This window comes from Clostridium akagii DSM 12554, from assembly GCF_000686725.1.
In the GTDB taxonomy this organism is placed as follows: domain Bacteria; phylum Bacillota; class Clostridia; order Clostridiales; family Clostridiaceae; genus Clostridium_I; species Clostridium_I akagii.
On the sequence record NZ_JMLK01000007.1, the window covers coordinates 288,357 to 346,027 of the forward strand.

The following is a 57,671-nucleotide window of genomic DNA, read 5'->3' on the forward strand; positions in this document are numbered from 1 at the left end:
AAATACTTACCATGGCGGCTAAAAACTATGAAAATGGATGTATACTAATTGATAATGGTAAAATTATTGATATTCAGGAAAAAATAGATACACCTTTAGGGGCAACGGTTATTGATGCACAAGGATTGCTTGTTATGCCTGGAATCATTGATGCACATTGCCATTTGGGAATGTGGGAGGATTCTATTGGCTTTGAAGGTGCTGATGGTAATGAAATGACTAGCCCTATAACTCCTCATCTTAGAGCAATAGATGCTATTAATCCAATGGATAGAACATTTAAAGATGCCTATGAAGCTGGCGTAACAACGGTTATGACAGGACCAGGCAGTGCAAATGTTATAGGTGGACAATTTGCGGTTATTAAAACTTATGGAAAAAGAATCGATGATATGATTTTAAAAGCACCAGCAGCTATTAAAGTTGCTTTTGGTGAAAATCCAAAGAGAGTGTACAACCACAAAGGACAAACTCCACAGACAAGAATGGCAACCGCAGCACTTTTAAGAGAAACATTAATAAAAGCTAAAGACTATGTAGAAAAGAAAAAAAGGGGAGAAATAAATCAGGATAAAATACCGGATATTGATATAAGGCTTGAGGCGTTAATACCTGTTCTTAATAAGGAAATACCATTAAAGGCTCATGCACATAGAGCAGATGATATTTTTACTGCATTAAGAATTGCAAGAGAATTTGATGTAAATATAACTCTTGATCACGTAACAGAAGGACATCTTATTGTAGAAGAACTTAAGAAAGAAAATGTGCCACTTATAATCGGTCCAACTTTTGGAACAAGAGGTAAAGTGGAACTTAAAGAAAAAGATTTTAAAACACCAGGGATTTTATCAAGGGCTGGTATAAAAATTGCAATTATGACGGATCATCCCGTAATACCTATACAACATCTGCCTATGTGCGCTGCCTATGCTGTTAAATACGGAATGGATGAAGAAGAGGCATTAAAAGCAATTACTATAAATGCTGCTGAGATAATTGGTGTTTCAGATAGGGTAGGAAGTATTGAAGTTGGGAAGGATGGGGATATAGTTATATTTGATGGCAATCCTCTAGATATAAAGGCAAATTCATTATATGTTTTAATAAATGGAAATATAGTAAAAGAACCACTTTTATTGTGATTTTCATCAAAACTCATATTATTATCTAGCATAACGTTATTTTAAGATCGCTAATGAAAAATCTCTTTCTATCAAATGTATTAATATTTTATATAGTAGATTATAATATAGGTGTATGCTATAAATATTTGAATATGAGAGGAAGAGAAAAATGGAAAAAGATTATTTTAAGGATAGATCGCTGGAGAGTAAATTAATAAACTCAATTAATATAGGTGATACAGTATATATTTGTGAGAAGGATAAGCAAAGGTCAGCAAGTAAAATAGAGGATTTAACAAAAGGTTATGTAGTTAGAAGGCTTACTAGACATGATCATCCCAGAGGAATTAAAGTTGAAATAAAGGGTACAAATGCTAAAACATCTATAGGCAGAGTTGTTTATTTAGTGAGAAATAATAAAATCCTTTATGGAGATAAATAAAATAATATATTAAAGAATATTATAAATAAATTAATTATTCGGGGGATGATAATTTGCTAAAATATTTATTCGAAAAGTTTTTAGGTATATTTAGTGAGTTGATTTATTTTATGTATGAAAGAAAAAAAGAAAGTGAACTACCTCAGAAATTTCAGCTTAAATTTAGAGCAAGTGGTATTTTTAAAATTGTTCAATTCACAGATCTTCACGAAAGAATGGAGAAAAATGAAAAAACAATAAATCTAATGAAAAATGTTATGGAAAAAGAAAAACCAGATTTGATATTGATAACTGGGGATTGTATTGATGGTCGTTATTGTAGATCAAGAAGCGCTACGGAAAAGGCAATCCACAATATAGCTAGTACAGTGGAGGCTACCAAAATTCCCTGGGCTGTGGTGCTCGGTAATCATGATTGCGAGCTTTGTAGCGTAAATAGGGAAGAACAGATGAAAATTTACATGTCTTATAGTCATAATATGAGTCAAAGATTTTCAACTGTAATAGGCAGGTCAGGAGATTATAATCTATTAATTAATGATTCTAAAAATCTTACTCCAGTTTTAAATATATTTATGATGGATTCAGGAGACTATTGTTATAGAGGTTATGATTATATAACTATGAGGCAGGTTCATTGGTATGAAAGATTATCCGATAATTTAGAAAAACAGTTTCATAAAAAAATACCTTCATTGATGTTTTTTCACATTCCACTTCAACAGCAAAAGAAGGTTGGACTAAGTGGTAATTTTGATGGAAGTAGAAATGAATCGGAATGCGTACAAAGCCGTGATAGAGGATTGTTTGATTCTTTAAAAAAAGTTGGTAATGTTAATGGAGTTTTTTGTGGACATGACCATACTAATGATTATGCAGGTAAACTAGATGGAATAACACTAGGATATGGTCGTAGCACTGGGTATAATGGATATGGAAACGAAAAACTCTCAAAAGGAGCAACAGTTTATATATTAGATGAAAATAAACCAGGGAAGTTTGAAACCTATAAAAAGGAAGCTTAACGTTATTATAAGTGACAAGTACAAGCAATTTATGGAGATTTTGCATTGGACAAAACAATAGAATAGAAGTGGGCCTCTGCAGAGGCCCACTTCTATTCTATTGTTTTTAGGCAGGAAATTTTCAAAAACTTATTAATGGTTTATATGCATTATTGTTGCGAAATATATTTAACAACTTTAGTCACAAGGCTTCTTGGCATAAATTTAACTAAGTATACCATGGCTTTATTTGAAGCTCCGGGGATTACAACTCGTTTATTTTTCATAAGAGCATGGTAACCTATTTTGGTTGCAACATCTGCTGCCATTGCTCTACTGAACATTTTTGATTTATCGGCAGAAGCAACCTTTCCAAAATTAGTAGATGTAGGGCCAGGACAAAGTGTCGTAATTGTTATTCCAGATCCCTTTAGTTCTTCAACTAAAGCTTCAGAAAATGACAATACATATGCCTTAGTTGCATAATAAACTGCCATAAGTGGTCCCGGTTCAAAGGAAGCAACAGAAGCAACATTCATTATTTTTCCATCTTTTCTAGATTTCATTTCTTGTAGCACATAATGAGTCAATTCAGTAAGAACTGAAATATTAAGTTGAATCATATTAAGTTGTCTTTTAAGGTCTAACTTATCAAATTCACCTAAAAGTCCAAAACCAGCATTATTAACTAATACATCTACATTAAATTTTTGTGCTTTTATTTTCTCATAGAGTTCCTTTACTGCATTAGGAGCTGTCAAATCTTTTGAAATTATTGTGATTTTTGTACTAGGAAATTCAATTTTTATTTCTTCTAGCCTTTTAAGATTTCTGGCTACTAAAATAAGGTGATAATTATCCTTTGAAAATAATTTTACAAATTCATAACCAAGACCACTTGAAGCACCTGTAATTAATACTGTTTTACCCATAAATTATCTTCCTTTCGTCTATTAGTTTAGGCGGTTAACCTAATTATATAAAAATTATTTAAGTGTACAACTATTTTCTATAGAAGTTATAAGATCTTTCAGGCGATCTATGGGCTCTTTTAAAGTGAGAAAATAGTAATTTTCTGTACCGCTTTTTTTATTATCAACAATACCAGCTTGTTTTAAAACTTTTAGATGATGAGAAACACCAGGTCTTGATAGTGGCATAAGCTCAGTTATAGTATTTACATTTAAACCATATTTTTTATCTGCAAGGAGCATTATTATATTCTGCCTAGTAACATCCGATAACACATCAAAAACAGGTACAGATTCTCTAAAAAGTTCTAAAATGTGTTCATAATCATTATCTTTTTTCATTATGCCTCCTATAAGTTCATTAGTTTAATCTTTTAAACTAATAGTAGTATAATTTTTCAGGATAGTCAATGAGTATAATAAATATTATTGTATTTAAAGAGAGATTATGAGAAAATACTTTTAATATTTATAAAAATACAAGGAAGTGCAAAAAATTATGAATCCAATAGAAAAAATTTTAAATAGCAATGCCTTAATTATTTTAGATGGTGCACTTGCTACAGAACTTGAAAAGAGGGGGTGTGATATAAATGATACATTATGGTCAGCTAAAATATTGGCAGAAAACCCTAACAAAATTCAAAAAGTGCATTATGATTATTTTGTAGCTGGTGCGGATTGTGTTATTACTTCAAGTTATCAAGCTACAATTGAAGGTTTTGTTAAAAGAGGCTATAGTGAAGAAGAGGCAATAAAACTTATTCAAAAATCTGTTGAAATTGCAAAAAAAGCAAGAGATGATTTTTGGAAACAAGCAAAACATTCAGAAAATAGATTATATCCATTAGTTGCAGCTTCAGTGGGGCCTTATGGTGCATTCCTTGCAGATGGAAGTGAGTACCGTGGAGATTATAAGCTTACAGAAAAAGAGTTGATGGATTTTCATAGACCAAGAATAAAAGCTCTTATAGAAGCAAAGCCAGATATTCTTGCCTGCGAGACAATACCAAGTATTGTAGAAGCTAGGGCAATTGCAAACTTGCTTAAGGAATTTCCAGGAGTGTATGCTTGGGTTAGCTTTAGTGCTAAAAATGATTTGCAGATAAGTGATGGAAGTTTGATTTCAGATTGTGCCAAGCTTTTAGAGAATTTTGATAATATAGTAGCTATTGGTGTGAATTGTACTCCACCTCAGTTTATTCCATCACTTCTAAGAGAATTGGTAAAAAACACTACAAAACCTGTTGTAGTGTATCCAAATTCCGGTGAGACATATGATCCAGAAGCAAAAGAATGGTATGGAGAGTCATCTAGTGATGCATTTGCGTGTAATGCAAAACAATGGTTTAACCAAGGAGCAAAATTAATAGGCGGTTGTTGCAGGACGAGTCCAGATGATATAAAAGGCATAGCTTGCTGGAAAGGAAAATTATAGTTAAAACAAATGTTGTTTTTTATCACTGATTAGATGTAAAGTAAAATAATTATGAATATTAAATACTAATTAATAATTATTATTGACAAATACATATCACAATGCTAAAATAGACACATAAGAAAGATAAATATAAAATTTATATAGATGAAAAATAATATTGGAGGTTATGAAAATGAGAAATGAAAATAATGAAAATATAAAAGAACTAGACATTAATAAATCGGAAGAAATTTTTGTAGGTGAAGATGACGAGTTTGTTATGAATTGTGAAGGTGGACCTTGTAACTTTGTAATTAAAGATTTAGATATAGATTAGAGAAACTATCCGTTGCATCTTTGACTTGCTATCTTCTTTCAGAAGCATAACACTAAAGCCATGTTGACAAATCAACATGGCTTTAGTGTTATTTTTTTGCCATAGGTATCTGAATTTTAGTAATATAATCTTCTGGATTATTTATAGATAATATATGTTGGAAAATAAGTTTCGTATTTGTGATATAATTAAATACTATAGAACATAAGCTGCTGGGGAGATAAAAAAATGGATAGAAATGCCTTATTACAAATATTTAATGAACAAATTAGTGGAAAAAATCATGCAAAGGGACTAAGAGTCTTTGATAATGATTTGGTTTCTAATATTAATATTGAAAACAAAGATGAGCTGATTTATATAAAAGGGAATGTAATTTCAGAAAATCTTTTTAATGAATATACAACCGAAATAGAAATGGATGTTATAAATAAAAGCATAGTGTCCACTAGTTGCAGCTGTATTGATTTTGAAAACAATGAATTCAAAAAAGAAAACTACTGCTGTAAACACCTGATTGCTACTTTTTATAAAGGAGTAGATGAAATTATAAAACTCCCGATGATAAATGGGCCCAAAATACTAAAAACATTCCAAGCTAAATCAGGTGTAGATACCTTATCTATGCTTTTGGGAGATGGAAAAGGTAAAAAAGAAGTGAAATTAGAGGTTTACATAAATAGAGGACAATGGGATCATAAGCTTTTTTGTGAGTTTAGAATAGGTCTTACTTCCATGACCTCAAACAATCTCTATATATTAAAAGATATAGGTAGATTTTTACTATGCATTACCAACAATATACCCGTGAATTATGGGAAAAATTTCACCTTTAATATTCAAGAACAAAAGATTAGTGCTAAGGATAAAAACATTATTGAATTTATTCAGATGCTTATAAGTTTAGATAAAAGTACTGGTTATGGGAGTAACAGAAAAAACTCTGTGATAGATGGTAAGTACATACATATACCCGATTATTTGGTGAAAGAATTTTTTAATGTTGTGATGTACCATAGGGTTTATTTAAATGAAGGTTTCTTATTTAGAACTGTTCAAACTGAAATAATAGAAGGCTCACCTGATATAGATTTTGATTTAAAAAAGGTGAAGAATGATTATGTTCTGAAAGTACCAGGTGGAATGCCCGTAGCATTAAGTTCCAGGAATAACGTATTTTTATTTGGTACAAATGTATATCTTCCAGATTATGAATATTGCGCAAAAATTGCACCTTATCTTAGTGTGTTTAATAAGGCCAAGGTTGTAACACTCCCAAGTTCAAAGGAGGATACAATACTGAGAAGTCTTATTCCAAGTCTTAATGGATTATCAAATTATGTTACACTTGGTAAATCCATAATGGAAAAAGTAGTAACAGAAAAATGCGAGTTTAAATTCTATTTTGATAAGGAAGGCAAAGAAATTGATTTAACAACAAAGGTGAAATACGGAATTCATGAATTCAATATATTTGAAGATTGTAGTGAGAAAATTATATATAGGGACTCAAGAAGAGAAGAAGACGTACTTGGAACACTAAGATCTTTAGGGTTTCAAGATATAGAGGGTAAGTTCTTTTTTGTGTGGGGAGACGACTATACATTCAGATTCTTTAAAAGTGAAGTGGAAAAGCTTCAGAAGTTAGGGGATGTATTTTATTCAGAAAACTTTAAAGGGATTAAGTCACTGAAATCTAAAAATATATCAGGAAACATAAGAACGGGTAAATATAGTTATTTTGATATGGACTTTAAACTTGGGGATATTCCTGCAGTGGAAACTAGCGCCATATTGAGGGCTTTTAGAGATAATCTTAAGTATTATAAATTAAGGTCCGGAGAATATCTTGATCTAGAAGAAATAGAACTTCAAAAATTTTTGAAGCTAGTAGATTCAGTTTGTACTGAAGACATAGAAGACAATCATCTCGAAATTCCTAAAAACAAAGGAATTTATCTACATGAATACATGGAAGAAAATGGAATTAGATATATAAAAGGAAAAAATGAGCTTAAAAAGATAAGAGATAAGCTTAAGAACATAGAAAGTGTCTCATTTAAAGAACCAGAAAACATTAAAGCTACACTAAGAGAATATCAGAAGATAGGATATAATTGGTTTAAAACTTTGGATTATTTAGGATTTGGTGGAATACTTGGAGATGAAATGGGGCTCGGGAAAACTTTACAAGCAATTACATTTTTGCTTTCAAATAAAGGGAGCAAATCCCTTATTGTTGTTCCAACTTCACTTTTATATAATTGGGCAAATGAATTTGAAATGTTTGCTCCAAATATGAAAGTCATAGTAGTAAATGGTCCACAGAAAGAGAGAAAAATTGTAATTAAAAACATTGAAAGTTACGATGTTATAATAACCACCTATAATCTTTTAAAGCGAGACCTTGATACCTATATTGGTATAGAATTCAACTACTGCATATTAGATGAAGCACAGTATATAAAAAATCCTCACTGCCAAAATGCCTCAAGTGTAAAGCAAATAAATGCAAAAACACGATTTGCGTTAACGGGTACTCCAATAGAAAATTCAGTTATGGAATTATGGTCTATATTTGATTTTGTAATGCCTGGATATCTATTTGATGAAAAGATGTTTAGTGTGAAATACTACAAAAAAATCAAAGAAGAGCCTGAGGTTATTGAGGATCTTAGTAGATTTATAAAGCCTTTTATTTTAAGGAGAAAGAAAAAAGATGTTATAAAAGAACTTCCAGATAAAATAGAAAAAACCATTATGGTTGATCTTGATGATAATCAGAAAACTGTGTATGCAACCTATGCAAAACATGCATTAGAGCTTATTGAGAAAAAGGTTAAGGATGATGAATTTAAAAACAGTAAAATTGAAATACTTGCATATATAACAAAGCTTAGGCAGCTTTGCCTTGATCCATCAATTGTGATAAAGGAATACAGTGGTAGCAGTGCAAAGATAGAGGCATTGGCGGAACTACTAGGGCAAAGTATAGATGAGGGTCATAGAATACTAGTATTTTCTCAATTTACTTCAGTACTCAAAAACATTGCTCAAAGAATAAGTCATGATGGAATAAAATACAGCTATCTTGATGGTTCAGTGCCTTCACAAAAGAGAATGAGTTTGGTGGATAGCTTTAATGAGGGGAAAAATTCAGTATTTTTAATTAGCTTAAAGGCTGGTGGAACAGGATTAAATCTAACTTCGGCAGATATAGTAATTCACTTTGATCCATGGTGGAATCCAGCAGTGGAAGAGCAGGCAACAGATAGAGCGCACAGAATAGGTCAGAAAAATGTGGTTGAGGTAATAAAGCTTATAGCTAAGGGAACTATTGAGGAAAAAATTATAGCACTTCAAGATGAGAAAAAAAAGCTTATAGATAATATTTTAGGGGAAGGACTTTCAGGAAATGAAGGACTTTATAGTCTATCAGAAGATCAGATCGTGCAGCTATTTAGCTAATAAAAATATAGTTATAATAAGAAACCTTCAAAAAAATTTTCATAATGGAAGGCTAATTTCATATTAAATTAAAATGTTTAATTTTAGCCCAAAATAACTTGAATTACATGATAAAAAGTAATATAATTAATTTTAGCTTAAATTAGTAGTAAGTAATATGAATACGGATATGTTCCAATTAATACTTTTTAGTATAATTTGATGGGGATTATTGGTTAATTATTACAAACAATTTAAGAAAAATGAAATTTCGGAGGTACGAATATTATGACTGGTACAGTTAAATGGTTTAATGGACAAAAAGGATTTGGATTTATTACAGGAGAAGATGGAAATGATGTTTTTGCACATTTCTCAAAAATAAATTCAGAGGGTTATAAATCCCTTGATGAAGGACAAAAAGTTTCTTATGATGTTGCTGAAGGACCAAAAGGACCACAAGCAGAAAACATTACTGTTATTTAATTAGTTAATAAAGACCCCGTAAAGAGTATAAATCTCTACGGGGTTTTTTATTTTTTAGAAAACAGTTGCTTTATCTATGAATAAATGCTATACTTACAGCATACTTAAATAAATCGTAAATTATGAAGCACAGATATATTTCAATTAGTACTTGTTAATATGGTATGTTGATATCGAAATTTTATTGGTGGATTATTACAAAGCGTTTAAGCAAAAAAAATTTCGGAGGTACACATTATATGAATGGTACAGTTAAATGGTTTAATGGAGAAAAAGGATTTGGATTTATTACAGGAGAAGACGGAAATGATGTTTTTGCTCATTTTTCACAAATAAATTCAGAGGGTTATAAATCCCTTGATGAAGCACAAAAAGTTTCTTACGATGTTGTTGAAGGACCAAAAGGACCACAAGCAGAAAATATTACAGTTCTTTAATTAACAGATAAATGCAGAGATTTTTAATCTCTGTGTTTTTTTTTATTTTTTTTTAACAAAATAGTTGATTTATATAAAAATACATGTTATAATCAAAACATAACTTAAATGAGTCGTAAATAATGCAACATAAATATATTTCAATAGTACTTATCAATATCAGTATGTTAATATCGAAATTTTGTTGGTGGATTAATTACAAAGCGTTTAAGCAAAATAAAATTTCGGAGGTACACATTATGACTGGTACAGTTAAATGGTTTAATGGAGAAAAAGGATTTGGATTTATTACAGGAGAAGATGGAAATGACGTTTTTGCTCATTTCTCACAAATAAATTCAGAGGGTTACAAATCCCTTGATGAAGGACAAAAAGTTTCATACGATGTTGTTAAAGGACCAAAAGGACCACAAGCAGAAAATATTACAATCCTTTAATTAACAGAAAACCCCGTAAAGAGGATGACTCTTTACGGGGTTTTTCATTTGTCCAAACGCCTTGCTTTATGTATATAAAGGTGCTATAATAAAGCCATACTTAAATGAAAAGTAAATTATGAAGCGTAAAATATTTCAATTAGTACTAGTTATTATAGTATGGTGATATCGGAATTTTATTAGGTGGATTTTTACAAAGAGTTTAAGAAATAAAATTTCGGAGGTACACAGCATATGACTGGTACAGTTAAATGGTTTAACGGAGAAAAAGGATTTGGATTTATTACAGGAGAAGACGGAAATGATGCTTTTGCTCATTTTTCACAAATAAACTCAGAGGGTTACAAATCCCTTGATGAAGGACAAAAAGTTTCATACGATGTTGTTAAAGGACCAAAAGGACCACAAGCAGAAAACATCGCTGTTCTTTAATTAGTAGACAAAAACCCGTAAAGAGTTTCTCTTTACGGGTTTTTGTTACCTTAAAATAGTATAATAAAAGCCCCATGATTGAATGTTTAATAATTCAATCATGGGGCTTTTATTATGCACAGGTTATTATTATTATTATTATTATTATTATTTAAATTGAAAATGTTCATAGTGAAAGTTAACAACATTAAGGGCACTGCTGTTGCTGGAAAATTGTTTTCTTAAACTTTCTCGCATTGGTTTAGGGCCACAAAAGTAAACATCAATAGGTTCTTTTGTTTTTATGTGTTTAGCGATTTCAGCTACTGATAAAAAACCTTTTTCTTTTGCGTTAAACAAATGTAGTCGTATATTATCACCATGGACTATGGATCGTAGCTCATCTACATAAGCGCCTTCCTCATCATTGGTATAAGCATAGAAAAAATCTATAGAGTGATTTTCTAGTATTCCAGCTTCAGCGAAGCTTCTAAAAGGTGTTATGCCGATTCCACCTGCAATCCATATTTGATTTTCAATCCCTGTTTTATAATTAAATTTTCCGTGAGGACCTGATACTAGAAATTCATTTCCAACTTTAAGATTTTCCATTAAAATATTAGTATGATCCCCCAAGGCTTTAATTGTAAATTGAAGTTCTCCTTTTTTAGGAGCTCCACTTATGGTAAAGGGATGTGAGGGGAATTTTGTTTCACTACCAGATATCTTTAGAAAAGCAAACTGCCCTGGATTATAATCCAAATCTACATTTATTGCACTTCCTGTAATTTCTAATGTGCCATTTGCTACAGTCTCTAATCTTGAAATTTTATAACGATATTTAAAGGAAGTTCGTTCATAAAAGAAAATACTATAAATAGCAGATGCAATACCTATAAAATTTACAACATTTAACCATAGGCTAAAGGGATTCATAGAGAAAACTGGATAGTTTGAACTTCCATAATAGTGATAAATTCCAAAGGCATAGGGAATAATCATGAATTTGTGAATGACCTTCCATCTTTCATAATTTAATTTTTTTGCTAAGAGTGCAACGGCTATAATCAGCACAAATAAATATAATCCGAAACTTCCATACATTGCATAAGGGTCACGTGAAATAAGACTTCCAGATAATATTTCCTGGCTTTTACCAATGCTTATTGTTTGATCGTGAAGTATAAGCATAACAAGCATGGATATACCTAAATACTTATGATAAATATAAGACTTATCCAATCCATCAAATATGGTATCTAAAATTTTGTGCCTAGTGGAAATGAAATTTATCCAAGCTAGACAGACTAAGGCAAAGGAAGCTAGTAATTGAGAATATTCACTAATCACGGGGATAGTTCTAGTAGGTTTAATGAATATCCAAAATATATAGGTGATTATTATACTAAATAATATTATTAAAATGCCTAATTTCTTTTTCATTGACATAGCCTCCTTGAGAATTATTTAAAGTTACAAGCATAAAGCAATTTTTTATTCTAAAATAAGAAGAATAAATCCCAGCTGCAAGGATTGTATATAGCAAACATGAGATTAAAGTTTCAGCAGCATAGGGCAATAAATATTTATGAAGGCATATTATACCCGGAATTATAAAAAAGGTTGCAGATACTAGTCTTCCTATTTTATCAAAGACAAATTGATGTTTTGATGATTTATTATGGTGTTTTATAAAATTCGAGGTAATAATAAATTCTGAAAATTTTATTATTATGAACACCAAAAACCATATAGGTAAGGCATTTATAATTATCAATGTTATATACGAAAGAACTATGTAGGATAAATCTGCAAATACGTCTAGTTTAGCACCTATTGTAGAAGTGTATCCGAATTTTCTTGCAATTCGTCCATCTATTAAATCTGAAATACAAATCAGTAAAAACATAGATATTAAAATAACGAAGCTATCTTTTCCATACATAAACTGTTCTATAATAAGATATATAAATATAATAGACATCAATAATCTCAGCATTGTGATGACATTTGGAATAAACTTAATAAAATTTTTCATATAGGCCCTCCTTTTACTAAAAGTTATGTTTATAACTCTTCGTTTTAATAATTATAGGATATTAAGCTTAATTTAACCTTAAAGAAACCTTAGAATTGGCTGAGAAAAATGGAAACAAATTGTATCACTGTGGGTTCAAGGGTTATAATGATAATATAATCATAGGAAAACTATTTTAAAGAAAGTGAGAAATAAAAATGAAAAAATTAGAAATACATCTTAGAAATGAAATAGAGGGATTAAATGAGGAATGTAAATACAAAAAAGCTTTAATAATATGTGAAACTGCACTGCAAAGCTATCCTAAAAATGGAGACTTTTATTTTTTAAAAGGCAAAACACTAATGGGACTTGAAAAGTATCAGGAGGCAATAATAGAATTTAATGAGTCGATTTTAAAGGGTTCGGATAGAGAAAAATGTATTTATAATAAAGGATATTGTTATGATATTTTAGAAAACTATGCTAAGGCAATAGAATTGTATAATATATGCCTTAGCATTAATCCAGAAAATATAGATGCTATGAGCAATTTATCCGTGCTTTTACATGATCAAGGTTTTTATGAGGAAGAATTAAAGCATTTGAATAAAATGCATGAGTTAAGTTCAGACAATTTAGAATATATGTATTGCTTAGCAGACACGCTAGTAGAACTAGAAAATTATGAAGATGGACTTATGTATTTAGATAGAATATTAAAGATTGATAAGAATTATGTGTATGCATATTTTAAAAAAGGAGTAATATTTCAAAATAAAAATTCCTATGAGAAGGCATTAGAATATTTTAATAAGGCAATTGAAATGGACAATAAATATTTGGATCCATACGTTTATTCTGGAATGATATTTATGGAACAGGAGAAGTATGAAAAAGCTTTGAAATATTTTGATAAAGCTATAGAAATAGATGGTGAAGATCCTTTCCCCTATTACAATAAAGGAATTTTATTAGAAGCCCAGGAAAAGTTTGAAGAAGCTGAGAAATGTTTTAGAAATACAATAGAATTTACGGATGATACTCAGTCTGCACATTTTCATTTAGGATATGTTTTAGATGGACAGAATAAGTATGATAAGGCAATAGAATGTTATGATAAGGCAATAGAGCTTGACTATAAAGATTCGGTATCATATAACAATAGAGGGTACGATCTTTATAAGCTGGAAAAATTTCAAGAATCACTGGAGAGTTTTAATAGGGCGATTGAAATTAATCCAAATTATGAATTGGCAATCAATAACAAGGAAAGGGCATTAAGGCATCTTCAAAAAAATAACTAGTCAGTATGCTAGTCTATTTTGTGACATACAACGCTTTGACATAACCCTTAAATAGCACCACTATTAGCGGGACATGTCGCCTTGTCTGGCGCAAAATATCCGTCGCATCTTTGACTTGTTATTTTCTTTCAGATGCCTAAAACAGTTAAAAGTTAAAAAGTGATATTGGAGGTTTTCACGCCTCACAAGAAAAATTATCATTAACTTTAAATTTAAAAATTAACTTGGGAATAGTTCTAATTAGTAGTGTTACTGCTATTTGAAGGAACCAATGCAGAATTTGCGGGTGATGCAGTTGGTTGATTTATAATTGATTTAACAGCTTGCCCTTGTAATAATACTGACAACGCACTAGTAAAGTCACTAGCCACTTTATTTATATCTGCACTTCTTGTATTTAGTTCTGAAAGCTCATCATTAAGTTTGGTTAATGCATTTTTATTGTTTTTATTATTAAGGAATGTATTAACCATATCTATGTCTGAATTAATAATACTAGTGTCACTTCTTACAGTTTGAGAATCTGAAGTTAGAGTAGATAATAAGGTATTTATTTGTGATAATTGATCATCACTATAGACAATAGAGCCTTTTTTTATGTAATCTATGTAATTATCTACTTGGGATTTTTGTATGTTAATTTTCCGCATATTGTTATTATCTGAAGTTATAATTACAGCTGTTTGTTTTTTTATATCGGTTATTTCAATTAATATTTGTGCATCTGGAATATTAGCTACATTATTAGGTGCTTGGTTTTGAGCGGTATTGTTTTGTGTTGTACTGTCGGGTGCAACTGAATTACCATTGCTATCCGGTTTATCACTTCCATTAGGGACATTTACGGGCTTTTGTTTTTTACTGAAATTAGCTTTGTCTTTCATATCTTTTCCAGGTGGGTTTATTTTATCAGTAACAGCATATGAAATTACTGAAAATGTCATGACTAAAACTAATGCCATTAACAAAACTGCGGGTGATTTTATTGATTTCATTGATTTCACCTATCCTTTAATTGCTATCATCACTTGTATTTTGATTTTCATGGCCAACGTTTTTTAATGAATCATCTATGCTGGACATATGTAATTGAAAATTTGATGCTTCTTGTTCATTTATATATATTTGCTGTATTGGAACATCAGCAGCGTTGTTATTAGTTAGCTTAGGCGTATCTGTTTCAGTATCTGTAGGCACCGATTCATTAGTTTGATTTTGTGTGTTAGCACTGTTTTTGCTAATTGGATTAGGGGTAATGGACTTAGAATCTGTGCAAGCTGATAAAAAAAAGCATAAAAAAGTTACTATAATTAACGAAATTATATTTTTAAATTTCATGACAAAAATTTCCTCCATATGTTTTAACATGTTTTTTAAGTCAATTATAATATGATAAACAAGATTATGCAATTTTACTTTTTATAAGATACAAATCCAAAGAGTAAATTTAATTATATTTTATAAAGTATTTTACTCTTTAGACTTGTACTAAAATGCTAGTCTAGAAGCATTAGATGCAAAGATTTTACGCTAGCATTCATATTTAAAGTCTGGTTCGGTTTTAATTGCATAGGCGTTTCTAACTTGTCCAACCCAATTCATGAAGGCTTCATTCCAAAAAGCAGATGCAAAAAAGTCGTTTATTGTATCTTCATTTGTTAGGTCAAATATTATTATATTTAAGGGCATAGAGTTCGGGGCATAAATTCCTCCAAATATTGAATTTTGGGTTACATCTTGATTGTTGCCTTTTTCCATCATAAGCATAAGTGGTAAGCCGTGTTGAAAAGCCATTGAAGGTTCAATTTGAAGGTAAGGGCTACTCAGCCAAAAATCCTTAAAAGAATGCTGGGCTGGCGAATACTTTCTTGAAATAGCTTCCTTAACATAAACACGATGGAAGGCCACAGACATCATCCCAAAAGTACTTAGTATCATACGGCGAATAGAGATCATATTTGTTTCTGTATATTGATCAGTACCACCGAGAGTACGGGGAAAAAGAAGGTTTGATTTTACATTTTCTATAATTCTATTTAGAAAAAGCATTTGCACTTTGTTATAAGGAGTAGCATAACTTAGAAATATAGGAATTTTATATAAAGGATTGCTGGAGTCCCTAACTAAACCTATTTGAGTTTCTGTACTTAGGATAGTAGGAACTTTAGTTTTTTCATAATAATTATTTTGCATAATTATTACCTCCTTTGTCATACATAATATGAAGAATATATGTATAATGTGAGTAGGTGAAAAAATGAATTTTTATAAGTAGTATTTGGAATATTATGTCGAAAAATTTAATTTAAATATGTTTAAAATATATTGATAAAAATGGAACATATGCTATAATAAGAAATATCACATAAAAAGTTAATTAATACTGCTTAATGTATTTTTTATGTATGAATAAGGAGGTGAGGGGGATTAAATTATGGAACATGCATATATTATTTTATTTTTGGTAGGTGTTATTTATACTGTTATCACATTTTTACTTGGAGGTTTCTTTGACATTATTCATATTGGAGGTGACCTTACAGCACATATTGATGGTGGAATTGGAAGTGGTCATGGCGGAAGTGATGGAGGTAGTATTTCTCCATTAAAACCTATAACGATAGTGTCCTTTGTTACAGTGTTTGGCGGTATAGGTATTATTGGAACTAGTCATGGAATAAATCCTATAATTACATTTATCGTGGCATTTTTAATTGGACTTGTTATATCATTTTCAATATTTAGGTTTGTAATTGTACCTTTAAGTAAGGCACAAAATACAAGTGCAGTTTATCAAGATAAACTTATAGGAATGCAGGCTGTTGTCATATCTAAAATAATGGAAAATGGATTTGGTACAATAGGTTATGTTGTTAATGGAACTAAATACAATGCACCAGCACAGCATGTATCCAAAAAGTCAGTAGAGCAGGGAGAAAAAGTATTAATATATTTGATTAAGGATAAAATTTTTTATGTTGAACCGTTAGATAACTAACGGAATTTAGGGATTATGAGGAGTGGGAATATGGTATTAAACGTGTCAACATTAATTGTACCAGCTATTATTGTGGGAGTTATTATATTATTGTTTATTGGGGTCTTTTCAATGTGGAAAAGGGTGCCTCAGGATAAGGCTATGATTGTTACAGGTCTTAAAAAAAGAGTTATCACTGGTGGTGGTGGTTTTGTAGTTCCATTACTAGAAAGAACTGATAGGCTTTCTTTAGAAAATATGGAAATAGAAATCCGTATTGATGGCGCTTTAACAGGACAAGGTGTTGGAATAACTGCAGATGGAGTAGCAGTAGTTAAGGTTAAATCTGATACTGATTCTATTTTATCAGCTGCAGAACAATTTAATACCTCAAATGGTATGCAACATACACTTGAAGTTATTCAACATACAACTAAAAACGTTCTTGAAGGAAAGCTAAGAGAAATCGTATCTAAAATGACCATAGAGGAAATTTATAAAGATAGAGAGACTTTTGCTTCGCATGTTCAAGAAGTTGCAGCAGTAGATTTAGGACAACTAGGTCTAGAACTTAAAGTTCTAACTATTAAGGATATTTCAGATAGAAATGGATACTTAGAAGCACTTGGTAAACCTAGAATAGCTGCGGTAAAAAGAGATGCATTTATCGCAGAGGCAGAAGCTGCAAAGGAGACAAAAATTAAAACAGCTGAAGCAGTTAGATTAGGTGAGGCTGCTAAGCTTTTATCAGAAACTCAAATTTCTGAATCTGAAAAAGACAAAGAATTAAAGGTACAAGGATATAGACTAGAACAACAAAAGGCTAAGGCTACAGCAGATCTAGCTTATGAAATTGAAGCAAATAAAGCTAAAAAAGAAGTTACAGAAACTGAGGTTCAAGTTCAAATAACAAGAAAAGAAAAAGAAAAGGAACTTACAGAAGCTACACTACAAATTGAAATTACAAGAAAAGAAAAAGAAATAGAAATTGCCGAAAAAGAAGCCTTAAGAAAAGAAAAAGAATTGGAAGGTACAGTTCGAAAAGAAGCAGAAGCAGATAACTACAAACAGGGAAGAATTGCAGATGCAGTGAAATACACACAAATTGCAGATGCAGAAGCAGGGGCAAGACTTATAGAACTTCAAGGTAAAGCAAAGTCTGAAGCATTAAGACTTCAAGGTATGGCAGAAGTTGATATAATTAGAGAAAAAGGAAAAGCTGAAGCTGAGGCTATGATGAAAAAAGCTGAAGCGTACAAGCAATACAATGATGCAGCTATGACTCAAATGATTATAGAAAAACTTCCAGAAATCGCAAAAGCTATTTCTGAACCTTTATCTAAAACTGAAAAAATTGTTATTGTTGACAATGGTTCGGGTTCAGGGAAAGGCAATGGTGCATCTAAGGTTACTGGTTATGTAACTGATATTATGGCACAATTACCTGAAACCGTTGAAGCATTAACCGGTGTGAATATAATGGATTTATTAAAGAAATCAGCAGATAAAAGTAACAAGGATAATGTTAAAGAGATTAGTGATAAAGAAACTGTGACGCAGGCTAAAATTTAAGAGGAAGAAGTTAGACAGGACAAGTTAAAATTTTTAGGAATGTATGTAGAGCTATTTAGAAAAATCAGCATGCATTCCTATTTTATTACACAGTATTTTTATTATCTATACTAAGTCACGCAGAATAAATTAAACATTAAATTTTTATTTATTTGAGCAATTCACTTTTTAGTATAATATTTATAAATTCAGCCATTTCACTAGGTGTTTTCTTTGCACCATCATGTACCCATTTAATAATCATATTCCAAAATCCTCCGGCACTAAAAGCTAATACATATTCTAATGTATTGTTATCTTCATAATCTTCTTTATTCCCTATGATTTTTTTATGAATTTCAGGTAAATATTCACTAAATCTTTGCAATAACATATATAATAGATCATTTTTTTCCATTAAAATTAGAAAATCTAAATGGTTATTCCAAAAATTAAAGTAAACTTTACCAACATTCATTACATTTATTATTTTTTCTTGTTTTAATAGATCAACATATTCACTAAATAATTTTTTTATATACATATCTAATATATCGTCCTTAGAATCAAAATTTCGATAGAAAGTACGTCTAGCAAGTTGTGCTACAGATGTTATTTCTGTTATTGTTATTTTACTGTAGGGCTTTTCCCATAATAATTTTAATAGTGATTCAATAATCCATTCCTTGGATTGTAATGATATTGGATTAACTTTGTATATTTTTTCCATAAAAAACCTCCATAGAATTTATTGACACAAACTTTCTATATTTGTAGCACTTGAACCAAAGCCATTGACTACTATTTATAAAAGATATTATACTAATAATTGTTAAGTGGCGCAAGTGAGACATATTATTTATAATAAAGGGAGGTAATTTTTATGAAAATATTATTCATGTACATTTGGCTTTTTCCCATACTTTTTATGATTCATGACTTTGAAGAGATTTTTATGGTTAATGCCTGGCAGCAAAAAAATAAACATTATATTGAAAGTAGAAAGGATAAATATATTCCATATAATTTTAAAGCTTCTACTGCAGCGTTCTCAATTGGCGTAGATATAGAATTTGCACTTATATCAATAGTTACTATAATTTCATATCTACTTAATAGTTATGTTATTTGGTTTGGATTATTTATTGCTTTCGTTGTACACTTATTTCTTCACATAATCATGTGTATAAATTTTAAAGGATATGTGCCTGGAGTTATCACAGGTACAATAGTTATTCCTGTTTCTTGTTTTATGATATATAGGATCTATATTTTACTTAACTTTAATATGATAATTTTTTTATTTTCGATATTAATAGGTACTTTATTTATGTTAGGAATGATATATGTTCTGCATAAAGCAACAAAAAAATTTAATTATTGGTTAGAAAGGTATAATACCAGTTATAGATAAAATTTAAATTTGATTACAAATTAAGCCTAATAAATGAAACTATTAAAAACTTTAAGTATTTTAAATAGTTTCATTTATTAGGTAATTATTTGTTGAACAAATTAGGATATTGTTGTTTATCAAATAACATCTATGCATTTATAGATATTCGTTCACTTTTCTTTAAATTATTAAATACTAGATTATAGGACATATTTATAAAAAATTTTATTTGGTCATCTGAAATTTCTTCGCCTAGGGTTATTGAATTCCAATGTTTTTTATTAAGATGATACCCTGGCTCTATAGATTTGTAGTCTCGCCGAAGATCTATTGACATGATTGGATCACATTTTAAACTTATTTTTAGAATGGTATTTCTAATGCTTGTAAGTAAAAACATTTTAGAACCTACATATATGACTAAAGTATCTTCATCAAAAGGAAATTTTTCACTTACTCCGTTTTTTGTGCTACAAAATTTTCTTATCTCATCTAAGTTCATATACATTATCATCCTTTTTTTATTTATAGTATACACTAGTGGAAAAAAAATTATAAAGAAATAAAGAATTTAAAGAATAATAATGCACATAATAGATTTAAGCATCTTAAAAAAATAGCTAGTCAGAGTGCTAGTCCATTTTCCTATAGATGCTTTATTAATTATGTTAAGGGGAACTAATATGTGCAAAAATGCTAAAGTTTTATTACTTGTAAGTGCTTTATTCGCTTTTTCTATGGGATTATCTAATATATTTATCAATGTATTTTTTTGGAGAGAAACCAATAATTTTATGGTAATAGCCATATATAATTTAATAATTAATATTACTACTCCAATCACATTTATAGTGGCAGCAATATTATCAAAAAAGAAAAATGGTATATGGTCTTTAAGATTAGGATTATTCATCTACGCACTTTTTTTTGCTCTAATATTATATATAGGTAACAAAGGAACTGCATATATATATGGACTTGGGCTTATAGATGGAATAGCAGCTGGTTTTTATTGGCTACCATTTAATGTTTTATGCTGTGATTTTACTAGCACTAACAACAGAGATACTTTTAATGGACTAAATGGAGGGCTCTCTGGGCTTGCGGCAATTGTGGGACCAATAAGTGCTGGGTTTACAATCAGCAGATTTAGTGGACTCACAGGATATAGAATAGTGTTCACCTCTACCTGTATTATATTTATTGTACTTGTATTAATTAGTACAGTTTTTAAATGTGGTGATTATTCTGGTTCAGTTGACTTTAAAAAGGCATTTGGAAGTAATGGTGAAGGCTGGAAAACTATTAGAAGGGCAACGTTTTTCTGGGGATTTAGAGATTCAGTAATGGTTTTTCTTATAAATATATTGGCAATTCAAACATTAAAAAAGGAGCTTACCCTAGGAATAATTGCGCTAGTTGCAGCACTAATTACTTCAATTTCATATGTGCTTGTTCAAAAGATAATAAAGCCTCCAAATAGACGAAAATCAATATTGTTTGGAATTATAGGATCATTTTTTGCAGTTTGGCCATTAATTATAAATATAAGTTTTAATACATTATTAGTATATGCTATAATTGATGCATTTTGTCTCCCATTTTTTATGGTGCAACTATCTTCTGCAACTTTTAATGTTATAGATACTCATGAGGATAGGGATAAAAGAATTGAATATATGATAAATAGGGACATGGTATTAAATGGAGGAAGAGCTATTAGTGTAAGTATGTTGATATTATTGTTATTATTTTTTAAGAACCCCTCCACACTAAAATTTTATTTGATATTTTTGGCGATAATGCCTTTGATCTCCGGATCAATTTTACGAAGAATAAAGGGCGTTCTATGATAAAAAACATAAAAATAAAACAAATCCATTTATAATGTATTTGTTTTATTCTCTTATAACAAATAAAACTATGGTTTGTTTATCTGTTTATAAAGATTATACAGGCTATGAAAATAACATAAAATATAGCGTTCATAGATAATCTTTTGGCAGATATACAATGTTTTTTTAAATTAAGCCATATAGCTATAATAGCAATAAAGGTTATTATGGCTGAAATAATAAGTGATGTATCAAATAACCAAGGTGTAAATATAATACCTAATGCACTTGGTATTGTAGCTTGAATCATCATGGATCCACTTATGTTTGCAAGAGCAAGTTTTTCTTTACCTTGTCTTACCCATATAACTGCATTAACTATCTCAGGTAATTCTGTTGCTACAGGGCTTAGCAGCAATGCGACTAAATGTGCAGGCATTCCAAGTGCCACACTTAGAGATTCTAAATTATGTACAAATAATTGTGATCCAAGAAATATGAATATAAGTGCTAATAATGTTTGAGTTAATATCATTGATTTCGGGGGAGTTTTGCTTTTAGGACATAGTTTTAAAGGTTCTAATTTCTCTGTTGTTTCCTCAACCTCAGCACTCATTTCTTTATAAAAATAAAGAGCATAGGCACCTAAAAACAGAAAACCTAGCCATGGTTTTATTGAAAAGGCTACAAGACCTAAAAAAACTTTAAAAGCAAAAATTCCCATGAACCAGACTTGATCTCTAGCAAGTTTTTTATTGTTAAACTTTAGGCAACTGCCAGATGTCCTCTTTCCAGTGAATAATATTATACTAATTCCAACAATGGCATAGGCAAGGGTACTTAAAACTAGTGGTCCCCCAAGTGCTGCACCAACCCCAATATCTTTTTGACTAGATGTAGTACCAAATACTACAGCTATGAAGGTCACAATACTTTCAGGTAAAGCCGTACCAAAAGCTGCAAGAACTGTACCTACTGCATTTTGAGAAATATTAAAGGCTTTCCCAACCCATTCAACACCATTTACAAATAGCTCACTGCTAAAATATATAATCAGTGCAGCTGCAAGCATAACTAAAATATTTATAGCCATGTTGATTCTCCTTTCATAAAAAAAATAAAAGACCTCTAGCATGTTAAAATAAACACGCCAAAAGTCTCGTTTCGCATTTCCGCGGATATTGCCAGGCATGAGGAACCTTTCGAAAAAAACAGACTATAAACTAGTCTATTCTATTTCAAGTGCCTTAAAGCCAATATGTTGACAATATCTAGTAAACTACTCCCTTTTGTTATTAAGAAATATGTGACATTCCTCCTATTATACTAATATAACTTTTTTGTGTCAATATATAAAATAATAAGATTCATTTATATAATTTTGCCCATACTTTTTACATAGTCTTTGAAGTACTAATTTAATTTTGTCCTTATTCAGTAAAGGTTCCTCTAATAAATTGAAAAAAATCTCTTTTTCTTTCATTGTAGTATATTTTTTCACATAACCATATACATGCTCAGCGGTATTTATAAAATTTCCTTGGCTAAAAGGTAGCAGTAGTGCCTGATCTATGGCTTCATAAATATTAATCATAGTATTAGGAGAATTTACAATTTTACTGCAATACTTATAATTTGTATAGTTCTTTTCCATAACAGAATACTTATATTTTGCCCACTGAGAATATTTTATTGAAGGACTTGGATGCAGATTAAGGATATTGACACATTTTAAAGCAGATAATTCTTTATCTTTAACTTCAAGCATTATATCAACTTTTAAGTGATGGATTTGCCCTAGATATTCAATGAAATTTTTTGTTATCACAAATTTAGAATGAGAACCGTTTTTTTTATTAGCATCCTGTTCTGAATAATGCATTTTTATGGCACCATCATTTTCAGTCCAGGTTGAAGCAACTTCACTTAAAATTTCATCCAAAGTGAGATCACAGGGATTTAGTTTATTATGAAGATTATCAAATATAGCGGGTATTTTAAGGATTTTGCAGAGAGCTATAACATCCTTTATAGTGTAACTTTTATCATCATTTTCTAAAACTAGCCGTTTTTTTAGTGAGGGAGATAATCTATTAAAACCTGAAATAAATCGTTTGACTGCGGTAGGTTTATCTCCATAAACTCCACCAAGATGAAGTGTTATTTTATTTGTGTAATCAACCTTTAAAGCATCTAAAAATCTGCAATGGTATTCTAGGTCTAATATGCTTTTTGTGACTACTGATTCTTTTGTAGAATTTAAAACTGTATATTGACCTGGATGCATAGAAACTCTAATATCATTCTCATTTATGAAATTACCTATGTTTTCAAGCTCATATTTAAATGTATCCCACCACTTTATATTATTTACCTCATGGCCCCCAAAAGGTATTATATCTGAACTAATTCTAAAAAAGTATATATTGTTTTTTATATTCCAATCTAGAATACTTTTTAAATCTTTTAAATTTTCGTTTACACATTCATTAAATTTTTCTTCAGTGAAATTTTTTAATATTGTACTTCTAGAGGTTCTATATTGCAGGCTGATTGGACTGCAAGCGTATCCTATTTTGTAATTAAGCATTGACGTCACACCTTTCTTTAGGCATCTTGAGAAAAATAACTGGTGAGTATGCTATTCTATTTCCTTTTACAATACTGTTACTCATCAGTATTGTAGTCTAAAATTATAACACAAGTAAATATTTTTTTGTATTTTTTTGAAAATTACTGGATAAAAGGGTAGAATAGAACAAGTGACAAGCTAAATTTGAGGTGAGAGGATTTTAATTATGATAATATATAGTTTTAATATGTTAACTATGCTCATGGAGAGAGCCATGTGGCTACTAGTAATGCTATTTGTAGTCACAAGAATAAAAGGTTTTAGAGAAATATTTCAAAAAGAGAAATATGAAAAAAAGGACATAGCAATTATATGTACTATATTTTCAGCTTTTGCTATTTTTGAAACGTATTCCGGTATTAAGGTAGATGGATCTTTATTAAACATAAGGACGATAACGATAGTATCCAGTGGTATATTATTTGGACCCGAGGTAGGAATAATAACAGGACTAGTGGCAGGTAGTCATAGATTTTTAATAGATATTCATGGAGTAACCTCACTTCCATGTCTTATAACAAGCATAGTAGCTGGAATATCATCAGGATACATAAATAAAAAAATTTCAAGAAAATATTTGTACATAGCAGGAATTTCCCTTGGTATGGTTTGTGAAGTATTAACTATGATTCTTATATTAATAATGACAAAACCATATACACTTGGATTAAGCATAGTTTCAAAAATAGCTTTGCCAATGATACTTGGAGAAGTAAATGTAGGCTTTATTATACTTTTAATGCAGTTTGTAGATGACGAAAAGGAAATGATAGCGGGTCAGCAGTCAAAGCTGGCACTAGATATTGCCAATGAGACATTGCCCTATTTTAGAGATATAAATAATGAAGCCCTAAGAAAGATATGTACTATAATTAAAGAACATATGCAGGCAGATGCTGTATCTATAACTGATAAAATCCATGTACTTGCTTACGTGGGCGTTGATGAGGATATATATAATGTTGCTGATAAAGAAATAAATGGAGCAACTAAAGCCGCAATTTTAAACAATAAAATATTAATAAATAATGACAATACAAAAAATGATCACAGAAATTTAAAATCCGCAATAATAATACCTTTTGAAGATAAAAATGGGGTAAGCGGTACCTTGAAAATATATTACAAAAATTCCAATAAGATAACTTATTCTATTAAAGCACTTTCAACTGGTTTATCACAAATAATATCAACTTTAATGGAAGTGTCTAAGATTGAACAGATACGGGAAACCGCAAATAAGGCTGAAATTAGAGCCTTGCAGAGGCAAATAAACCCACACTTTTTGTTTAATGCGCTAAATGCAATAACTTCATTTATTAGAATAAATCCTGATAAGGCAAGGGAACTTATTATAAATTTATCAAACTATTTAAGGTATAATCTTGAAATTAATGATGGGTTAATTGATATAAAAAAAGAACTTAAGCAGGTTATGGATTTTGTGGAAATAGAAAAAGCCAGGTTTGGAGATAAGATTAATCTTGTTTATGAAATTGATGATGTAAATATAAAAGTACCTAGTCTTATAATACAACCCATAGTGGAAAATGCAATAATTCATGGTATTCTGCCTGAAAAAGGTTCAGGAACGATAAAACTAAGCGTGAAAAATTGTGAGGATAAAAGCGTAAAAATCATAATTGAGGATACTGGAATTGGTATAAGTGAAGAAATAATTCATAAGGTTTATAGTGGAAATATGCCTGAAAATAAAATTGGTTTATACAATGTTCACTTGAGGCTTAAACTTATGTATGGTGAAGGCATAAATATAGAAAGATTAGAAAAAGGAACAAAAATGGAATTTTTTATTAGGAGATGAGAGTGTGAAATGTATAATAGTTGAGGATGAATTTTTGGCTAGGGAAGAATTAAAATATTTTATCAAAAATTTCAGTAATATAGAAATAGCTGGGGAATTTGAAGATGGAATAGATGTATTAAAATTTATACAAAAAAATAAGGTTGATGTCATATTTTTAGATATTAATATAAGATCTGTGGATGGGGTAGTTATTGCAAAAAATATCAGTCAATTTTCTGAAAAACCATATATTGTTTTTATAACAGCATATAGAGAACATGCTGTTGAAGCTTTTGAAATAGAAGCCTTTGACTATATATTAAAACCCTATGATGAATCAAGAATTAGATCAATGCTTAAAAAACTTGAACTTAGTTATAATGCGAAAAATGGAAATAATCATGCAATTATAAATAGAATAAATCTGTTTAAAAATGATAAAATAATAGTTACAAATGTGGATGATATATATTATTGTGAGGCAAAGGAGAGAGAAACCAGTGTACTAACAAAAGACGAAGAATATCTGATGAAAATGTCTATATCAGAATTTTATGACACCCTGCCAAAGGAAATGTTTTTTAAATGTCATAGATCATATATTGTAAATATTACTAAAATAAAAGAAATAATACCTTGGTTTAATAACACTTATAACTTAAGGCTTAAGGATATTCCAGAAGAAATCCCCGTTAGTAGAAGCAATGTAAAAAAATTCAAGCAGTTGATGAATATATAAATGCATCCTATGTAACTATAATAGCATCTCACTCATAAACAGACATCTCCCTTAAATATAGATATATACTTACATCAAGACAAAGAAAACTAGATGAAAAGGTTTATATTATAACATTTATATAAGGGGAGTGAGGGTAATGTTAAAAATTCAAAAAACATCTCAGAACAGACTTTTAATATTATTAGGTACCATAGTTACTCAAATAGGACTTGGAACAATCTATACATGGAGTTTATTTAATCAACCTCTTGCGGATAAGTTTGGTTGGCAGTTAAGTAGTGTATCAGTTACTTTTTCAATTACTAGTTTTGCATTGGCATTTTCAACTCTATTTGCAGGGAGAATTCAAGATAAAATTGGAATAAGAAAACTTATAACTTTTGCAGGCATAATACTTGGTGGTGGACTTATATTAACATCTAAAGTAAACTCGCTAGCAATGCTTTATTTAACAGCTGGTGTGATCGTGGGCGCTGCAGATGGAATAGCATACATAACTTCACTCTCAAATTGTATAAAATGGTTCCCTGAGAAAAAAGGTCTTATATCAGGAATTTCTGTAGGATCCTATGGTATTGGAAGCTTAATATTTAAATATATAAATTCAGGTGTAATGAGTTCAAAAGGAGTTACAGTAGCATTTTTATGCTGGGGTATTATAGCATTTGTATTGGTAGTTGGTGGCGCACAACTTCTAAAAGATGCACCAGACGTGAAAGAAGTTGCTAGTAATAAATCTATGGTAGAAGATTTATCGCCAAGACAAATGTTAAAGAAAAAAGAATCATATTTGCTATTTATCATGATGTTTACAACCTGTATGAGCGGGCTTTATCTTATAGGAATTGTTAAGGATATAGGGGTACAACTCGTAGGGCTTACACCACTAGTAGCTGCAAATGCAGTAGCAATGGTAGCAATTTCTAATACTGCAGGAAGAATTATTTTAGGAACTTTATCAGATAAAGTTGGCAGACTTAAAGTTGTAATATTTGGCTTCGCTATAATGGCTACAAGTGTAATTATTATGAGTACAGTTCATATGAATTTTGCAATATTCTTTGCCTGTGTTGCCGGAATTGCATTTTGCTTTGGTGGTAACATCACTGTTTTCCCAGCAATTGTTGGAGAGTTCTTTGGACTTAAAAATCACAGTAAAAATTATGGAATAATATATCAAGGTTTTGGACTCGGAGCTTTGTCAGGATCAATTATTGCAAGTATGGTAGGCGGATATAAAATAACGTTTATGATTATAGGTGTAATGTGCATAATTTCAATTGCTATAGCTCTTACAATAAAGAGACCAGAGGCAAAAGCAATAATGAAAACAAAGACAAAACTTTCGGGTAAAAGAAGAACTGCATAATTTAATAAGACTTGAAGGGTTAATTTCAATATGGTATAATTTAAAAAGGTCAATTTGTATAATTAGGAGAAAAATATGAGGAATTTAATTAAAGTACTAGTATTAACTTACCATCACCATTGTTAGGACTTGTATCATGGGTAAAAATAGCCATAGATACCAGTCTGGTTTAACTGGAATTGTATCTATGGTGATGGCGCTTTAATTAAATTATTGGTAGCCGTGCAGGTATGATTCTGCACGGCTTTTTTATGTATTAAGGAGGAGAAAAAGATGAATAATAAAATTATCAAACCATCAATATTATCAGGTTTCATGGAATTATTGCCTAAAGAACAAATAGAATTTAATAGAATTATGGATATCATAAAAAACAATTACGAAAAAGGTGGATTTGTACCCATTGATACGCCAGTAATGGAAAAGAGTGAAATACTTCTTGCCAAAGGAAGCGAAGAAACTGATAAACAAATTTATAGGTTTACAAAAGGAAGTAATGATATATCATTAAGGTTTGATCTAACGGTTCCATTTGCTAGATACGCATCACAACATATGGAAAATCTTGTTTTTCCATTTAGAAGATACCAGATTGGAAAAGTGTATAGAGGGGAAAGAAATCAAAAAGGACGTTATCGTGAATTTTATCAATGTGATATAGATGTTATTTCAAAGGGAGAACTAAGCCTTGTAAATGATGCTGAACTTCCAAGTATAATCTGTTCTATATTTAAAGAAATAGGATTACCTGCATTTAAAATACATATAAATAATAGAAAAATTTTAAATGGTTTTTTCAAATCATTAAATGTGGCAGATGCAACAAATGTATTAAGAATCGTGGATAAATTGGATAAAATAGGCGAAGATGCAGTGGCTAAAGAGTTAACAACTATTGGACTTCTTGCAGATATTGTGGATAAAATAATATCTTTTATAAGTATAGCTGGAGACAAATCAAAAATTTTAAATGAGCTTAAAGCATTAAATATTGAAGAGCCAACTTTTAAAGAAGGCCTGGAGGAAATTGAAATTGTAAGCCATTACTTAGAATGCTACGGAGTTACGGAAGAAAACTATGTTATAGATTTAAAGATAGCTAGAGGATTAGATTATTATACAGGTACGGTTTACGAAACAATACTTGAGGATTTTAAAGGTATAGGATCAATATGTTCAGGTGGCCGTTATGATAACTTAGCTGAATATTATACTAATGAAAAACTTCAAGGTGTGGGAATGTCTATAGGAATAACACGATTATTTTCTCAGCTTAAGGATATAGGTATTCTAAAAGAAGAAACATTACCATCGACATTAACAAAGGTTTTAGTAGTACCAATGGATGAAAATATGGATTATGCCATCTCCATTATGAATAAATTAAGAAATGAAGGTATTAACTCTGAAGTTTATCTTGAAAAGAATAAATTTGGTAAAAAACTTACCTATGCAAATAATGCAGGAATTCCTTATATAGTTATAATAGGTGAAGAAGAAATTAAAAGTGGAATTCTGACTTTCAAAAATATGGAAACCGGAGAGCAAGAAAAGCTTAGTGCTCAGGAAATTTTGAATAGGGTGAAATGATTTTTGGATTTTAATGTCTTAATAATTTCTTAAAGCTCAAATAAGAAATTATTAAGGCTTTTTTTAACTGGATATTTTAGTTTATTTGTTGAACTTTCTTCTATAGTCACATTTTTGACATAGAGGTTCAACCACATTTCTATTGGAAAAACCATCATATAATGCATTTGACCGCTTATTTTCTATAATTTCATCAAAGTGACTATGTTGTATATTACCTAAATTAATTATGCCTTCACCATCAAGACAACAAGGAACTACGCTGCCATCCACTAGAATAGCAACTTGATCCCTTAGCCCATAACAAAAACCACATACATTTCCATCGCTTTCATTTATGTCAGGCCAATTAAAAAGTGAGGACTGATTTAGATAGATGTTTGGAGCAAGGGTTATACCACGAGCTATGCCTAGCTTTTCTTTTATCTTGTAATCAAGATTAAAAGTATCTTCTATTTGTCTAAGAATGTACTTATTAGTTTCTTCACTAAGGTTAATGTTGTTGTCCTCACTTAGATTCCATAACCTAAGGGAAGAGATTATATTTGTATTTTTTGAGGCTTCTTTGGCAAAGATTAAAATATCATCTAAATATTTTTCTTTAGTGGTGGTTTTTAGGTTTGCATCAAAGCTATGAAGTGAAAAATTCACTTGCCTTAAAGCAGGTTTATTTAGCATTAGTTCCTTTGAACTTTCTATAAGTGTGCCATTGGTAGTTATATTTACTTTATAACCATAAGCATATGCCATATCTAAAAATGTACCTAGTAGCGGATGCATACAAGGTTCTCCTTTAACATGAAAATATATTTGATCAGAATAATTTTTTATTTCACTTAGTATTTTTTCAAATAGTTCAATTTTCATAAATTCAGGATTACGTTCTGAACTGGGACAAAATTCGCAATTTAAATTACAAACATTAGTTATTTCTATATAAGTCTTCTTAAATTTTTTCATTAGTAAAATCTCCTCGTATTGAATAAAGTGTTATACTTAACGTCAAGTAGATAAAAAATCATGTTACTATGCAAATCATATTATAAGAAATATAATTATTATTAGCAAGAAAAATAATATATGTGGAGGGTTCAAATATGAAAACTTTTGAAGAATATAGCATAAAATCACTAAAACTTAAAAATAGAATAGTAATGCCACCTATGTGCATGTATTCAGCAGATAATTCTGGCAATGTAAATGATTTTCACATTAATCATTATACTACAAGATCTTTAGGCGGAGTTGGGTTTATAATAGTTGAATCAACAGGAATAACACCTAATGGAAGAATTAGTGACAATGATTTAGGCATATGGGATGATAAACATATAGAAGGTTTAAAAACTTTAGTACAAGGTGTAAAAAAATATGGTGCTAAAATAGGAATACAATTAAATCATGCAGGTAGAAAATACCTGGGTAGTTCTGGACAGCCTTTAGCGCCTAGTGCTGTTAGTTATGATGAAAAGTATAAGCTACCTAAAGAGCTTACTAAGCTTGAAATAAAGGAAATTATATTGAAGTTTAAAGAGGCAGCAGTTCGAGCAGATAAAGCAGGGTTTGATGCCATAGAAATACATGCTGCACATGGATATTTAATAGATCAATTTTTATCTCCACTTTCTAATTTAAGACAAGATGGGTACGGCAAAACTACAGAAAATAGAGCTAGATTTTTAAAGGAGATTCTTGTGGCAGTAAAGGAAGTTTGGCCTAAAGGAAAACCAATATCTTTAAGAGTATCCGCTGAAGATTATAAAAAAGGTGGAATGTCAACGAAAGAAATGGTTCAAATTATAAATATAGTGAAAGAATATGTGGATGTTGTACACGTTAGTTCCGGTGGACTTGTTCCGGCACATATAAATCTTTATCCAGGTTATCAGGTGAATTTTTCTGAGACTATAAAAAGGGAGTGTAATATCCCAACTATAGCAGTAGGATTAATAACGGAAATAGATATGGTAGAAGAGATACTATCAAACCGAAGAGCTGATTTAGTTGCTTTAGGAAGAGAGTTACTAAGAAATCCTTTTTGGGTACTTAATAAAGCAAAGGAAAAAAATATAGATATTGAGTTGCCAGAACAATATAAACGCGCTTTTTAGTGGATAGTGACAAGAAAATACTGGATTTTTGTGAAATGTTTTTAATTTCTAGGATAATGTTAAGTACTTCTATCTTTGCATAGCAATATTATAATATTGCAAGAGATGCAAAGGAGATGAACTACATGGATAAATCCTGTTTTAGGGTAAACTTACCATACCCTGAGGTATGTATTGATAGAAAAAATAAATGCTATGCTGCTTTACTTTTAGACAATTACGCATCTTGTGTTAGTGAATATACAGCCATCGCACAATATATTTATGCTCATCTTGTCACTTGTAATGAATGCATTCAAGATGTATTTTTAGGGATTGCCCAGGTGGAAATGTGTCACTTAGCTTTACTTGGAGATGTTATTGTTGATTTGGGGGTTAAACCTAAATTTATTAGTGGTTGTGGTGAAACTTGGTGTAGTAGTTTTGTACCTTATGGTTGTAGTACGGAAGAAAGGCTAAAGCTTGCAATAAACAGTGAATACCAGGCAATACTTCAGTATGAAAAGCATATCGTAAAAATAAAAAATTGTAGCATACAAAATCTTTTAGAAAGAATTATTTTGGATGAAAAACTTCACGTGAAAATATTTAAAGAACTACTATGTGAATATCAGCATTAATATTGGGTTTAGAGTAGTACCAGGAAATGGTGCTACTCTTTTTTAGTCTAACTAGTTCACAAATTAATATAAATAGAGGAATTAAATCTATGGAATATGCTTAAAATAAATTCAAGTATTTTTGTTAGGGTGTGGTAAATTGAAAAATAAAGCAATTCATTATTTACTAATAATAAACTTGGTACTTTTGGCATTGATGTTTTTAAGCAAAATGCAATTTTTAAGAAAGCTTGTTATAACTGTGGATAAAACGGTTATAATTCCATTATTTTTATCTATTTTAATATATTATATAATAAGACCTCTAAATCTAATTTTTATTCATAAAGGAATAAGTTATGGAAAATCTAGTATGTTAACTCTGCTTATTTTCATATTTATTTTAAGTGGTGTTGGAGCTTATTTTGGAAAATATATTTATGAACAATTTTATCAAATAAGCAGTGAGCTTATTGAAATAATAAATGATAAAAACAAGATACATGAAACAATAAAATGGATAGATAATTTTATAAATTTGAATGAAATGTATTCTTTGTTAACTGGTATGGTGAAGGGATATATGGGTAGCTTAGGACAAATAACCAAAAAGGTAGTAGGATATTTTATGAATACCTTTTCTGCTGTGCTACTAATAATAATAATGGTGTACTATTTATTATGTGATGGTCATAAGCTCCATGATAAAATATTGGTGGTTACAAAAGATAATAATAAGAAAAAATTAATATCCAAACTGCTAAATGATAGTGATGATATATTAAATCATTATGTTACAGGTCAAGCTAAAGTAGCATTGTCACTAGCAATGTTGATTTTTATTGGGTATAAAATAATAGGGATGCCAGATGCAATCTTGCTTGCCTCTATAACTTTTATTTTAGCATTTATACCATTTGTAGGATTTTTTATAGCAATGATAATTCCAGTAGTTATTGCAGTGAGCATGGGGATATCTATGCTTATAAAACTTATGGTTGTGTTTATAGTTGTTCAAACCTTAAAAGGAAGAGTTGTTGTACCTATAGTCATGTCTAAGAGCATGAATATACATCCATTAACAGATATAATTTTAGTAATACTTGCAGTGGCAGTGTTTGGACCTTTTGCTGCTTTTGCAGTGGTTCCAGTATATGCAATCTTAAAAAATATAGTTTTGACTATGAGTGGAAATAATCAAAACATTTAGATAGAACTATGTTTTAGTGTTACCCACATGTGTAAAGTTGCATATATTATAGTGAGATCAAAAAAAAGGAGAAAAACCATGTATTACTGTAATTACTACAGACATCAGGAGCCAGAAGGAACATACAATGAGAACAGCGACGAATTTTACAATGACTATGATTCACAGCAATATGACGATTTTGAGATTCCACCTTTCTGCCCATATAGATATTCTTATTCTGAAGAGGGTGAAAGGGGTAGACAGACTGGCCCAGGCTATCCAGTATACCCTGGAAGTCAGCAGCATGGATCACATCACCAATCGCCTCCAAGACCACCACAAGGACAACATCAAGGATCACCTCCAGGACCACCACCAACAAAAGCACCTGTTAAATCACAAAAGAGTGGTGAAGCAAATCTAAAGGCTGTTGATCCAGGTGCATTAAGACCTTGTATATATAGATATGTTTATATTTGGCCTAGAAGAGGGAAATCCTTTTGGGCTTGGCTTACCTATATAGGCAGAGAGTCTGCATCAGGTTATAAGTGGAATGGTCATAGATGGATATACTTTGGAATTGATTTAAGGGATATTCAAAGTTTTCAATGTTATTAAAATATACTTTTAAAAATTTTACCATCATATAGTTACATTTATATGGTTTAGTAAGTTGACTTTTAAGACTCAATTTATTAAGATAAATAGATAAAGTATCTTAATAAAATAACTAATCCGTGCGTTAATCTATTTTTCATTCAGATTGCTAGAGTGAAACCTCCACCTAGGTTGGAAGTTTCACTTTATAATGTTATCCGAATGTTAGTTCATAAAATCACCTTTTTCACAATAAAATGAAAAATTAATTGGGGGACAAGAATGTTTGAAATTAAAAGTTCTAAACTAGCATTAAATACAATTTCTATTTATAGAAACTTACTAGAGGATACCGTGATTAAAAAGCTTAAAGCATTACTTGATTATATTAGTGGTGATGAGAAGCAGCTATCTATAGTTCTTGATCTTTATAATGAATTTTTTTATAATTTAGCTCAAAGTGAGGCAAACTCTTTAGAAGAACATATTATAGATAAAATTTTATTTGATGAAAATCCATTTTCTAAGGGATTTGATAACTATAAGCCAAGTAATAAAAGAGATTTCATAAAAGCAGCAGTACATATAGATTTAGAAAATCTTCAGCTACTATCAAGAGTAAATCCTAGGACTATTAAAAACTACTTATCAAGTTATTTTAGTGAAAATGAATTCAAATATATTATTCAAAAATTACCCGAATGGACTGCTAAATGTTCAGAGTGTAATACAGATGATTATCCAGAACATATAAATATTATAAAGAAAAAATTATGTGTTGCAAGTAGTTGGTCAGAATTTACAGAGGAGCTTGAAGTCTTCCATAAAAACTATGGTTATGGAGCATTTGCTGAGTATAGGGCTTTTGTTTGGGAGCGCGCAAATGGAAAAGGTTACTTTAATGGAATAAAGAAGCCAGATTCAGTTGAAATAGAAGATCTTATTGGATATGAGGTAGAGAGATCTGTAATTATAGAAAATACAGTGCAATTTCTAAATGGATATTCTGGAAATAATGTGCTTTTACATGGGGATAGAGGAACCGGAAAATCATCAACGGTAAAAGCAATATTAAATAAGTATTATACAGAAGGACTTAGAATGATTGAAGTTCCAAAGGCTTATCTTACAGACTTTCCTGACATAATAAGAAATTTAAAGGATAGAACACAGAGGTTTATAATTTTTGTAGATGACCTAGTGTTTGGCGATGATGAAGAGAGTTACACAGCACTTAAGGCAATACTAGAAGGAGGTCTTGAGAGTAAATCTTCAAATATTTTAATATATGCCACTTCTAATAGAAGACATCTGGTAAAAGAATATTTTAGTGAGAGGTTAGGAAATAATGGCGAAGAAGTTCATTCTGGAGATAGCGTTCAAGAAAAACTATCTCTTGCAGATAGATTTGGTATAAACGTTGTATTCTCTTCACCAGATCAGAAAAAATATTTAGAAATTGTGGACGGCATTGCAGCAAAAAGAAATCTGAATATTGATAGAGACGTTTTGCATAGTGAAGCTAAAAAATGGGAACTTTGGTATAATGGTCGTTCCGCAAGAACAGCTAGGCAATTTGTGGATTGGATAGAGGGACAGGGGACAAGTGAGAAGTGACAGGTGAGAAGTTAAAATCGTTAATTTTCATAGAGTGATTTTATGGAATTAAGAAAAAAACGCCTATTTAAAATATAAAATACAATAATAGCTAAAAACCATTGACAACAATACTTTTACGTAATAAAATTTGTTAAAAATAAGTAAAGTTATAGTTAGTGAAATATAGAAGTATGTATATCCTTCATCCTTATCTGGGGATGAGGGAATTTTATATATCATGAAATTAGACATGTTGAAAAAATAGGGGGTTTTTAAATGAGATTGAGTGGGGCTGAAATCACAATAAAACTTTTAGAGAGATTAGGGATAGATGTTATTGCTGGAATTCCCGGTGGAACAAATCTTCCACTTTATGATGCAATGTATAGTAGTGGAATAAAACACATATTAGCCAGACATGAACAAGGTGCTGCGTTTATTGCCCATGGGATAGCTCGGTCAACAGGAAAGGCAGCAGTATGCTTTGCAACATCTGGTCCAGGAGCAACAAATCTTTTAACTGGAATTGCTGATGCAAAACTTGATTCTGTGCCAATAGTTGCTATAACAGGTCAAGTGTCCTATGACTATGTGGGAACTGATTCTTTTCAAGAAGTGGACACATACGGGCTAACAGTACCAATAACAAAACATAATTTTTTTGTCAGATCTGCTGAGGAACTTTTTCATGTTATTCCTGAAGCTTTTAAAATTGCAGAAGAAGGCAGAAAAGGACCTGTTTTAGTTGATATCCCTAAAAATGTGCAAACAGAAGAGGTAGAATTTGAAAAATGGCCTGAACTTAATGTTGAAATCCAGATTAATACTATTGATGAAGCGTTAATTAAAGAAGCTGCAAAGATGATAAATGATTCAGATAAACCAATTTTATATATTGGTGGTGGAATTACAAATTCAGATTCTTCAGAAATTTTGTATAAGTTTGCAAAAAAGAATAATATACCAGTAGTTACAACAATAATGGGCCTTGGTACTTTTCCAATAGAAGATCCTCTTTATATTGGAATGCTTGGAATGCATGGTGAAAGATATACTAACTTACTCTTAAATGAAGCAGATCTTATACTTGCGTTTGGAGTTCGTTTTGATGATAGAGCAGTTGGAAATATAAATAAATTTTGTCCTGAAGCTAAAATAATTCATGTGGACATAGATGATGTAGAAATAGATAAAATAAAAAAAGCCAATCTATCAATTTGTGCAGATATAGCCAAAGTCATGGAAAAAATCATAGATTTCATTGACAATAATAACAGAAAAACTTGGATAACACATATACAAGACAAAAAAAATAAAATGCCAATATCTTTGCCTAAGGATAAGGATGAATTTCATCCAATAAATATAATTAAAATGGTAAGCAATTTAGCTCCAGATGATGCTTTAATTACCACAGATGTTGGGCAACATCAGATGTGGGTTGTGAAAACATATCCATTTAAACACCCCAAAACACTTTTAACATCTAGTGGACTTGGAACTATGGGTTTTGGTCTTCCTGCAGCAATTGGTGCAGCAATTGCAAATAAAGATAAAACTATAATTTGTTTTTCTGGTGATGGATCGTTTTTGATGAATATTCAAGAACTTGCTACTTTGGCAGACTTGCAGCTAAACGTAAAAATAATAATACTAAACAATGGACATTTGGGTCTTGTAAGACAGCAACAACAATTGTTTTACCATGAGCATTATATGGCATCAAAATTTGCTACAAGTCCAGATTTTGCAGTTATAGCAAAGGGATTTGGAATTAATGGATATAATATTAAAAAAGATGAGAGACCATTCGAAGTATTTAAGAAGATGTTTAGTGAAAAAGGACCATATTTAATAAATATACCAATTGAAGAATTTGAGAATGTAGTACCAATGGTAGTGCCTGGAGCAGGTATTTCTGAAATGGTAGGTGGTGAAATAATATGATTACAGAAAACTATGTAATAAAATTAATAGTTAACAATCATCCAGGAGTTATGTCTCACATTGTAGGACTATTCTCTAGAAGGGCTTTTAATTTAGAAGGTATAATATGTTCAGAGATAGGTGATAGTAACACCAGTCAAATGTATTTATTAATAAAAAATGATGAGAGAACAGAACAGATAATAAAACAACTGGAGAAGTTGTATGATGTTTTAGATGTTTCACTACATGCTGAAGATCAATACCCAATTTTCAATAAATTAGATAACGAACTAGGCAAGCTATAGGTAAAAAGTTAAGACTATTTTTCCTTGGTGTAAAATAGTAATATAAACATAAGAAGAGGTATTACAGTAGAGTCTGGTTTCTACTGTAATACCTCTTCTGCAAATTTAAAATCAAAGTAATATTTACACTACTTTTCAATAATAGTTTTGTAATCTTCCACTTTTTTTGGTATGTCAGCAGAAATAATTTCTTCAGGTAATTCACCATCCATACCTAAATAATAGTGGCGTATTGGTGATAAATCTTCATTTAATTCATAAACAAGAGGAACACCAGTTGGTATGTTTAAATTAGCTATTCCATTTCCAGGAATTTTATCAAGATATCTTACAAGCGACCTTAATGTATTTCCATGAGCAGCTATAATAATTTTTTTTCCCAGCTTTATTTCAGGAACAATAAACTCATGCCAGTATTCAATTACTCTTTTTTGAGTATCATCAAGATTTTCAGTAACAGGTATTTCTTCTTCCTTTAAGTCATGATATTTAGCTTCATTACCTGCATATCTCTCATCGGTTTTTTCCAGTGATGGTGGTCTTACGTCTACAAATCGTCTCCATTTGTGAACTTGCTCATCTCCATATTTTTTAGCGGTTTCAGCTTTGTTTAAACCTTGAAGTGCACCATAATGTCTTTCATTAAGTTTCCAGGATTTATATACAGGTATCCATAAAAGATCTAATTCTTCTAAAATAGAAGAAAGTGTTTTTATTGCTCTTTTTAAAACTGAAGTGTAAGAAATATCAAACAAATAATTATTGCTTTTTAATATCTTTCCTGCGTGTTTTGCTTCTTCTAGACCTTTTTCAGATAAATCTACATCTGTCCAACCGGTGAATCTATTCTCTTTATTCCATTCACTTTCACCATGTCTAATTAAAACTAATTTTGTCATAAAAATCCCTCCTGGTAACTTTATATATTTATTTTTATAATGTGTGTTATAAAATATTGTAGCTTCTTTATATAAATTCTATACAATTGACATAGAGATTACAAGAGATAATAATTATTATTAAAAATAAAAATTTTATAGTTTAAATTAAAATTCTTTACACAGAACATATGTTCGTATATAATATAATTAATTGGATAAAAATATGTAACAACAGGGTTTAATATATGAAGATGGAAGGTTTGTATATGGGAAAGTGTAAGGAAAAAATAATTTTTCACATCGACGTGAATTCAGCTTTTTTATCATGGACTGCGGCAGATGCACTTCAACACGGAGAAACTGTGGATATAAGAAAAATAGCAGCAGTTATAGGAGGAGATCCATTAAGCCGTCATGGAATAGTTTTAGCAAAATCTATGTTAGCTAAAAAATACAATATTAAAACTGGAGAATCTTTGTTTTCAGCAAGGCAAAAATGCCCGAAACTTAAGGTTGTGGCTCCTAAATATGATTTATATGTAAGATGTAGCAATGCTATGCTAAATATTTTAAATGAGTTTACACCTGTAATACAGAGGTTTTCCATTGATGAGTGTTTTTTGGATTTTTCCAATATGGAAAATATCTATAAAGATACAATGAAACTTGCGTATGATATAAAAGATAGGATAAATAGGGAACTTGGATTTACAGTTAATATAGGAATAGCTCATAACAAGCTCTTAGCAAAAATGGCTTCGGATTTGGAAAAACCAGACAAGGTTCATACCCTTTTTGAAAATGAGATAAAGAAAAAAATGTGGCCACTGCCTGTGGGGGATTTATTTATGGTAGGAAGGGCTACAGAGCCTAAGCTCCATAAATTAAATATTAATACCATAGGTGAACTTGCAAATTTTGATATTAATATTTTAAAAACTGTGTTTAAAAGTCATGGTAATTTAATATGGAACTATGCTAATGGAATAGAAAATTCAAAGGTAAAACCAGGTAATCTTACAGACATGAAGAGTATGGGTAATTCAACAACAATGGCATTTGACATCAGTGATAGGAGTACTGCATATATGGTACTACTTTCACTTTGTGAAACTGTTGGAATGAGACTTAGAAATTCACAAAATCTTTGCACACTGGTATCTATCGAAATAAAAAACAGTGATTTTTCATGCTATTCAAGGCAACGCAAATTAATGCATGCAACGGATTGTACAAATGAAATTGTAAAAACTACCTATTCTCTTTTTGATGAAGTTTGGAAAGGGGAAAAGCTGAGACTTCTAGGAGTATCAGTATCAGAACTCTGCTCAAATGAAAACTATCAGATATCCATCTTTGATAATAAAGATATGGAAAAACACAGAGCATTAGATAGTACTATTGATAAAATTAGGATGAAATACGGTTCAAATTCTGTTCAAAGGGGCATGTTTTTGCAATCTGGTTTAAAGCCAATGAGTGGTGGTGTAGGAGAAGATGAATATGCGGAAATGTCCAGTAGGCTATAAGGAGAGGCTTATCATCAGATGTATAATGCTACTTTTAATAGTCAAGCACGTGCTTTAACTCCAAAAAAATCTGTGGTGGTGAATATTTAATGAAGATATTAGCAAAGTATGTTGATATGCTAAGTTGGGGTGACCAAAATGGGAATTTGCATCCCATAAGATTCAGGTATTCTGCAGAAGATGAAAGAAATGTAGTGATAAAGGTTGATAAGGTTATACAGATTACTAAGGAAAATATAGCAGGAAATAATATGTTGGTATTTAGGTGCCAAAGCATAATATGTGGTATAAATAAGTTATTTGAATTAAAGTATGAAATAAGTAATTGTAAATGGATATTGTTCAAGATTGAATAGTTTAAATAATAGTTTCATAATTTTTTAGTTAGCACTGAGATGCGGTGAAATATCATCTAAGTGCAATGCTTATTATTCGGACAACATGTCTTCCAGACTATTAAGATCTAAAATTTTAAATGAATTTTTGTGAAAATCTATAAGATTGTCATTTCTCATGTTCATAAGTTCTCTTGAAAGTGACGGACGGGGTACACCTAAGGTCTCTGCCATTTCATTTCTAGAAGAATTAATTTGAAACATGAGATTTTTGTTTATATAGTAATTTTCAAGTAAAAAACTTGATATTTTCTCACGTAAAGTTTCGTAGGATAGGCTCTTTAGTTTTTTATTAAGCATAAGAATTTTGTTGGATAATAACCCCATGAAATTATTTAACATCATAGTGCTAATGCTACAAAGTTTAATAATATCATTTTTGCTTATAAATAATATCTTACAATTATCCGAAGCCATAATTGTAGAAGGATATTTATTCATATCTGAAAAAATAACAACTTCCCCGAATATGTCCGAAGGTGAAAATTTTGCTATAGTAACAGTTTTACCAGATGAAAAAAGCTTTTTTATCTCAATGGAACCTTCTAATATAATTCCTAAATTATAGCAATTTTCACCTTCAGCAGCTATTAATGCATCCTTTGAATAGGAATTTATTTCGTAATGTATTTTGGATAATAGAATTTCCATGGAATTTATATCGAAATTTTTGAATATTATGCAGGCGCTTAGCGCAGGGGAAATCCCAGTCATCTTAGTCACTTCCTTTTAACAAATTCTGAATATTTAGTACAAATTTAAAATATTTTAAAAAAGGTAACACAAGTTACCGACTTTATATTAAAATATTACTATAATAAAAACATGAAAGCAAGATAAAATGTTATGGTTCATTAATGCAGCTGAAAGAAAATAAAAAATTAAATATCTTAATATAAAACGGAGGCAAAAATATGAAAAGAGAAATTGTTAAAATACATGAAGAGAAATGTAATGGATGTGGAATATGTGTAACAGCTTGTCATGAAGGCGCAATTAAAATAGTTGAAGGAAAAGCAAGGCTAATAAGTGATATTTATTGTGACGGGTTAGGCGATTGTCTTCCAGGATGCCCTGAAGGAGCTATTGAAATAATTGAAAGAGATGCTAACGAGTACAGCATAGAGGCCGTAGAAAATCTTAAGGCAGAAAAAGAAAATCAATTACAGGAAAAACATGTTATGACTTCTGGATGTCCAGGAACAGCAGCTAGGGCTATAGTTAGGAAACAACATATTGCAGAAAAACCAATTAAAAGCATAGATGTGAAGAGTGAAGAAAAAAATAGCTCGGAACTAAGACAATGGCCTGTTCAATTAAATTTAATAAATACAAGAGCGCCATATTTAAACGGGGCTAATCTATTAGTAGCAGCAGATTGTACGGCTTATGCCTACGCAGATTTTCATAAGGATTTTATAAAAAATCATATAACAGTTATAGGATGTCCTAAATTAGATGACGTAAATTATTACAAGGAAAAGTTAAAAGATATTTTGAGTAATAATGATATAAAAAGTATAACGGTAGTAAGAATGGAAGTACCATGTTGTGGTGGAATCGTTTCTGCAGTAAAATCAGCAATGCTGGAATCTGAAATTATCGTTCCATATAGGGAAGTTGTAATAAGTACTGAGGGAAACCTACTATAAAAGTGACAAGAAATTGATGGGATCTTAAGAAAAGAGTTTTTTCTTTGCTATGGTAATCCATGATGCTAAAAAGCAACATGGATTATTTGTTTTTTAGTACATGACACTGATATTATCACTCAAAAAAAACTAGAAACTTGTCACTCTAATTTGTACTTTTTTTCATGAAGCACTGATTTCCAAAAGAAAAATGCTATAACAGATATTGTTATTAGTGGTGAAATGAATTGTGGAACTTCTATACTAAAACCTTCAAGTATCATTACAATGCCAAGACATAAAATAGAATACATTGCTCCATTTTTAAGGAATACATATTTTTTGATATTTTCTATATTTCCTAATGTAAGTTGTCTAACTACAAAGGCTCCTAGTCCATTTCCAAGTATTATTAGAGGTACTGACATGGTAAAAGCAAATGCACCTAAAACTCCATCAATGGAAAAAGTTGCATCAATAATTTCTAAGTATAATATCTTACTAATATCTGACATATGACTTTTATTATTTAATAATTCATGTTCATTAGATTCTGCATTTTTTTTGAAGCCATCAGTTATAAAAAATGCGGAAGATCCTATTACTGATGATAAAGCTAGCATTGTATTGTATTTTAAAGATAGCCCAACAATTATAGCTAAAATTATGGAGGCTGCGGCATAAAACCAAGCACCGTGTTTTAGAAAAAATTTTTCAGGTGAAAGCCCAAACTTTTTATCTTCCATAAACAGCCAATGCAAGAATAAGAATAATAAAAATATCCCACCACCAAGCATAAGAAATGGTTTAGTAGTTTCAATGGAATCCTGCACGTGTGGATCATTTGAAAATGTTGCTGTAAGAGCACCTATTGGTCCAAGACTAGTATTAGTAAGCCATACTATAAGCCAAGGTAGTAGGCCACGTACAACAAATACTGCGAATAGTAGACCATAAACAAGAAAAAATTTCTTGCCTTTTTCCGACATAGTTCCAAGTACTTCTGCATTTATTACAGCATTGTCGATACTAGATACTACTTCAAAAATACATAATCCAACCAAAACAAACAAAACTGAGAGCATTCCCATATAATCCACTCCTTGCAATTAATATTATCTTTTATATATGACATTATGCTAACATATTAAAAATAATAAATATACCTTTTGTTGAATGTTAAAATCTAAAATGTTAAAATCAATAGGTAGGTTTATTGAGTATAATAACAAATTATGCTAAAGATTAAAATATATTTTTATATTATCACGCATTCTGGAGGAAAATTTATGAAGACTTATGATATTATTGTTATTGGAGCGGGACCAGCAGGCATTTCAGCAGCAATAGCGGCTAAAAAAGAAGGTATTGATAATTTAATTATACTAGACAGAGAGGACAACCTGGGTGGAATACTAAATCAATGTATTCATGATGGGTTCGGAATGGATACTTTTAAAGAAAATATCACAGGACCTGAATATGCAGAAAGACTTATAGATATAGTTAAAACTTTAAATATTGGATATAAGACTAAGACCACAGTTTTAAACATAGATAGAGATAATATAGTCACCGCAGTGAATGGAATAGATGGTGTATTCAGAATAAGAGGTAAAGCTTTGATATATGCAGCAGGAGCTAGAGAAAACGGGAATTTAAAAGGGGATATAAACAGAAATAAGTGTGCAGGAATATATACAGCAGGGACGGTTCAGAGATTTGTTAATGTGGAAGGTTATGTAACTGGCAAAAATGCTATAATTTTAGGTTCAAATAATTTAGGACTTATAATGGCTGGAAGATTAGTGATTGAAGGAATCCATGTAAAGGCTATAATAGAGCCTGAAAAAAATATATTAGGACTGGAAAAAAACTTTATGAATTGGGTAAAACCTTTTGATATACCAGTTAAACTTGGCTATGACATAATAGGAATTGAAGGTACTAAGAGGATAACTGGGGTAACTATTATAAAGGTTGATATAAATCACAGGAGACAGGAAGGTACAGAAAAATTTATAGCTTGTGATAATTTAATATTGGCATCAAAATTAATTCCGGAAACTGAAATTATAAGTAAGCTAGGTGTTAGTATGTGCAAAAAAAACAATGAACCTAAGGTGGATGAAACTTTGCAGACAAATATTAGTGGGATTTTTGTATGTGGAAATGCACTACACATTAATGAATTTGCTGATAGCGTGGCTAAAGAAGGAAATATTGCAGGTATCAATGCAGCCAAATATATTAAATTTGATGGGAGTGTTTTTTAATGAAGAAAAAAATCATACTTAGAGAGATTGCTGGATGGACAGCATCAATTTTATTTGCAGTTGTAATAGCCGTAGTAGTAGACACAAAAGTTTTTGCTGCGGTGGAGGTTAGGCAGAGTTCCATGGAAAATACACTTTATCAGGGACAAAAACTTATTATTGAAAAAGTAAGCTATAATTTCAGTAGCCCTAAAAGCGGAGATATAATTATTTTTTTAGAGGATAAGTATAAAAAAAATTATGGTGATGAATTAAATATATTTAAAGAGGATGTTGAAAACCAGCTAAATTTGAGTTCAAGTGTAAATACAAGACTAGTAAAAAGGGTAATCGGGGTACCTGGTGATAAAATTGATTTAAAAGATGGGTATGTATATGTGAATGGCAAAAAAATTAATGAAAGCTATGTCACAAGTAAAACTTTTAAAGAAGACATAAGTTTCCCTATAAAAGTACCAGAGGGAAAGTTATTTGTATTAGGGGACAATAGGCAGGTAAGTCGAGATAGTAGAAGTTTTGGACTTATCGATTATAAACAAGTAGATGGTAAAGTTATACTTAGGATATGGCCATTGGACAAGCTGGGAAAGGTTAAGTAAGTCGAAAGGGACAGGTGACTAAATAGAAGTCCCTTTGCTAAAAATTTAGTATAAGTTTTTTAAATTTGTACAAAATAAAACTAGCAAAGGGGGAGTCAGTATGAAACCTTATAAAAAGATTTCTATAATAAGTCTAGTAATTATATTTATGGTTTTAATCACAATAAATATAAATAATAAAATGTTATATCCACAAGTGAAAGCTTATACAAATAGTGAGGATGTTACGGATATAGCATTAAGCCCTGGGAAAAATCCTACAGAACTAAATTATAATTGGTATAGTAAAGATGGTGATAAAAAGAGTGCTGTGCAGATAGCGTTAAAGTCAGATATGGATAGTGATGAATTCCCTATAAATAAGGCCAAAACTTTTTATGGAGAAATATCCAAGGCAAATGATGATTTTTTTGCAAATAAAGTTATAGTTCAGGGGATTGAGGAATCAAAGGAATATGTGTATCGTTTAGGAGATGGTACTAATTGGAGCAAAGTATATAATTTCTCCAGTCGTAATCCAAACCAATTTAGCTTTTTTTGTGCTGGTGATCCACAGATAGGAGCAAGTGGGAATATAGCTAGCGATGAAAAAGGATGGATAAATACAATAAATAATGCTACAAATAAATTTCCTAATGCAAGTTTTTTAATTTCAGTAGGTGACCAAATTAATAAGGGAAATAATGAACAGCAGTACACAGCATATTTTGCACCAAAACAATTTCAAAGTTTACCTATTGCGGCTGTTGCAGGAAATCATGAAGGTAGCAGTAAAGGGCATACTTATCATTTTAATCCTCCAAACATGAAAAATCCAGGAGACGATTATGATTTTAAATATGGGGATGCATTGTTTTTAATGCTTAACAGTAACAATACAAATGAAGATGAACACGCAAGCTTCATGGAAAAAACTATTAATGAAAATCCAAATGCAAAATGGAAAATAGTTGTATTACATCATTCGCTTTATAGTTCGGGTGGTCATGAAGATGATAGTGCTATTGTTGAAAGAAGAAATGCCCTAGTACCCGTTTTTGATAAGCTGGGAATTGATGTGGTGTTAAGTGGTCATGATCACAGTTACACAAGAACTTACCAAATGCAGGGAGGAAAGGCAATGGGAAAAACAGAAAAAGGTATGGATGGGGCTATTTTGAACCCTACAGGTACTCTTTATATAACAGAAAACTCTGCAAGTGGTAGCAAATATTATAAAATTGATTCCAAAAATAATAGTTATTATGAAGCATTTAAACAGCAAATAAAAGTTCCAACAATATCTGTAATTAATGTAGATAAAAATAGTTTTGAGATAAATACGTACAGGACAGATAATATGGAAGTCACAGATAAATACAAGATTGTTAAGAGCTAACAAAAGTACCAAGTTAAAATCTTCATTAACTTGGTACTTTTCAGCAAAAAAAGTGTAATTCAATCTCCATCTACTCTCTTATCTACCACTTTAGTAGATTCTCACCGCTAATATACCAATGTATTCTTTAACCGCTAAGCTAAGGTTTAAAATTCCACTGCCAGAGGGTAAAAGCTCATTAACTTCAAATTTCACATCAACGTTAGTCTGATAATCAGTAGGAAAGGGAAGCACTTTCACATTAAATTTATTAAATTGTTTTACAGCTCTTGGCATATGAAAAGCTGATGTTACAAGAATGGGATTTTTGAAATTGTGGTTTCCCATAATTGCTTTGGTATATTTAGCATTTTCAGTTGTATTAACACTTCTAGTATCTATAAATATCATATTTTTAGGCACACCAATGGAAATTAAAATATTACGTGCTACTAAAGACTCAGATCCTGAGGAGCTAAAAACCTTCCCACCGGAAATTATTATTGGTATGTTCAATTTTTTATATAATTCTATAGTGGTAAGAAGCCTGTTAGCAGAATATCCAGAAAGATGACCCTTAAAATCCAAATTTGGGGTATCTAGAGTTGCGCCACCGCCAAGCATAACAATGACATCGCCTTGAGGACTTTTGGGAACAGAATATTCTTTTTCAAGAGGTGAAATAATTAAGCCGGTAACAAGAGGAGTGCAAAAAGCATAAAATATAATAGTTAAAATCATTAATGGTTTAAAAAGTTTGTTTTTGGTTCTAAAAAGCTTAAAACATATTACAATAAGTAGAAGTATAAATATGCCTGGAGGAAGTATAAATGTAGAATATAAAAATTTTATAATATAAATCATTGCTAAAATACTATGCAACTAAGGGCATTGGCATAGTTTCTCCTTTCAATAAGTAATATAACTCTTTTATAAATCTAACATAAAAATATTAAATATAAAAGTATTTTATGTGCAATATATGTAACTGTGTCATTTTTATATGCAAGGAATATTATATATTGTGAAGAACTAAAGCTTAGGGCATCTTCAAAAAAAATATTGGGGAAGTGAATGGGTATGGGTTTAAGCTCTAAGGATATTGCTAATTGTGGTCTTTTCGGGAAGAAAAACAATAATATTTTATTAATTTTGATAGTTGTATTCTTCTTGTTTTGCTGTTGTGGTGGTGGAGGTAATGCTGGAGGAATCATATCAAGTTGTGACCCGTGCGGCAGAAGGCGTAGAAGAGGAAATGGCGTCGGCGGTGGCATTGGGAGAGTATCAATAATCTGGGTAGTTGTGATATTAGCATTACTTGCAGGTGGTAATAGGAATACAAATACAAATATAATAAATTTGGATACTGATGATGGTACGGATTTTGCTGGAAGTACCACTGGATTTTAGTATCTAATGTTTGAATTACCTAGGGAGGGGGTTGTATGTTTCCAAATAATTTAGGATTTAAACGTGGTGGGAATTGTTGTTGCAATTTATCGCAACTTACTATATTAATATTAATAGTTTTGCAGTTCAGTAAGAAAAAAGATTGTATAGGTACAGACGAGGACGGAGAAGGGCAACTTGTAGATGATGGTATATTATTCATAATTACTATATTTTATTTATGTTGTTGTAATCCTTGTAAACAACAAAGCATTTGTTAACAATTAAGGAGGGCAATTAATTTGGCCCTCCTTTTTAATAAAGGGGTGATATTATGTCAACTAGTGATGGAGAGCCATTAGAAGGTGAAGAAGTTATAGATGGAAATAATGATAATTTTGCCAATATGGATTTTGGAAATTTGGCAGGGCTATTTAAAAATATAGATATGAGCCAAATAATGAGTTTACTAGGCTCTGTGGATATTGGGCAGTTATCATCTTTATTTGGTCCTATGGGTATGAATTCAGCAAATGTAGCTGAAGAAAGGCCGAGAGGAAATAAGGAATTTGAGGTTCTAAATGCATTGAAGCCTATGGTTAATTCAGATAAGGCAGATCTTATAGATATGATACTTCAAATTTATACTATAAGTAAAATATTGAGATGAAATAAATCTTATAAGCTATAAATGGATACGAAGATGATTTTTTACATGCCTAAAGGTGCATAATGTATGCACCTTTTTTTAAGGCAATCTATTCTGATAATTTTTACGTATTATTTTCTTGATTGTGCCTAAACAAAATATGGATTAAAGAATAGTATATATTAACAGCATAGATTTTGCTTTTAGAAAGGAGGATAAAGTATGGGCATAATGGATATGATCGGGAAAACTGGTAAAGGATCGAATTTAATTGTATGGGGTTTAATCCTTGTAGTTGTTTTTGGATTTGGTAAGGGTAAAAAATTCTATAATTTTAATTTTAATAAAGATGGAGAAAAAAATGGGAATGAACATGAAAATGTGAGGGAAAAAGAAAGGGTTACTACGCATCATGGACATAAACGTAGAACTTCACATACATCAGCAGAAAAAAAATTTGAAAATATGTCTAAAGAAATACCCAATGATAATAAAACTGGTTTTAAAAAAATTTTAGGCAATAATGGAATATTTATTCTTGTTGTAGTTGCTTTACTATTTTTATGTAAGGATGGGAAAAAACATACTTCAGAAGAAGCTGTTTAAGGTTAGGGTTAAATTTATATTTTAGGTGAGTGGTTGTTAACTAAATATTCACCTAAAATATAATAATTTAAAAATGAGGAGGTATAAACATGCCTACACATAAAAAGCATCATCACATTGTGAAGGAGCCAGAAAGTAATAATAACAATAATCCATTTGATTTTAATTTAGACAGTATAGCAAAGTTATTGGGTAAAGTTAATCTTTTAGATATGGTACCGGTACTTGAAAAAATGGGGAGTAGAGAAGCAGAAGGTAATAATAAATCTAAAGCAGATATAATAAATGCAATTAAAATTCTTTTAGATTCAGATAAGGGTGAACTTGTAGCTGTTCTCATTGAGGCCTATGGAATGAGCAGACTGAGTATAAAAAAATAACATAATTTATTTTACAGTAGCACAAGTTTTCATATATTGAATAAAATATAATATAAACAAATGATGGAAAATATGATACAAAGCATTACGGCCCAAGGAGGGTTATTAATGAGTAGAAGATATGAAAGTAATTGTGGATGTCAACAAAATGTTCCAATGTTCCCCAATATAGGCGGATTCGGCGGAAGAGGTTGCGGCTGTAGTTTACCTACTTTAATAATTTTAATTTTAATAATACTTCAGTTTAGCAAAAAATCCAGAAGAACAAGTTCAGGTTCAAGTTCTTCATCAGGTTGTGCAGGTAAATTAGTAGATAACAGCATATTATTTATAATAGCTCTATTCTATTTATCCTGTAATAGTCCATGTAAAACAGGTTACTAATTTATACTATAAGGAGGGTATGTATTTACCCTCCTTTAAATAAAGAGGTGTTTTTATGTCTAGTAAAAATGATAATAAAGAAAGTAATAAAGATATGGATCCAACAGAAATACAAAATATGCTTAAAAATATGGATATGAAAAAATTGCAAGACACAGTGAATGATGTAAACATAAACGAATTGCAACAAACAATAAATAATATAGATTTCAAGCAACTGGCAGCAATAATCAATATGCTTAAGTTTATGACAAAAAATAAAGGTAAAGGATCAAAGTAATTCACATTTTTTATATATCTGAATAATATATAGTATAAACAAATGATGGAAAATAAAGATACATTGACCACAGCCCAAAAGGGGGGGTATATATGTGTAGAAACCGCCAAGAAGTTGCAATATGTCAACCAGTACCAGCTATTGGAAATGATTGTTTATGTAGTTTGCCATCACTGGTTATATTAATATTAATAATTCTTCAATTTTCTAAAAAGGGAGGACATGGCAGCAAATTGGATAATGGAATCTTATTTATAGTTGCATTATTCTATTTGTCCTGTGGTAACCCTTGTAAAAATACAGGTTGGTAAAAATTCCCGAGGGCTTAGGCCCTCTTTTATATCAGCAATTTGAAAAAATACTATGCACGAAAATACAAAATTCATGAAAAATTCATTGTATATACTAAATTAATTTATTGCACAAATTGATTTTTCATGTATAATATATTGGTAGGCTTTTAATATATTATATAAGCGCCAGAACTTAAGTTGAGATGGATTTTAAAGCTAGCTTAAGTTGACGAGGACAAGGAGTATCGAAAATTCGGCGGATACCTTGCGGTATGGCACTACCGAAAATATTGGTAAAAGCAGAAAGTGATTTCTGTGACAATATCAATAAGGTGTCTAAAAGCCTTTTAAACTAAAAGTTGAAAGGTAGGTATTAATTATGTGCGGAATAGTTGGTTACATCGGGAAACAGGAGGCACAACCCATTCTTATGAATGGTCTTAAAAAGCTGGAGTATAGAGGATATGATTCAGCGGGGATAGCAGTTATAAACAAAAAAGATGAAATGAATATCACCAAAAGTAAAGGTAGATTATCAAATTTAGAGGATAAGTTAGCAAAACATGTTTTAGAAGGAAGTACGGGTATAGGCCATACAAGATGGGCTACACACGGAGAACCATCAGAACTTAATTGCCATCCTCATACAAATTCGAAAAATACAATAAGTGTTGTTCATAATGGAATAATCGAGAATTATTTGCATTTAAGAGAATGGCTCGCAACTAAAGGTTATAAATTTTATTCTGATACAGATACAGAAGTTATACCAAATCTTATAGATTATTATTATGAAAATGATCTTTTAGAGGCATCAATTAAAGCTGTCGGAAGATTAGAAGGAAGTTATGCACTAGGAATTATGTCTACAAATGAACCAGAAAAAATTATTGCTGTAAGAAAAGATAGTCCACTTATTGTAGGAGTTGGCAAGGATGAATATTTCATAGCATCAGATGTTCCTGCAATTTTAAACCATACAAGAGAGATTATCTATTTAGAAGATAAGGAATTTGTAGTTCTTACAAATAGTGGAGTAAATGTTTTTTCATTAGATGGTGAAAAGATAGAAAAAGAAGTTCATCATGTAACATGGAGTGCTGATGCAGCAGAAAAAGGCGGTTTTGAGCATTTTATGTTAAAAGAGATTCATGAACAGCCTAAGGCTATAAGAGATACTATGACTTCAAGAATTATCCCTGGGCAACCAATAAATTTAGATAATATAAGTTTAACTCAAGAAGAAATAAAAAAAATAGACAAAATATATATAGTAGCTTGTGGAACAGCATATCATGCAGGTTTTTTAGGAAAATATGTAATCGAAAAATTAGCAAGAATACCAGTAGAAGTGGATATTGCATCTGAATTTAGATATAGAGATCCTATAATAACTGATAGAACTCTTCTAATTGTAATGAGTCAATCAGGAGAAACAGCCGACACATTGGCTGCTTTAAGAGATTGTAAAGCTAAGGGAATAAAAGTGTTAGCAATTACCAATGCAGTGGGAAGTTCTATAGCAAGAGAAGCCGATGATGTTTTATATACTTGGGCAGGTCTTGAAATAGCAGTTGCATCTACAAAGGCATATACTACTCAGCTTATTACAATGTATATATTGGCATTATTCTTTGCTGAAAACAAAAAGACTTTAACAACGGATGAAATTGAAACAATTAAAAAAGATATGCTAACTTTACCAGAAAAAACTGAAGAAATGTTAAAGCATAAAGAAGTACTACAAAAATTTGCTTCAAACAACTACATGCATAAGGATATGTTCTTCCTAGGAAGAGGAATAGATTACGCTGTAGCGATGGAAGGTGCTTTAAAAGTTAAAGAAATTTCCTATATCCATTCAGAAGCCTATGCAGGTGGAGAATTAAAGCATGGTACAATTGCTCTAATTGAAGAAGGTACTGTAGTAATTGCACTTGCAACACAGTCTGATTTGTATGAAAAGATGATAAGTAATGTTAGAGAAGTAACAACAAGAGGCGCTAAAGTTCTTGGTTTTACAGCCGAAGGCAATACAAGTATAGAAAAGACTGTAGATGCAGTAATATATGTGCCAAAGGTAACTGACATACTGTTACCAGTTATTACTGTAGTACCATTGCAATTATTAGCTTATTATATTGCAGTTCAAAGAGGCTGTGATGTTGATAAGCCTAGAAATCTTGCAAAATCAGTTACTGTAGAATAGGTTATATGAATAAAAATATTTTTGTTGTAGGTTTTGAATAAAGTTTGATATCTTAAAACAAAGTTTGATATTTTGTAATAAAGTTTGATATTTTAAAATAAAGTTTGAATAAAATTTTATACTAAGAGAAATACTATACATGAGGTGTATAGTAGGTTAGACAAAATATAATATAACAATAGAGTAAAACTGAACATTCTCAAATTATGAGAGAATGTTCGGTTTTTTGTTATATAAAAGTGTGGTGATAAGTTCGTGGCAAAAAGATTTAGAAAAATTGATATCGATAAATTAATTAAAGAAGGACGTGGAACGGGTGTTGGCATTGAATATAAACCTTGGATTAAGATTCAAGATGTGCCGTCTTTAGGAAGAAGTACCAGGTTAAAAGGAATAAAAACAGGTAGACAGCATGAGTTTCTTTCTGATATGGAAAAAAATTATTTCTATATTGTAGAGTATTCAGAATGTGCACGCGATATAAGAGAGCAATATCCCTTACTTCCAATAGAAGAAACCTTAACAATAGCTAAAGAGTTAGGAATTGAGCATCCCAAAAACCCTAAAAATGGTGAGTATATAGTAATGACCACAGACTTTTTTATAACTAAGGAGACAGAAGGTAAAATAGCCAATATAGCAAGAACAATAAAAGCAAAAGATATGCTTATGAATAAAAGAGTAATTGAAAAATTTGAGATAGAACGTGTTTATTGGGAAAGGAAAGGAGTTGAATGGTCAATAGTCACGGAAGAAGAAATAAATAAAACAATTGCAGAAAATATAAGCTTTTTTCATAGTTATTATAACATTGAAGATATAGATACCTTTGTAACTATTGATAAAACAGAACTTGAAGATTTAGTTCTAGAATATATTAAAAGAACAATTGATACGGATAATTCAGTTAGGAAAGTATCATCGATTTTTGACAAAGATATGAATTTATCAAAAGGAACGGGGATAGCTATATTTAAGCATTTACTAGCAAGGAAGATTATTCTTACTGACCTTTCAAAATCAATAGATATAGATACGAAAATGGATATTGATTTATCAGAAAACATATTGCATAAGGAGTTTAATATATCATGATAATGGAAAATGAAGTATTTAAGTATCTCGACGGAAAGGCTGAAAGAATAAGAATAATTTATATTGATAAAGAAAAAGCTGAAGTATCTTTTGTAAATTTAGATATTAAATTATGTACACCAAAGCAAGAAAAGTTAAGCAAATTTCAAGAAGAAATTGAAAATGATATATTGGTAAAATTAACTGATCCTCATTTAAAGAATATAGATGAAAGTAAAATATCAAAAGTAGAAAAACAAAAAAGAGATGCACATTGGGATTTAATATATAAGGTATGGGAAAATAGAAAAAAAGAATTTTTAGACAAAAGAACAAGAAATAAACTTTTGGAAGAAATTTCATTTTCATCAAGTGTTCCGGTTATAACTATAAGAAGACTTTTGAGCAGATTTTGGCAAAGAGGAATGACTAAAAATTCTTTGTTACCAGATTATAAAAATTCAGGAGCAAAAGGAAAGGAAAGAATTTTATTAGATAATAAGGTTGGTAGGCCTAAAAAAGCAAGCTATTCTGGGGAGGTAATTGAAGGCATTAATATTACTATGGACATAAAAAAACAATTCGATTTGGCAATAAACAAGTATTATAGAACTAGCAATAAAATAAGTATTGTTGAGACCTACAACTATATTTTAAGAGACTTTTTTTCAGATCCAATTATAGAAAATGGAGAAAGAAAGTTTATCATATGGGATAAATCAAGAATACCTACCTACGAGCAATTCTACTACTGGTTTAAAAAATTTGAAGATCCAAAGAAAGACATAATTTTAAGAAAAAGTGAAAAAGAGTTTGCTTTGAAAAATAGAGAAATACTTAGTAATTCTACAATTGAAACAGATGGTCCAGGAACTCGCTTTCAAGTTGATGCAACTATTGCTGATATTTATTTGGTTAGTTCTTTAGATAGAAACAGAATTATAGGAAGACCTATTGTTTATGCTATAATTGATGTTTTTTCAAGACTTTTAACAGGTATTTATGTTGGATTAGAGGGACCATCTTGGCTAGGAGCTATGATGGCGTTGGATAATATGGTTACAGATAAAGTTGAATTTTGTAGAAGCTATGATATAGAAATAACCGAGGACCAATGGCCAGCTAAACATATTCCGGATATTATAATAGCTGATAGAGGAGAATTTGAAGGGTATTCAGTAGAAAATTTAATAAATAATTTGAACATTAAAATTGAAAATACATCACCATACAGAGGTGACTTAAAAGGGATAGTGGAAAGAAATTTTAGAACTTTAAATACAAAGATAAAGCACAAAACGCCTGGTGCAATTCAAAAGGAATATAGAAAAAGAGGTGATAGAGATTATAGACTAGATGCAACGCTTACTATAGAAGAATTTACTAGGATATATATAAATCTTGTACTTCTTCACAATAGCAAAATAATTGATAAGTATCCAATGGAGAAGGAAATGCTTCTGGGTGATGTACTTCCAATACCGATACAACTTTGGAAGTGGGGAATAGAAAACAAAAAAGGAAGACTTAGAACTATTGATAAAGAAGTGCTTAGACTTAATATACTTCCAAAGGGTAGAGCAAATGTTTCAAGGGCAGGCATAAGATTTAAAGGATTATATTACGGTTCTAAAAAGGCACTAGAGGAGCAATGGTTTATAAAATCAAAGGTGAGAAGTACAGAAATATTATATGATCCAAGAAATATGAATAATATATATATACCACATGATGATGGTAAAAATTTTGAAACTTGTTACTTACTCGAACCAAGTAAACAATACAAGAATTGTATTTTAGAAGAAATTGTATTCAACTTTGAACTTATTTCAGAGTTAAAGGAAATGGAAAAGGATAGACAAAATCAACAAAATGTTAATGTTGATGCTGAGATAGAGAAAATAGTTAAGGAAGCCAAGAAGAATAAAGATAGAGAAATAAATAGTGAAAGCAATAATAAAAAACTTAAAGGAATTAGGAATAATAGAACCTTTGAAAAGGAATTTAATAGAGAAAAAGAAGTATTCCATCTAGGAAAAGAAAACAGTGAAGTTAAAGAGGGAGCAGTAATAGAATTACATAAGAATAATGCATCTGAAAATGCAGTAACAGGCAAGGACAGAATAATGGAAATGCTTAAAAAGAAAAGAGATGAAAAACGTGAAAAATGATGAGAAAATAATAATTCTAAAGGGAGATACTGAAATAGCAAAGTATAAGCAACAAGAAATTGAGGAGTATAGTGATAATCCCTTTATTGAAGCTTTGCCTCATATATTTAACGAAGAAGAAGTAATAGATCGTTTTACTGTAGCGCCCACAATAAGAAGTGAAGATACAGTAAAAGCCACAAATTTAAGATACCACATAATTAAAAGGGTTAAAAATTTTATTCAGCCGTTACCAATACATATTACCTTAGAGAGAAGATTATCTGCACTTATTAGAAGAGGATATTTGGCCAGAAACCCATTGAGTAAAACTTTTCTTGAAAGACTTAGAATATTAAATGAACTTAGAGATGAAAATGCTGAGGATAACGAACTTAATAAGCGAATGAGTCACATTAGAACCACAGCAGATAGTATATCAATTATAGGGATATCAGGCATCGGCAAAACTACAGCAATAGAAAGATTGTTGTTAATGTATCCACAAATTATAAAACATGAGGAATATAAAGGGGAGTATTTCAGTAGAACTCAAATTGTATGGCTTAAAGTAGATTGCCCTTATGATGGCAGTCTAGCAACACTTTGTAAAAGCTTCTTTAAAGCAATAGATGATTTGCTAGGAACTAGGTACTTAGAGAAGTTTGGTTATGCTAATAGGGTTACGTCTTCAATGATGTTACATATGACTACGTTAGCTAGTATGTATGGTATTGGTGTTCTAGTTATTGATGAAATTCAACAGTTATTAAGTGCTAAAAACGACATGGAGGAGATGTTGAATTTTTTTGTAACCTTGAGTAATACGGTTGGTATACCTACAGTACTTATTGGAACTAGTAAAGCGCAACAAATATTTAAGGGGAATTTTAGGCAGACAAGAAGAGCAGCTAGTGATGGATCTATAATGTGGGATAGAATGGAAAAAGAAAGTGTTGAGTGGCAGTTCTTTTTAGAAACCATCTGGGATTTTCAAGGTCTTAAGGAAAAGGATTCGCTTACAACAGAGGTTATGGATGTCTTCTATGATAATTGTCAGGGAATAACTGCAGTAGCAGTAAATCTATTTATATTGGCACAAGAAAGAGCCTTATCAGAAGGAAAAGAAAAGATTACAACAAAGATTTTAAGAGATACGACTAAAGAAGATCTTGCTATGCTACAGCCTATGATAAAGGCACTAAGGAATAATAACCAATTTGAAATTATGAAATATGAAGATATCTCTTTAAACCTAGATGATATTGCCTTTGGGCATACCAGAAATATAGAGCTTAATGGAAAAATTGAAGAATTGTTCAAGGAGAGAAAGAAAACTATTGAGCTTAAAAGAAGGAATACAGTTGAAAATTTAGTTATGGATTTATGTGAAATAGGAATATTTGATAATTTAGATAATTTACAAATGCGCAAGTTAGTTGAAAAAATAGTTAATGATCAGCCGGTGGAGGAAGCTTATAACTCAATAAAAGTTTTAGCTGTAAAGAAAGCCAT

60 protein-coding genes (2 of these 60 cut by a window edge) are annotated in these 57,671 nt (G+C 30.6%); 44 read left to right on the top strand and 16 right to left on the bottom strand.

Annotated elements, in window-relative coordinates:
- The 3 genes from BR66_RS0103600 to BR66_RS0103610 all read left to right on the top strand — a co-directional run.
- A protein-coding gene (locus BR66_RS0103600) for an amidohydrolase (RefSeq protein WP_026881675.1) crosses the window boundary here: on the top strand, positions 1 to 1,145 show its 3' portion. 22 nt of this gene lie to the left of the window's left edge; 1,145 of the gene's 1,167 nt are visible here — the last part of the coding sequence; its start codon lies off the left edge, out of view; the stop codon is at positions 1,143 to 1,145.
- A gap of 151 nt (positions 1,146 to 1,296) precedes the next feature.
- The gene (locus BR66_RS0103605) at positions 1,297 to 1,569 is read left to right on the top strand and encodes a DUF2196 domain-containing protein (RefSeq protein WP_026881676.1); all 273 of its coding nucleotides are present in this window, start codon (positions 1,297 to 1,299) and stop codon (positions 1,567 to 1,569) included.
- A gap of 53 nt (positions 1,570 to 1,622) precedes the next feature.
- A complete protein-coding gene (locus tag BR66_RS0103610) occupies positions 1,623 to 2,594 on the top strand; it encodes a metallophosphoesterase family protein (protein ID WP_242841103.1) in 972 nt (323 codons plus the stop codon).
- Between the two features lie 149 nt (positions 2,595 to 2,743).
- Here BR66_RS0103610 and BR66_RS0103615 read toward each other — a convergent pair whose 3' ends face one another.
- Both BR66_RS0103615 and BR66_RS0103620 read right to left on the bottom strand, forming a co-directional pair.
- A complete protein-coding gene (locus BR66_RS0103615) occupies positions 2,744 to 3,505 on the bottom strand; it encodes an SDR family NAD(P)-dependent oxidoreductase (protein ID WP_026881678.1) in 762 nt (253 codons plus the stop codon).
- 54 nt (positions 3,506 to 3,559) lie between these two features.
- On the bottom strand, positions 3,560 to 3,886 hold the full coding sequence (locus BR66_RS0103620) for an ArsR/SmtB family transcription factor (RefSeq protein ID WP_026881679.1): 327 nt from the start codon (positions 3,884 to 3,886) through the stop codon (positions 3,560 to 3,562).
- A gap of 157 nt (positions 3,887 to 4,043) precedes the next feature.
- On the opposite strand from BR66_RS0103620, the gene mmuM reads away from it, so the two are divergent.
- The 7 genes from mmuM to BR66_RS0103655 all read left to right on the top strand — a co-directional run bounded on the left by mmuM (position 4,044) and on the right by BR66_RS0103655 (position 10,540).
- The gene (gene mmuM / locus BR66_RS0103625; protein ID WP_026881680.1) at positions 4,044 to 4,982 is read left to right on the top strand and encodes a homocysteine S-methyltransferase; all 939 of its coding nucleotides are present in this window, start codon (positions 4,044 to 4,046) and stop codon (positions 4,980 to 4,982) included.
- A 175-nt stretch (positions 4,983 to 5,157) separates the two neighbouring features.
- Entirely contained in the window at positions 5,158 to 5,301 is a 144-nt protein-coding gene (locus BR66_RS26110) for a hypothetical protein (protein ID WP_169738163.1), read from the top strand.
- Between the two features lie 228 nt (positions 5,302 to 5,529).
- Positions 5,530 to 8,769 carry a DEAD/DEAH box helicase gene (locus BR66_RS0103635; protein WP_026881681.1) on the top strand — a complete coding sequence of 1,080 codons (3,240 nt, stop codon included), beginning with the start codon at positions 5,530 to 5,532 and terminating at the stop codon, positions 8,767 to 8,769.
- Between the two features lie 267 nt (positions 8,770 to 9,036).
- The gene (locus tag BR66_RS0103640; RefSeq protein WP_026881682.1) at positions 9,037 to 9,234 is read left to right on the top strand and encodes a cold-shock protein; all 198 of its coding nucleotides are present in this window, start codon (positions 9,037 to 9,039) and stop codon (positions 9,232 to 9,234) included.
- A gap of 239 nt (positions 9,235 to 9,473) precedes the next feature.
- On the top strand, positions 9,474 to 9,671 hold the full coding sequence (locus tag BR66_RS0103645; RefSeq protein ID WP_026881683.1) for a cold shock domain-containing protein: 198 nt from the start codon (positions 9,474 to 9,476) through the stop codon (positions 9,669 to 9,671).
- A 239-nt stretch (positions 9,672 to 9,910) separates the two neighbouring features.
- Positions 9,911 to 10,108 carry a cold-shock protein gene (locus BR66_RS0103650; protein ID WP_026881684.1) on the top strand — a complete coding sequence of 66 codons (198 nt, stop codon included), beginning with the start codon at positions 9,911 to 9,913 and terminating at the stop codon, positions 10,106 to 10,108.
- A gap of 234 nt (positions 10,109 to 10,342) precedes the next feature.
- Positions 10,343 to 10,540, top strand: coding sequence for a cold-shock protein (locus BR66_RS0103655; RefSeq protein ID WP_026881685.1), 198 nt, complete (start codon positions 10,343 to 10,345; stop codon positions 10,538 to 10,540).
- A gap of 147 nt (positions 10,541 to 10,687) precedes the next feature.
- On the opposite strand, the gene BR66_RS0103660 is transcribed toward BR66_RS0103655, so the two are convergent.
- Positions 10,688 to 11,962, bottom strand: a complete 1,275-nt coding sequence (locus tag BR66_RS0103660; RefSeq protein WP_026881686.1) for a ferredoxin reductase family protein — start codon at positions 11,960 to 11,962, stop codon at positions 10,688 to 10,690.
- Positions 11,925 to 12,557, bottom strand: a complete 633-nt coding sequence (locus BR66_RS0103665; RefSeq protein ID WP_026881687.1) for a CDP-alcohol phosphatidyltransferase family protein — start codon at positions 12,555 to 12,557, stop codon at positions 11,925 to 11,927. The genes BR66_RS0103660 and BR66_RS0103665 overlap by 38 nt, the downstream gene beginning before the upstream one ends.
- A 197-nt stretch (positions 12,558 to 12,754) precedes the next feature.
- Between BR66_RS0103665 and BR66_RS0103670 the strand changes: the two genes are divergently transcribed.
- Complete coding sequence (locus BR66_RS0103670; protein ID WP_026881688.1) at positions 12,755 to 13,843, top strand: tetratricopeptide repeat protein; 1,089 nt, start codon at positions 12,755 to 12,757, stop codon at positions 13,841 to 13,843.
- 236 nt (positions 13,844 to 14,079) lie between these two features.
- On the opposite strand, the gene BR66_RS0103675 is transcribed toward BR66_RS0103670, so the two are convergent.
- The 3 genes from BR66_RS0103675 to BR66_RS0103685 form a co-directional block, all read right to left on the bottom strand.
- The gene (locus BR66_RS0103675) at positions 14,080 to 14,838 is read right to left on the bottom strand and encodes a hypothetical protein (protein WP_026881689.1); all 759 of its coding nucleotides are present in this window, start codon (positions 14,836 to 14,838) and stop codon (positions 14,080 to 14,082) included.
- Between the two features lie 16 nt (positions 14,839 to 14,854).
- Positions 14,855 to 15,181, bottom strand: a complete 327-nt coding sequence (locus BR66_RS0103680; protein WP_026881690.1) for a hypothetical protein — start codon at positions 15,179 to 15,181, stop codon at positions 14,855 to 14,857.
- A gap of 192 nt (positions 15,182 to 15,373) precedes the next feature.
- On the bottom strand, positions 15,374 to 16,036 hold the full coding sequence (locus tag BR66_RS0103685) for a hypothetical protein (RefSeq protein ID WP_242841104.1): 663 nt from the start codon (positions 16,034 to 16,036) through the stop codon (positions 15,374 to 15,376).
- 241 nt (positions 16,037 to 16,277) lie between these two features.
- On the opposite strand from BR66_RS0103685, the gene BR66_RS0103690 reads away from it, so the two are divergent.
- Positions 16,278 to 16,841 carry an NfeD family membrane protein gene (locus BR66_RS0103690; RefSeq protein ID WP_026881692.1) on the top strand — a complete coding sequence of 188 codons (564 nt, stop codon included), beginning with the start codon at positions 16,278 to 16,280 and terminating at the stop codon, positions 16,839 to 16,841.
- A 30-nt stretch (positions 16,842 to 16,871) separates the two neighbouring features.
- Positions 16,872 to 18,392 (top strand): flotillin family protein, encoded by a 1,521-nt coding sequence (locus BR66_RS0103695; RefSeq protein ID WP_207641223.1) that lies wholly within the window; start codon positions 16,872 to 16,874, stop codon positions 18,390 to 18,392.
- Between the two features lie 148 nt (positions 18,393 to 18,540).
- On the opposite strand, the gene BR66_RS0103700 is transcribed toward BR66_RS0103695, so the two are convergent.
- Entirely contained in the window at positions 18,541 to 19,101 is a 561-nt protein-coding gene (locus tag BR66_RS0103700; protein WP_026881694.1) for a TetR/AcrR family transcriptional regulator, read from the bottom strand.
- 153 nt (positions 19,102 to 19,254) lie between these two features.
- Between BR66_RS0103700 and BR66_RS0103705 the strand changes: the two genes are divergently transcribed.
- A complete protein-coding gene (locus BR66_RS0103705; RefSeq protein ID WP_026881695.1) occupies positions 19,255 to 19,785 on the top strand; it encodes an HXXEE domain-containing protein in 531 nt (176 codons plus the stop codon).
- A 130-nt stretch (positions 19,786 to 19,915) separates the two neighbouring features.
- On the opposite strand, the gene BR66_RS0103710 is transcribed toward BR66_RS0103705, so the two are convergent.
- Positions 19,916 to 20,269 carry an MmcQ/YjbR family DNA-binding protein gene (locus tag BR66_RS0103710; protein WP_035795385.1) on the bottom strand — a complete coding sequence of 118 codons (354 nt, stop codon included), beginning with the start codon at positions 20,267 to 20,269 and terminating at the stop codon, positions 19,916 to 19,918.
- 181 nt (positions 20,270 to 20,450) lie between these two features.
- Here BR66_RS0103710 and BR66_RS0103715 point away from each other — a divergent pair, with 181 nt between their 5' ends.
- Entirely contained in the window at positions 20,451 to 21,620 is a 1,170-nt protein-coding gene (locus BR66_RS0103715; protein ID WP_026881697.1) for an MFS transporter, read from the top strand.
- 79 nt (positions 21,621 to 21,699) lie between these two features.
- On the opposite strand, the gene BR66_RS0103720 is transcribed toward BR66_RS0103715, so the two are convergent.
- Entirely contained in the window at positions 21,700 to 22,695 is a 996-nt protein-coding gene (locus BR66_RS0103720; RefSeq protein WP_026881698.1) for a sodium:calcium antiporter, read from the bottom strand.
- 252 nt (positions 22,696 to 22,947) lie between these two features.
- The gene (uvsE, locus tag BR66_RS0103725) at positions 22,948 to 24,192 is read right to left on the bottom strand and encodes a UV DNA damage repair endonuclease UvsE (RefSeq protein WP_026881699.1); all 1,245 of its coding nucleotides are present in this window, start codon (positions 24,190 to 24,192) and stop codon (positions 22,948 to 22,950) included.
- 208 nt (positions 24,193 to 24,400) lie between these two features.
- Between uvsE and BR66_RS0103730 the strand changes: the two genes are divergently transcribed.
- From BR66_RS0103730 to hisS, 4 genes are all read left to right on the top strand, one after another.
- Positions 24,401 to 26,059, top strand: a complete 1,659-nt coding sequence (locus tag BR66_RS0103730; protein WP_026881700.1) for a sensor histidine kinase — start codon at positions 24,401 to 24,403, stop codon at positions 26,057 to 26,059.
- Positions 26,060 to 26,063: 4 nt separating this feature from the next.
- Positions 26,064 to 26,780 (top strand): LytR/AlgR family response regulator transcription factor, encoded by a 717-nt coding sequence (locus BR66_RS0103735; RefSeq protein ID WP_026881701.1) that lies wholly within the window; start codon positions 26,064 to 26,066, stop codon positions 26,778 to 26,780.
- A gap of 139 nt (positions 26,781 to 26,919) precedes the next feature.
- Positions 26,920 to 28,152, top strand: coding sequence for an L-lactate MFS transporter (locus tag BR66_RS0103740; protein WP_026881702.1), 1,233 nt, complete (start codon positions 26,920 to 26,922; stop codon positions 28,150 to 28,152).
- 273 nt (positions 28,153 to 28,425) lie between these two features.
- Positions 28,426 to 29,742: a histidine--tRNA ligase gene (gene hisS, locus BR66_RS0103745; protein ID WP_026881703.1), complete on the top strand. Its 1,317-nt coding sequence runs from the start codon at positions 28,426 to 28,428 to the stop codon at positions 29,740 to 29,742.
- Positions 29,743 to 29,823: 81 nt separating this feature from the next.
- Here the strand turns inward: hisS and BR66_RS0103750 are convergent, their stop codons facing one another.
- Complete coding sequence (locus BR66_RS0103750; RefSeq protein ID WP_026881704.1) at positions 29,824 to 30,702, bottom strand: radical SAM/SPASM domain-containing protein; 879 nt, start codon at positions 30,700 to 30,702, stop codon at positions 29,824 to 29,826.
- 137 nt (positions 30,703 to 30,839) lie between these two features.
- On the opposite strand from BR66_RS0103750, the gene namA reads away from it, so the two are divergent.
- From namA to ilvN, 7 genes are all read left to right on the top strand, one after another.
- Positions 30,840 to 31,853, top strand: coding sequence for an NADPH dehydrogenase NamA (namA, locus tag BR66_RS0103755; protein WP_026881705.1), 1,014 nt, complete (start codon positions 30,840 to 30,842; stop codon positions 31,851 to 31,853).
- A gap of 125 nt (positions 31,854 to 31,978) precedes the next feature.
- Positions 31,979 to 32,473, top strand: a complete 495-nt coding sequence (locus BR66_RS0103760) for a ferritin-like domain-containing protein (protein WP_026881706.1) — start codon at positions 31,979 to 31,981, stop codon at positions 32,471 to 32,473.
- 139 nt (positions 32,474 to 32,612) lie between these two features.
- Complete coding sequence (locus BR66_RS0103765; RefSeq protein WP_035795388.1) at positions 32,613 to 33,662, top strand: AI-2E family transporter; 1,050 nt, start codon at positions 32,613 to 32,615, stop codon at positions 33,660 to 33,662.
- 78 nt (positions 33,663 to 33,740) lie between these two features.
- The gene (locus tag BR66_RS0103770; protein WP_026881708.1) at positions 33,741 to 34,262 is read left to right on the top strand and encodes a hypothetical protein; all 522 of its coding nucleotides are present in this window, start codon (positions 33,741 to 33,743) and stop codon (positions 34,260 to 34,262) included.
- Between the two features lie 261 nt (positions 34,263 to 34,523).
- On the top strand, positions 34,524 to 35,858 hold the full coding sequence (locus BR66_RS0103775) for an ATP-binding protein (protein ID WP_026881709.1): 1,335 nt from the start codon (positions 34,524 to 34,526) through the stop codon (positions 35,856 to 35,858).
- A gap of 258 nt (positions 35,859 to 36,116) precedes the next feature.
- Positions 36,117 to 37,787 carry a biosynthetic-type acetolactate synthase large subunit gene (ilvB, locus tag BR66_RS0103780; RefSeq protein ID WP_026881710.1) on the top strand — a complete coding sequence of 557 codons (1,671 nt, stop codon included), beginning with the start codon at positions 36,117 to 36,119 and terminating at the stop codon, positions 37,785 to 37,787.
- Positions 37,784 to 38,074 (top strand): acetolactate synthase small subunit, encoded by a 291-nt coding sequence (ilvN, locus tag BR66_RS0103785; protein ID WP_026881711.1) that lies wholly within the window; start codon positions 37,784 to 37,786, stop codon positions 38,072 to 38,074. Before ilvB ends, ilvN begins: the two co-directional genes overlap by 4 nt.
- A 128-nt stretch (positions 38,075 to 38,202) precedes the next feature.
- Here ilvN and gpmA read toward each other — a convergent pair whose 3' ends face one another.
- Entirely contained in the window at positions 38,203 to 38,973 is a 771-nt protein-coding gene (gpmA, locus tag BR66_RS0103790; RefSeq protein WP_026881712.1) for a 2,3-diphosphoglycerate-dependent phosphoglycerate mutase, read from the bottom strand.
- Positions 38,974 to 39,221: 248 nt separating this feature from the next.
- On the opposite strand from gpmA, the gene BR66_RS0103795 reads away from it, so the two are divergent.
- Together BR66_RS0103795 and BR66_RS0103800 are read left to right on the top strand one after the other, a co-directional pair.
- Complete coding sequence (locus tag BR66_RS0103795; RefSeq protein ID WP_026881713.1) at positions 39,222 to 40,484, top strand: Y-family DNA polymerase; 1,263 nt, start codon at positions 39,222 to 39,224, stop codon at positions 40,482 to 40,484.
- Between the two features lie 89 nt (positions 40,485 to 40,573).
- A complete protein-coding gene (locus BR66_RS0103800; protein WP_026881714.1) occupies positions 40,574 to 40,840 on the top strand; it encodes a hypothetical protein in 267 nt (88 codons plus the stop codon).
- A gap of 72 nt (positions 40,841 to 40,912) precedes the next feature.
- Here the strand turns inward: BR66_RS0103800 and BR66_RS0103805 are convergent, their stop codons facing one another.
- Positions 40,913 to 41,593 carry a Crp/Fnr family transcriptional regulator gene (locus BR66_RS0103805; protein WP_026881715.1) on the bottom strand — a complete coding sequence of 227 codons (681 nt, stop codon included), beginning with the start codon at positions 41,591 to 41,593 and terminating at the stop codon, positions 40,913 to 40,915.
- A 200-nt stretch (positions 41,594 to 41,793) separates the two neighbouring features.
- Here BR66_RS0103805 and BR66_RS0103810 point away from each other — a divergent pair, with 200 nt between their 5' ends.
- Entirely contained in the window at positions 41,794 to 42,531 is a 738-nt protein-coding gene (locus BR66_RS0103810) for an ATP-binding protein (RefSeq protein ID WP_026881716.1), read from the top strand.
- Positions 42,532 to 42,671: 140 nt separating this feature from the next.
- Here the strand turns inward: BR66_RS0103810 and BR66_RS0103815 are convergent, their stop codons facing one another.
- Positions 42,672 to 43,601 (bottom strand): DUF475 domain-containing protein, encoded by a 930-nt coding sequence (locus tag BR66_RS0103815; protein ID WP_026881717.1) that lies wholly within the window; start codon positions 43,599 to 43,601, stop codon positions 42,672 to 42,674.
- Positions 43,602 to 43,799: 198 nt separating this feature from the next.
- Here BR66_RS0103815 and BR66_RS23075 point away from each other — a divergent pair, with 198 nt between their 5' ends.
- The 3 genes from BR66_RS23075 to BR66_RS23080 all read left to right on the top strand — a co-directional run bounded on the left by BR66_RS23075 (position 43,800) and on the right by BR66_RS23080 (position 46,763).
- Positions 43,800 to 44,786 carry an NAD(P)/FAD-dependent oxidoreductase gene (locus BR66_RS23075; RefSeq protein ID WP_051624089.1) on the top strand — a complete coding sequence of 329 codons (987 nt, stop codon included), beginning with the start codon at positions 43,800 to 43,802 and terminating at the stop codon, positions 44,784 to 44,786.
- Positions 44,786 to 45,385, top strand: a complete 600-nt coding sequence (gene lepB / locus BR66_RS0103825; protein ID WP_026881718.1) for a signal peptidase I — start codon at positions 44,786 to 44,788, stop codon at positions 45,383 to 45,385. Before BR66_RS23075 ends, lepB begins: the two co-directional genes overlap by 1 nt.
- A 100-nt stretch (positions 45,386 to 45,485) precedes the next feature.
- Positions 45,486 to 46,763: a purple acid phosphatase family protein gene (locus BR66_RS23080; RefSeq protein WP_035795391.1), complete on the top strand. Its 1,278-nt coding sequence runs from the start codon at positions 45,486 to 45,488 to the stop codon at positions 46,761 to 46,763.
- 90 nt (positions 46,764 to 46,853) lie between these two features.
- On the opposite strand, the gene BR66_RS0103835 is transcribed toward BR66_RS23080, so the two are convergent.
- Positions 46,854 to 47,606: a YdcF family protein gene (locus BR66_RS0103835; protein ID WP_026881719.1), complete on the bottom strand. Its 753-nt coding sequence runs from the start codon at positions 47,604 to 47,606 to the stop codon at positions 46,854 to 46,856.
- Positions 47,607 to 47,816: 210 nt separating this feature from the next.
- Between BR66_RS0103835 and BR66_RS23085 the strand changes: the two genes are divergently transcribed.
- From BR66_RS23085 to BR66_RS0103895, 12 genes are all read left to right on the top strand, one after another.
- On the top strand, positions 47,817 to 48,152 hold the full coding sequence (locus tag BR66_RS23085) for a hypothetical protein (RefSeq protein ID WP_051624090.1): 336 nt from the start codon (positions 47,817 to 47,819) through the stop codon (positions 48,150 to 48,152).
- A 35-nt stretch (positions 48,153 to 48,187) separates the two neighbouring features.
- Positions 48,188 to 48,412, top strand: coding sequence for a hypothetical protein (locus BR66_RS0103845; RefSeq protein WP_026881720.1), 225 nt, complete (start codon positions 48,188 to 48,190; stop codon positions 48,410 to 48,412).
- Positions 48,413 to 48,465: 53 nt separating this feature from the next.
- A complete protein-coding gene (locus tag BR66_RS0103850) occupies positions 48,466 to 48,801 on the top strand; it encodes a hypothetical protein (RefSeq protein WP_026881721.1) in 336 nt (111 codons plus the stop codon).
- Positions 48,802 to 49,002: 201 nt separating this feature from the next.
- On the top strand, positions 49,003 to 49,386 hold the full coding sequence (locus tag BR66_RS0103855) for a hypothetical protein (protein WP_026881722.1): 384 nt from the start codon (positions 49,003 to 49,005) through the stop codon (positions 49,384 to 49,386).
- An 89-nt stretch (positions 49,387 to 49,475) separates the two neighbouring features.
- Entirely contained in the window at positions 49,476 to 49,766 is a 291-nt protein-coding gene (locus BR66_RS0103860) for a hypothetical protein (protein ID WP_026881723.1), read from the top strand.
- Between the two features lie 108 nt (positions 49,767 to 49,874).
- Positions 49,875 to 50,150 carry a hypothetical protein gene (locus BR66_RS0103865; protein ID WP_026881724.1) on the top strand — a complete coding sequence of 92 codons (276 nt, stop codon included), beginning with the start codon at positions 49,875 to 49,877 and terminating at the stop codon, positions 50,148 to 50,150.
- Between the two features lie 55 nt (positions 50,151 to 50,205).
- The gene (locus BR66_RS0103870; RefSeq protein ID WP_026881725.1) at positions 50,206 to 50,430 is read left to right on the top strand and encodes a hypothetical protein; all 225 of its coding nucleotides are present in this window, start codon (positions 50,206 to 50,208) and stop codon (positions 50,428 to 50,430) included.
- A 92-nt stretch (positions 50,431 to 50,522) separates the two neighbouring features.
- Positions 50,523 to 50,741 (top strand): hypothetical protein, encoded by a 219-nt coding sequence (locus BR66_RS0103875; protein WP_035795394.1) that lies wholly within the window; start codon positions 50,523 to 50,525, stop codon positions 50,739 to 50,741.
- 361 nt (positions 50,742 to 51,102) lie between these two features.
- On the top strand, positions 51,103 to 52,932 hold the full coding sequence (glmS, locus tag BR66_RS0103880) for a glutamine--fructose-6-phosphate transaminase (isomerizing) (protein WP_026881727.1): 1,830 nt from the start codon (positions 51,103 to 51,105) through the stop codon (positions 52,930 to 52,932).
- Positions 52,933 to 53,187: 255 nt separating this feature from the next.
- A complete protein-coding gene (locus BR66_RS0103885; RefSeq protein ID WP_026881728.1) occupies positions 53,188 to 54,027 on the top strand; it encodes a heteromeric transposase endonuclease subunit TnsA in 840 nt (279 codons plus the stop codon).
- On the top strand, positions 54,024 to 56,177 hold the full coding sequence (locus BR66_RS0103890; protein WP_026881729.1) for a Mu transposase C-terminal domain-containing protein: 2,154 nt from the start codon (positions 54,024 to 54,026) through the stop codon (positions 56,175 to 56,177). Before BR66_RS0103885 ends, BR66_RS0103890 begins: the two co-directional genes overlap by 4 nt.
- A protein-coding gene (locus tag BR66_RS0103895) for an ATP-binding protein (protein WP_242841105.1) crosses the window boundary here: on the top strand, positions 56,158 to 57,671 show its 5' portion. 175 nt of this gene lie beyond the right edge of the window; 1,514 of the gene's 1,689 nt are visible here — the first part of the coding sequence; its start codon is at positions 56,158 to 56,160; the stop codon falls past the right edge of the window. Before BR66_RS0103890 ends, BR66_RS0103895 begins: the two co-directional genes overlap by 20 nt.

What these genes read in the sequence shown, in the direction of transcription:
- BR66_RS0103605 (WP_026881676.1), top strand. Translation starts at nt 1,297, where the DNA reads ATGGAAAAAGATTATTTTAAGGATAGATCGCTGGAGAGTAAATTAATA.
- BR66_RS0103615 (WP_026881678.1), bottom strand. Translation starts at nt 3,505, where the DNA reads ATGGGTAAAACAGTATTAATTACAGGTGCTTCAAGTGGTCTTGGTTAT.
- BR66_RS0103620 (WP_026881679.1), bottom strand. Translation starts at nt 3,886, where the DNA reads ATGAAAAAAGATAATGATTATGAACACATTTTAGAACTTTTTAGAGAA.
- mmuM (WP_026881680.1), top strand. Translation starts at nt 4,044, where the DNA reads ATGAATCCAATAGAAAAAATTTTAAATAGCAATGCCTTAATTATTTTA.
- BR66_RS26110 (WP_169738163.1), top strand. Translation starts at nt 5,158, where the DNA reads ATGAGAAATGAAAATAATGAAAATATAAAAGAACTAGACATTAATAAA.
- BR66_RS0103635 (WP_026881681.1), top strand. Translation starts at nt 5,530, where the DNA reads ATGGATAGAAATGCCTTATTACAAATATTTAATGAACAAATTAGTGGA.
- BR66_RS0103640 (WP_026881682.1), top strand. Translation starts at nt 9,037, where the DNA reads ATGACTGGTACAGTTAAATGGTTTAATGGACAAAAAGGATTTGGATTT.
- BR66_RS0103645 (WP_026881683.1), top strand. Translation starts at nt 9,474, where the DNA reads ATGAATGGTACAGTTAAATGGTTTAATGGAGAAAAAGGATTTGGATTT.
- BR66_RS0103650 (WP_026881684.1), top strand. Translation starts at nt 9,911, where the DNA reads ATGACTGGTACAGTTAAATGGTTTAATGGAGAAAAAGGATTTGGATTT.
- BR66_RS0103655 (WP_026881685.1), top strand. Translation starts at nt 10,343, where the DNA reads ATGACTGGTACAGTTAAATGGTTTAACGGAGAAAAAGGATTTGGATTT.
- BR66_RS0103660 (WP_026881686.1), bottom strand. Translation starts at nt 11,962, where the DNA reads ATGAAAAAGAAATTAGGCATTTTAATAATATTATTTAGTATAATAATC.
- BR66_RS0103665 (WP_026881687.1), bottom strand. Translation starts at nt 12,557, where the DNA reads ATGAAAAATTTTATTAAGTTTATTCCAAATGTCATCACAATGCTGAGA.
- BR66_RS0103670 (WP_026881688.1), top strand. Translation starts at nt 12,755, where the DNA reads ATGAAAAAATTAGAAATACATCTTAGAAATGAAATAGAGGGATTAAAT.
- BR66_RS0103675 (WP_026881689.1), bottom strand. Translation starts at nt 14,838, where the DNA reads ATGAAATCAATAAAATCACCCGCAGTTTTGTTAATGGCATTAGTTTTA.
- BR66_RS0103680 (WP_026881690.1), bottom strand. Translation starts at nt 15,181, where the DNA reads ATGAAATTTAAAAATATAATTTCGTTAATTATAGTAACTTTTTTATGC.
- BR66_RS0103685 (WP_242841104.1), bottom strand. Translation starts at nt 16,036, where the DNA reads ATGCAAAATAATTATTATGAAAAAACTAAAGTTCCTACTATCCTAAGT.
- BR66_RS0103690 (WP_026881692.1), top strand. Translation starts at nt 16,278, where the DNA reads ATGGAACATGCATATATTATTTTATTTTTGGTAGGTGTTATTTATACT.
- BR66_RS0103695 (WP_207641223.1), top strand. Translation starts at nt 16,872, where the DNA reads ATGGTATTAAACGTGTCAACATTAATTGTACCAGCTATTATTGTGGGA.
- BR66_RS0103700 (WP_026881694.1), bottom strand. Translation starts at nt 19,101, where the DNA reads ATGGAAAAAATATACAAAGTTAATCCAATATCATTACAATCCAAGGAA.
- BR66_RS0103705 (WP_026881695.1), top strand. Translation starts at nt 19,255, where the DNA reads ATGAAAATATTATTCATGTACATTTGGCTTTTTCCCATACTTTTTATG.
- BR66_RS0103710 (WP_035795385.1), bottom strand. Translation starts at nt 20,269, where the DNA reads ATGAACTTAGATGAGATAAGAAAATTTTGTAGCACAAAAAACGGAGTA.
- BR66_RS0103715 (WP_026881697.1), top strand. Translation starts at nt 20,451, where the DNA reads ATGTGCAAAAATGCTAAAGTTTTATTACTTGTAAGTGCTTTATTCGCT.
- BR66_RS0103720 (WP_026881698.1), bottom strand. Translation starts at nt 22,695, where the DNA reads ATGGCTATAAATATTTTAGTTATGCTTGCAGCTGCACTGATTATATAT.
- uvsE (WP_026881699.1), bottom strand. Translation starts at nt 24,192, where the DNA reads ATGCTTAATTACAAAATAGGATACGCTTGCAGTCCAATCAGCCTGCAA.
- BR66_RS0103730 (WP_026881700.1), top strand. Translation starts at nt 24,401, where the DNA reads ATGATAATATATAGTTTTAATATGTTAACTATGCTCATGGAGAGAGCC.
- BR66_RS0103740 (WP_026881702.1), top strand. Translation starts at nt 26,920, where the DNA reads ATGTTAAAAATTCAAAAAACATCTCAGAACAGACTTTTAATATTATTA.
- hisS (WP_026881703.1), top strand. Translation starts at nt 28,426, where the DNA reads ATGAATAATAAAATTATCAAACCATCAATATTATCAGGTTTCATGGAA.
- BR66_RS0103750 (WP_026881704.1), bottom strand. Translation starts at nt 30,702, where the DNA reads ATGAAAAAATTTAAGAAGACTTATATAGAAATAACTAATGTTTGTAAT.
- namA (WP_026881705.1), top strand. Translation starts at nt 30,840, where the DNA reads ATGAAAACTTTTGAAGAATATAGCATAAAATCACTAAAACTTAAAAAT.
- BR66_RS0103760 (WP_026881706.1), top strand. Translation starts at nt 31,979, where the DNA reads ATGGATAAATCCTGTTTTAGGGTAAACTTACCATACCCTGAGGTATGT.
- BR66_RS0103770 (WP_026881708.1), top strand. Translation starts at nt 33,741, where the DNA reads ATGTATTACTGTAATTACTACAGACATCAGGAGCCAGAAGGAACATAC.
- BR66_RS0103775 (WP_026881709.1), top strand. Translation starts at nt 34,524, where the DNA reads ATGTTTGAAATTAAAAGTTCTAAACTAGCATTAAATACAATTTCTATT.
- ilvB (WP_026881710.1), top strand. Translation starts at nt 36,117, where the DNA reads ATGAGATTGAGTGGGGCTGAAATCACAATAAAACTTTTAGAGAGATTA.
- ilvN (WP_026881711.1), top strand. Translation starts at nt 37,784, where the DNA reads ATGATTACAGAAAACTATGTAATAAAATTAATAGTTAACAATCATCCA.
- gpmA (WP_026881712.1), bottom strand. Translation starts at nt 38,973, where the DNA reads ATGACAAAATTAGTTTTAATTAGACATGGTGAAAGTGAATGGAATAAA.
- BR66_RS0103795 (WP_026881713.1), top strand. Translation starts at nt 39,222, where the DNA reads ATGGGAAAGTGTAAGGAAAAAATAATTTTTCACATCGACGTGAATTCA.
- BR66_RS0103800 (WP_026881714.1), top strand. Translation starts at nt 40,574, where the DNA reads ATGAAGATATTAGCAAAGTATGTTGATATGCTAAGTTGGGGTGACCAA.
- BR66_RS0103805 (WP_026881715.1), bottom strand. Translation starts at nt 41,593, where the DNA reads ATGACTGGGATTTCCCCTGCGCTAAGCGCCTGCATAATATTCAAAAAT.
- BR66_RS0103810 (WP_026881716.1), top strand. Translation starts at nt 41,794, where the DNA reads ATGAAAAGAGAAATTGTTAAAATACATGAAGAGAAATGTAATGGATGT.
- BR66_RS0103815 (WP_026881717.1), bottom strand. Translation starts at nt 43,601, where the DNA reads ATGGGAATGCTCTCAGTTTTGTTTGTTTTGGTTGGATTATGTATTTTT.
- BR66_RS23075 (WP_051624089.1), top strand. Translation starts at nt 43,800, where the DNA reads ATGAAGACTTATGATATTATTGTTATTGGAGCGGGACCAGCAGGCATT.
- lepB (WP_026881718.1), top strand. Translation starts at nt 44,786, where the DNA reads ATGAAGAAAAAAATCATACTTAGAGAGATTGCTGGATGGACAGCATCA.
- BR66_RS23080 (WP_035795391.1), top strand. Translation starts at nt 45,486, where the DNA reads ATGAAACCTTATAAAAAGATTTCTATAATAAGTCTAGTAATTATATTT.
- BR66_RS0103835 (WP_026881719.1), bottom strand. Translation starts at nt 47,606, where the DNA reads ATGATTTATATTATAAAATTTTTATATTCTACATTTATACTTCCTCCA.
- BR66_RS23085 (WP_051624090.1), top strand. Translation starts at nt 47,817, where the DNA reads ATGGGTATGGGTTTAAGCTCTAAGGATATTGCTAATTGTGGTCTTTTC.
- BR66_RS0103845 (WP_026881720.1), top strand. Translation starts at nt 48,188, where the DNA reads ATGTTTCCAAATAATTTAGGATTTAAACGTGGTGGGAATTGTTGTTGC.
- BR66_RS0103850 (WP_026881721.1), top strand. Translation starts at nt 48,466, where the DNA reads ATGTCAACTAGTGATGGAGAGCCATTAGAAGGTGAAGAAGTTATAGAT.
- BR66_RS0103855 (WP_026881722.1), top strand. Translation starts at nt 49,003, where the DNA reads ATGGGCATAATGGATATGATCGGGAAAACTGGTAAAGGATCGAATTTA.
- BR66_RS0103860 (WP_026881723.1), top strand. Translation starts at nt 49,476, where the DNA reads ATGCCTACACATAAAAAGCATCATCACATTGTGAAGGAGCCAGAAAGT.
- BR66_RS0103865 (WP_026881724.1), top strand. Translation starts at nt 49,875, where the DNA reads ATGAGTAGAAGATATGAAAGTAATTGTGGATGTCAACAAAATGTTCCA.
- BR66_RS0103870 (WP_026881725.1), top strand. Translation starts at nt 50,206, where the DNA reads ATGTCTAGTAAAAATGATAATAAAGAAAGTAATAAAGATATGGATCCA.
- BR66_RS0103875 (WP_035795394.1), top strand. Translation starts at nt 50,523, where the DNA reads ATGTGTAGAAACCGCCAAGAAGTTGCAATATGTCAACCAGTACCAGCT.
- glmS (WP_026881727.1), top strand. Translation starts at nt 51,103, where the DNA reads ATGTGCGGAATAGTTGGTTACATCGGGAAACAGGAGGCACAACCCATT.
- BR66_RS0103890 (WP_026881729.1), top strand. Translation starts at nt 54,024, where the DNA reads ATGATAATGGAAAATGAAGTATTTAAGTATCTCGACGGAAAGGCTGAA.